Raw genomic sequence first — 56064 nt, 5'->3', positions numbered from 1 at the left:
GGAAGTCTTGAGCGAGCATCTCTGCCAGGGCTGGCTCGAAGGCTATCTGCTCACGGGACGGCATGGCTTGTTCTCCTGCTACGAGGCCTTCATCCACATCGTGGATTCCATGTTCAACCAGCACGCCAAATGGCTCAAGGTCACTCGGCATCTGCCATGGCGGCGTCCGATTGCCTCGCTCAATTATCTCCTGACCTCGCATGTCTGGCGGCAGGACCATAACGGCTTCAGCCATCAGGACCCCGGCTTCGTCGATCTCGTCGCCAACAAGAAGGCTGACATCGTCCGCATCTACTTTCCGCCGGATGCCAACACGCTGTTGTGGATCGCCGATCACTGCCTGCGCACCTATAACCGCATCAACGTCATCGTCGCCGGCAAGCAGCCGGCACCGCAATGGCTGTCGATGCAGGAAGCCGCCAATCATTGCGATGCCGGCATCGGCATCTGGACCTGGGCCGGCAACGAGGACGCAGGACAAGGGCCCGACGTCGTGATGGCCTGCGCCGGCGATGTGCCGACACTGGAGACGCTGGCCGCCGTCGATCTCTTGCGCAAGGCGCTGCCCGATCTGAAGATCCGCGTCGTCAATGTCGTCGACCTGATGACGCTGCAACCGAGCGAGCAGCACCCGCATGGGCTTTCGGATCGCGACTTCGACAGCCTGTTCACATCAGACAAGCCCGTGATCTTCGCCTATCACGGCTATCCCCATTTGATCCACCGTCTCACCTATAACCGCACCAACCATGCCGGCATGCATGTGCGCGGCTTTGCCGAGGAAGGCACCACGACGACGCCGTTCGACATGGTCGTGCTCAACGAGCTCGACCGTTATCACCTCGCGATCGAGGCAATCGAACGCGTGCCGGGTCTTGCGACCAAGGCCGCGCAGGTGAAGCAGCAGTTCCGCGACAGACTGATCGAACATTCGCGCTATATCCGCGAGCACGGCGAGGACATGCCGGAGATCCGTGATTGGGTCTGGCCGGGCAAGACGGGTTGAGTCGATGACGGCGTCGGTCCTCGTCCTCAATTCGGGCTCGTCGAGCATCAAGTTCGGCCTGTTCGACATCTCGGCGGACGAGCCTGTCCTGCTCTGCAAGGGGCTGCTCGACGAGCACGAGGACAAGCCCCGGCTGGTCGTGAAGAGTCCCGCGGGCGAAGACCTGTTCGAGACGCGGAAGGAAGCTGCGGATGCAGACAGCGGTCATCTGTTCGCCGAGGTGCTCGCCTTCATCGAGGACCGTTTTGGCGCAGACGGCCTGCGCGCCGTCGGCCACCGCATCGTTCATGGCGGCCCGGACTATTCGGGACCGGTTACGCTGACGGACGACATCACCGCAAAGCTTGAGGCGCTGACGCCGCTGGCGCCATTGCACCAGCCGCGTTGCCTGGCACCGGTCCGCACGATCACGGCGATAAAGCCCGAATTGACGCAGATCGCCTGTTTCGACACCGCCTTCCATCACAGCATTACGCCGCCGGCGAACCGCTTCGCCATTCCGAGGCGTTATGAAGAGCGCGGCGTCCGGCGCTACGGGTTTCACGGACTGTCGTTCGAATATGTCGCAGGGCGCCTCGCCGGGATCGCGCCGCAGCTCGTCGCAAAACGCACCGTCATCGCGCATCTCGGCAATGGCGCGAGCCTGTGCGCATTACGCGATGGCCGCAGCGTCGACACCACGATGGGATTGACGCCGCTCGACGGCCTCGTGATGGGCACGCGCTGCGGCACGATCGATCCGGGCGTGCTGCTCTATCTGCAACAGCACGAGAACATGTCAGTCGAGGAGGTCCAGCACCTGCTCTATCACAAGTCTGGCCTGCTCGGCGTCTCCGGTATATCCGCCGACATGCGCACGCTGCTTGCGAGTGGCGAGCCCGCGGCACGGGACGCGGTGGACCTGTTTGTCTTTCGCGCGGCGCAGCAGATTGCGATGATGGCGACCTCGCTTGAGGGGCTCGATGGCCTGGTCTTCACCGGCGGCATCGGCGAGCATGCCAAGGAGATCCGCAGCGCGATCGGCGAGAGGCTTGCGTGGCTCGGTGTGCGCATTGATGCGACGGCGAATGACGAGGGGCGCGAGCGCATCAGCGGCGGCGATAGCCCTGTGGACGTGTTCGTCATTCCGACGAATGAAGAACTGACGATCGCGCGGCATTGCAAGGCGGTGCTGAACGCAGAATGAAATACGCCGCGGCGACTCTTCCCTTCTCCCCTTGCGGGAGAAGGTGGCACGAAGCGCCGGATGAGGGGTATCTCTCCGCGCTCACATCGGCACATGAGTACGCGGAGAGATACCCTCACCCTAGCGAGTTTGCGTCTCCCGGCGGTGCTGCCCTTTCCCGCAAGGGGAGAGGGCACTGCAATGCGCAGCTCGCCCCTAATGCGTCCCCGACCATATCTGGACGCATCCGATCACGACCTCGATCACGATCAGCACCACCACCGCAATCTCGAGCCGCAGCGAGCGCTGCGTGTCGATGATGTCGGTCAGCGCATCGGCCGTTTCCGCGACGACCGTAAGCTTGCGTTCGAGTGTGTCGAGACGCTCCTTTAGCTCATACTCGTCTTCGAGACGCGCATAGAGCCGGTCGAGCTGCGGCTTTTCCCAGAGCGCATCGGGCTTTTCGGCAACCGCAACGCGGCCGGCGACGCGCTGCTGGACCAGAAGCGCATTGCCGATGAGCTGCAAGATGCCCTTGCGCCGTCGCGAGGTACGACCCTTCTCGGCGAGCTCCCGCGCAAAGGGCTCGATGACATCGAACACCGCGGCGACGCGTCGCTCGTCGCGCGCCAGCGAAGTGCTCTTGGCGAGAGCGTCCGCAATCAGCAGCAGCCGTTCGTCGGAAAATTTCGAGAGGTTGATCGGACCGCCCGGCTGTATCGCCTCGGCGTTTTCGTCCTTGCAGAGCTGCGCCTGCGCGATCTCCTCCTCGAAGGGGCTGAGCTCGCCGGTCACGCGGGACTTCAGGCTGTCGAGCAGCACCTTCTCCTCCGAGGGAAGCTGGCCGATCAGCACGACGACGCCGTAGCGGAAAATCACGACGAGGCCGGCATGGACGCGGAAGGCGGCCGGCGTCGAGGAGACCGGCGCACCTAGCTCGAGCCCGGACGGATTGATGCGATCGCCCAGCATCACGGCGCGGATTCGCAAGGTCGGCGCGGCGTCCGGCTTCGGCGATGTTGCAGGAACACTAACGGCAAGTTGATCGGCATTCATGTGAAGCTCTCGTCAGCATCGCGGATTGCAGGCTTTTCCCGTTTCCGGGGTCGTTTCGCGCGCCTCCTCCTCTTGCGGGATTGCGATCTGTCTGCGTGGCGCGCAATATCGGAGCCAAACCCCGGATTAATACCGGGACGACGAACCTGCGCCGAAATATTCGGCAACATTGCCACCCCGCAGGGGACATATTTGGATGCGATGGCTCCGGCAGTTTACCATCGAACATGGAAGCCCCGCCGAAAAGTTGCACTCGGCATTGCCGCGTGTTTATGACAACATCATAACGGACTACGCTTCTCCCGAAGTGCGGACATCGAAGCCTCAATCATGCTGAGCGTCATCATACCGACCGAAGGCGTCGAGCAGACGGCGGTCGCAACTCTGGCCGCGCTGGTGCCCGGTGCCGCGGCCGGCATCATCAAGGAAGTGCTCCTTGTCGACGGCACCCGCAACGGCGTCATCGAGCGCGTTGCCGACGTCGCCGGCTGCCGTTTCATCGGTTTCGAGGGGTCCTCACAAGGCGCCGCGCTCGCCGCCGGCGCGCTCCAGGCCCGTTCGTCCTGGCTGATGTTCCTCCCCGCGGGCGCGGTCCTGGAAACCGGCTGGATCGAGGAGACCACCCAGTTCATCCAGAGCGTCGCGTCCAGCGGCCGGGATCGCGCGGCGGTGTTCCGCTATGCGCGCTCGCCTTACGCCGATACCGGATTCCGCGACATGCTCCGCGCCGTGGTGCGCAAGCTGGTCGGCCCGCTCGGCGATCAGGGCCTTTTGATCGCGCGTGATCATTACGACCGGATCGGCGGCTACCCGCCCCAGGCCCGCCGTTCCGAGGCGCGGCTGCTCCGACGGCTCGGCCGCTCGTCCCGGATCATGCTGCGCAGCCGGATCGTCATGGTCGGCTGAGGTCGCCAGATACTCTCCTCCAATACTTGCCAAAGTCAAATAATTGTTTGACAGTGGCAAGTATCGAGGTGAGCCATGCCATCATCAACCCTTTCGCCATCAAGCCCTGCACCATCAAGCCCTGCGTCCGCGGTCGCCGACGACCAGGTGCAGGCGGTTCGCGCCTTCAACCGTTTCTACACCCACAAGCTCGGCGTGCTCGACCAGCAGCTGCTGAAGAGCCCGTTCTCGCTGAGCGAGGCCCGCGTGCTCTACGAGCTCGCCCATGGTGACGAACAATCAGCCAAGGAGATTGGCATCACGCTCGGGCTCGACGCCGGTTATCTCAGCCGCATCGTGCAGAATTTCGACGAGAGCGGCCTGATCGCGCGCAAGCCGCTTCCGAGCGACCGCCGGCAGGTTCAGTTGAGCCTCACCGCAAAGGGCCGCCAGGCCTTTGCCAAGCTCGAACGCGTCACGCAGGACGACGTCGCCGCGATGCTGCGGCCGTTGCGGGACGAGGAGCGCAGCAAGCTGACCGGTGCGATGGAGACGATCGAGCGGCTGCTCGCGATGCCACGGGCGCCTTCGCCGCGCGCGACCTTGCGCGAGCCGCGCCCCGGCGACATGGGCTGGGTGGTGCAAAGCCACGGCGCGCTCTATGCCAGCGAATATGGTTTTGACTCCGGCTTCGAGGCGCTGGTGGCCGAGATCGTCGCCAAATACATGACGACTTACGATGGCTCGCGCGAGCGCTGCTGGATCGCCGACATCGACGGCCGCCCGGTGGGCTCGGTGTTCCTGGTGAAGGGCGGCGACGACCTCGCGAAACTGCGGCTGCTGCTGCTCGATCCCGCCGCGCGCGGACAGGGGCTCGGCCAGCGGCTGGTCGCCGAATGCGTCTCCTTCGCGCGCGCCTGCGGCTATCGGCGAATGACGCTGTGGACACAGAGCAATCTGACGGCGGCGCGAAAAATCTATCAGAGCGCCGGGTTCAAGCTTGTCGCGACCGAGCCGCATCGCAGTTTTGGGCAGAACCTGATCGGCGAGACCTGGGAGCGGGATCTCTGACGATCGAGCACGAGCGAGATGTCCGTTGATGTGCCCTCGCCCCTTGCGGGAGAGGGCATCTCCGCTGGTAGATACGGGCTCGCTTGGGCGAGGGGTATGTCTCCGCAAACATTGGTGTGCGCGGACAGATACCCCTCATCCGGCGCTTCGCGCCACCTTCTCCCGCAAGGGGAGAAGGAAGACAAAGCTACGCCGTCGCGCCTTGCGCCTTCGGCCTGCGCAGGTGCTCGTCAAGCCTTGGCATGATCTCGACGAAATTGCAGGGGCGCGTGCGGTAGTCGAGCTGGGCTGCCAAAATGCCGTCCCAGCCGTCGCGGCAGGCGCCGGGCGAGCCGGGCAGGCAGAAAATGTAGGTCGCGCCGGCAACGCCGGCGGTGGCGCGGCTCTGGATCGTCGACGTCCCGATCTTGGCGTGGCTCAGCATGTGGAAGGCGATGGAGAAGCCGTCCATGCGCTTCTCGAACAGCGGTTCGATCGCCTCCGGCGTGACGTCGCGTCCGGTAAAACCGGTGCCGCCGGTGGTGACGACGACGTCGATGCCGGCGTCAGTAATCCAGCGGCGGATGACGGCGCGGATCGCCTCGACATCATCGGTGACGATCTCGCGCGCGGCGAGATGATGGCCGGCCGCAGTGAGGCGGTCGGCGAGCGTCTGACCGGATTTGTCATCGGCAAGCGCGCGCGTGTCGGAGACGGTGAGCACCGCGATATTGAGCGGGATGAACTGTTTTGCTTCGTCGATGGAGGCCATCGCTCTATCCTCTCGTGTCCCGGACGCGATGCAGCGCGAAGCGGTGCGTCGCAGAGCCGGGACCCATTCGCGTGAGACCGGCGTTGTGGGCCCCGGCTCTGCAGCACACCGCTGAACTGGACGATGCTTCGCATCGCCAGGGAAGCGCTGCGCTGCGTCCGGGGCACGAAGTCGTGACGACTACCCCCCGCCACCAAACGTATTGCAGGCCTGCACCGTACCCTGCTGGTAGCCGGTCATGAACCATTGCTTGCGCTGCGCGGCGGAGCCGTGAGTAAACGAATCCGGCACGACGCGGCCGGTGGCCTGGCGTTGCAGCGTGTCGTCGCCAATCGCGCTCGCCGTGGTCAGCGCGGCGTCGATGTCGCCAGGCTCGAGGAAGTTCGGACGCTTCTTCGCTTCACGGTTGACCCAGACGCCGGACAGGCAGTCGGCCTGCAACTCCACCTTGACCTGGAGCGCGTTGGACTCGGCCTTGCTGCCGGCCTGCTGCTGCAGCCGCGTCACGCGCGGGATGATGCCGAGCAGGTTCTGGATGTGATGGCCGGCCTCGTGCGCGATGATGTAGGCGGTGGTGAAATCACACGCCGACTTGCCGGAGCAGCCGCGGAAGCGCGTCTCGACCTCGCGGAAAAAGCCGGTGTCGAGGAAGATGGTTTTGTCGGGCGGGCAATAGAACGGGCCCATCGCCGACTCTGCCTTGCCGCAGCGGCCGCCGTTGGTGACGTTGCGGAACAGCACGACCTTCGGACCCGTATAGGACTGGCCGCTGGCCTGGAAGATCTCGCTCCAGCGATCGTCGATCTCGCCGAGGATGCCGGAGATCATGCTGCCCATTTGATCGGTCGGCGCGCCGCGCTTGGCGGTCGAGGTCGACTGGCGATCGGTCTGGTAGCTGGGCGCCTGGCCGCCGCCGGTGAGGATCTCGGCGCCGCCGATCAGGATGCGCGGGTCGATGCCGAAGGCGTAGCCGATCAGGCCGAGCACGATCACCGTGCCGATACCGAGCCCGCCGCCCCCCATCGGCAGGCCGAAGCCGCCGCCGCCTCCTCCACCGCCACCACTATCGTCGCGGCGATCCTCGACGTCGTCGCTGCGGCGGAAATCATCGTAGCGCATGGCGGGCTTCCCTTGAGTCCTTGATGGCAATAATCGGGCACGCTAGAGCGCGAAAGCTCAACGCGCCACACACGTAAAATTTCCGTTGCCTTTATCAATATCGCGCTCGGCAAAAATTGCCTAGTGCGACAGCATGCCGATGCCAGCAATTTTTTCCGAGGGGCAGCAATTTTTTCCGAGAGAATTTTGCAGTCTTTTTTGCGCTCCTGCCGCTCCCGCAACGCGAAGAAATACGAAATAGACTGCAAAACGCGGCGATTGCGCACGACCAACCGCGCGCTACTCGCGTTGCGAGGGCTGCTCACGAAAGCGGCGGGTTAAGTCGATTTTTACTTTGCCGCTTCAATGTACTGATCAGTCGGTTGTTTGGTCCCGCGTCGCCGACAGCGTCGCCTGAGTCAGAGTTCTTGAGTCATGGTAGTGTCGCGTCGCGGGGCGTCTGCAAGGGCGCCCCGCACAAATTTTGAATCCGCTTCGCACAGCATCATCCTCGGTGATTGCGTCGCCGAGATGTCGAAGCTTCAGGCTGGTTCGGTCGACCTCGTGTTCGCCGATCCACCCTACAATCTTCAGCTCAAGGGCGATCTCAAGCGCCCTGACGAATCCCATGTCGATGCCGTCAACGACGACTGGGACAAGTTCGAGTCATTCTCCGCCTATGACGATTTCACCCGCGCCTGGCTGCTTGCCGCCCGCCGCGCGATGAAGCCGTCGGCGACGATCTGGGTGATCGGCTCCTATCACAACATCTTCCGCGTCGGCGCGATCATGCAGGACCTCGGCTTCTGGCTCCTGAACGACATCGTCTGGCGCAAGACCAACCCGATGCCGAACTTCCGCGGCCGCCGCTTCACCAACGCGCACGAAACCATGATCTGGGCCGCGCGTGACGAAAAAGCCAAGGGCTACACGTTCAACTACGAGGCGCTGAAGGCGGCGAACGAGGACGTGCAGGCACGATCCGACTGGCTGATCCCGCTCTGCACCGGCGAGGAGCGTCTCAAGGGCGCTGACGGCAAGAAAGTGCATCCGACGCAGAAGCCGGAAGGCCTGCTCGCGCGCGTGCTGCTGTCGTCGTCGAAGCCCGGCGATCTCGTGATCGATCCCTTCAACGGCACCGGCACCACCGGCGCCGTCGCAAAACGCCTCGGCCGCTCCTATATCGGCTTCGAGCGCGACAAGACCTATGCGAAGGCGGCGGAAGCGCGCATCGCCGCGGTCGAGCCGCTGCCGGAAGCAAGCCTCGCCCCGTTCATGACCGCGCGCGAAGCTCCGCGCGTCGCGTTCTCCGAACTGATCGAGCGCGGCATGATCATGCCCGGTGCAAAACTGTTCGACGCCAAGAAGAAGCTCGGCGCACTCGTCCGTGCCGACGGCGCCATCATGTTCGGCGACAAGGTCGGTTCGATCCACCGCATGGGCGCAGTGGCACAGGGCGCGCAGGCCTGCAACGGCTGGACCTTCTGGCACGTCGAGACCAAGAAGGGTCTCAAGCTGATCGACGAGCTCCGCGCAGAGATCCGTGCGGGAATGTCGGCGGGGTGAGCCCCTCGGTCATTCCGGGGCTCGCAAAGCGAGAACCCGGAATCCATCCGACCACGTCCCATGCCGCCCAATGGATTCCGGGCTCGCGCCAAGAGGCGCGCCCCGGAATGACGAGCGTGGTTGAAAGCAGCCGCAACCAGGACTAGTCTCCTTCGATCAGTCCTGACCGGTCTTGCTCCCATGCGACGACAGTCCGAGACATTGCTGCTGGTGCCGCTGCTGCCGATCTTCCTGCTCGGCATGTTTCCGATGTTCCTGATTGCGCTCCTGGGCTTCTTCGGGCTCGCCCTGTTCGGCGTGCTGGTGGTCTGCGTCGGGCTCGCCAGCAGCAACGAGGCGCATGACAATTTCAATCACGACATCATCGTGCACGGCTACGCGCGGGGATCGGAGCGCGCGGCGCGGGCCTCCGACATGCATCTCGCCACGCGGCTGGGGCTACGGCTGGAGGCGGTCGGTGCGGCGATGGTCATTACGGCGGCGATCGGCCTTTGTTACGCCGGCTGATCTGCGTGGCGCGCAGATACCGCCCGGCAAACTCGCCGGTTGCTCTCTCCGACAAGGTTCAGGCATGACAAGGCCGCCTGCGGCAATGCCGCCGCGTTCGCCTTCGGCCAACAAACCCTGGGGAGATGATAGATGCTCAAATTCTATTTCAACGGATCGCCGAACCCGACCAAGGTCGCGCTTTATCTGGAAGAGTCCGGCCTGCCGTTCGAGCCGGTGAAGATCGACACCCGCAAGGGCGACCAATTCGCGCCGGACTATCTGAAGATCAACCCGAATGCGAAGGTGCCGGCGATCGACGATAACGGCACGATCGTGTTCGACAGCAACGCCATCCTGCTCTATCTCGCCGAGACCACCGGAAAATTCCTGCCCGCGGCCGCTCTGCGCGGCGAGACGCTGTCATGGCTGATGTTCATCGCCACCGGCGTCGGGCCGTATTCGGGCCAGGCCGTGCACTTCAAGCATTTTGCGCCGAAGGACCAGAAACACGACTACGCCCATAACCGCTACCAGTACGAGACCGATCGCCACTACAGGATTCTCGACGCTCACCTCAAAGGCCGCAACTACATGGTCGGCGACAGCTATTCGATCGTCGACATGGCGCTGTGGGGCTGGGCGCGGATGGTGCCGTTCAAGCTCGGTGACGACGCCTTTGCGCGCTACCCGAATGTGAAGCGGCTGGTGGACGAGATCTCGGCGCGGCCGGCGGCGGCGCGCGCGATCGCGCTGAAGGACAAGTTCACCTTCAAGGCGGAGATGGACGACGAGGCGCGCAGCAACATGTTCAAGCACATGACGACCAAGGTCGCCTGACCGCGACAAGCTGCCGTTCGAGGCCACGCGCATGCGCGTGGCCTTTTGCTTTTGAGCCTCAGGCGGCGTGGACCGAGTTCAGGAACCGGGCGACCTCTTGCTTCAGGCGGTTGCTGTCTGACGACAGCGAGCGCGCGGCCGAGAGCACCTGCGAGGAGGCCGAACCGGTTTCGGAGGCGCCGCGCTGGACGTCGCCGATATTGGTCGAGACGCGCTGGGTGCCGTGGGCCGCCTGCTGGACGTTGCGGGAGATCTCCTGCGTCGCCGCGCCCTGCTGCTCCACGGCAGCGGCAACCGTCGAGGAGATCTCCGACAGCCGCTCGATGGTGCCGCTGATCTCCCTGATGGCGCCGACCGACTGCTCGGTGGCGGCCTGGATGCTCGAAATCTGCTGGCCGATCTCGCCCGTCGCCTTCGCGGTCTGCTCGGCCAGCGCCTTGACCTCGGAGGCGACCACCGCAAAACCGCGACCGGCATCGCCCGCGCGTGCGGCCTCGATGGTGGCGTTCAGCGCGAGCAGATTGGTCTGGCCGGCGATGGTGCTGATCAGCTCGACCACGTCGCCGATGCGCGCCGCCGCCTTGGAGAGTTCGCCGACCCGATCGTTGGTCCGGCTCGCCTGCCCGACGGCGTCCTTGGCGATGCGGGCGGATTCCTGCACCTGGCGGGCGATCTCACTGACCGAGGAGGACAGCTCCTCGGTCGCGGACGCCACGGCCTGGACGTTGGCGGTCGCTTCCTGCGATGCGGACGCCACTTCGGTGGACAAGTCCTGCGCGCGGGTCGCGGTCGCCGTCAACGTGCCGGCGGACGCCTCGAGCTCGTTCGATGCCGATGACACGGTGTCGACGATCTCGCCGACCGCCTGCTCGAACTGGTCGGCAAGCTTGACCATGTCTTTCTTGCGGTCCTCGACCTGCCGTGCCTCGACCTCCACCTGCTCGTGGCGCAGGCGCTCGGTGTCGATCATGTTGGTCTTGAACACCTCGATCGCCTTGGCCATGTCGCCGATCTCGTCGGCCTTGCCGCGCCCGGGGATCTCGACCGCGAGATCACCGCCGGCAAGCAGCCCCATCGCGCGCGTCATCGAATTGAGCGGACCGACGATGCTGCGGGCGATCAGGAAGGCGACGATCAATCCGAACAGGGTGGCGAGGCCGCCCGCGATCTGCTGCACGGTCGTGGTGCCGTCAATGACGGCTTCGGTCTGGCTGCGCGATTCCTTGTAGTCCTTCTTCAGGGCACCTTCCGCGACCTTGAGCTTGGCGATGCTGTCGACGATGAGCGGCGCGAGGTTCTTGTGGTAGATCTCGTCGGCCTGGAGCATCGCCGCCGACGTCGTCTCGAACGCGGATTTGTAGATTCCGAGCGAGGTCTTCACCGGCGCGAGCGTGGCGCGCAATTCGGTCGCCTGCGGGCTCTTTTCGAGCGCCGCGAGCCGCTGCGACGCCCGGTCCACGTTGGTTCTGAAGTTGGCGGGTCCCTTGACGTCACGCAGGGCCAGGAAACGCCAGTTCGCGATCTGGACGAGAAGGAGCCTGGATTCGAGGTCGGCGACGAGAGAGGCCGTGTCTTCGTCGACAGCGGCGCGCGCCACATCGACCAGCTTGTTCATCTTGACGGTGAGCTCATCGCCGCTCGGCAGCAGCGTTGCCTTGCCGGTTCTCGCCTCGTTGACGGCATCGCCGAGATTGTCGCGCAGGCTTTTCATCTTGGCGATGTCGGCGATCAGATCGTTGTAGAGCTTCCGCCGCTCCTCAGAGGCCGTGCCCTGCGCCCCCACCTTCAACAGCTCGGTCGCCGCGGTCTCGCGCTCTGAGGCTTCCCTCATCGCAGGCTCGCTGGCGTCGTAGATGTAGCGCAGATTGGCGCGCTGGATCGCCTGGAGATGGGTCGAAATCTCCAAAACCCGCGCGGTGCTGTCCGAAAACGCCGAGGCCTTTGCAACCTGTTCCTGGACGGACCGCAAATTCCAGATGGCGACCACCGCCATCACGAGACCAACCGCCACTAAGGCCATGAAGCCTGCGTACAGGCGTCCCCTGATCCGCAAACGAAAACTCGGCATTCCCACTGTCCACCCAGATCCACGCAAATTCGAGCGGCCGAACTCGTCCGGCTATCGTCACGGCCACCCTGGCAGCCGCGAATCGCGTCTCTCGCGATCTACGCTGCACCGCGACACAATGGAGGACACTCGTTAATTGAACCTTCTGATTTTTCGCGCACCTCTCAAGAAGCGCATACAGAATCTGCTGATCTTCTATGCAGTTGCGCAAGGATGCGGCGCGCGGTCGCATGCGGCATCCAGCCGGCTTCAAACGTCGTCACGTTGAACGTTTGTCAGCCGCCCGGCGGCTGCAATTTGCCGAGCGCGTGCTCGACGACTTCCAGCGTGTAGGGCTTCTGGACCACCGGGGCCGCGGACAGGTCTTCCGGGATCGGGGCACGCTCGCCATAACCGGTCGCGAACATGAAGGGCACGCCGATCTCCTTCAGTCTGTACGCCACCTTGATGCTGCTCTCGTTGCCGAGATTGAGATCGAGCAGCGCAAAGCCCGGCCGCGTCCGCTCGATCGCGCGCAACGCCTGGTCGACCGACGCAGCCGTGTCGACGTGGCGCGCGCCGAGATCGAGCAGGATCACCTCCGCCGCCATCGCGATGATCAGATTGTCCTCGACGATCAAGGCCGTCTCGGAAATCCGGGAGCGGGTGGATTGCTGCTCTTCTACGCGCATGGCGGCTCCTGTGATCGACGGCACCAGCTCGACGAAATTGGGCGGAATGACGAACTTGGCCTGGACGCCCAACAGGTCGAAGCGGACCTCGGCTTCGCCCTTGAGATCGAACGGCACCGAGCGCTCGATGATGGTGGTGCCGAAGCCACGGCGGGTCGGCGGCTGCACCGGCGGACCGCCGCTCTCCTTCCACTCGATCTCGAGGCTCGAATTCGGGTCGAGACGCCAGACTACCTCGACCTGGCCGGTGGAATCGGCGAGTGCGCCATATTTGGCGGAATTGGTCATCATCTCGTGCACGACCAGGGCCAGCGTCGCGAACGCTTTGGGATCGAGCGCGACGTCCGGCCCGCCCATCTTCACGCGGCCTGCGCGCGCGCCGAGATAGGCGCCCGCCTCGGATTCGACCAGCGAGCGGAGTGCGACCGGCGCCCAGTTCAGATTGGTGATCTGGTCGTGGGCACGCGCCAGCGCCTGGACGCGGCCGCCGAGCACGCCGGCGAATTCGTCGACGCTGGTGGCCGTGTCTTTGCTCTGGTTCACCAGCGCGCGAACGAGGCTGAGGATGTTGCGGACGCGATGATTGAGCTCGGCAATCATCAACTCCTGCCGCTCCTGTGCACTGCGGCGCTCGCGCGCGGCAAGGTCGGACAGTTGCAGGATCACCTCGAGCAGCGTCACGCGCAGGCTCTCCGCGATGCGGATGTCAGCCGAGGACCATGGCTTCGACTGGCCCGCGACCGTCTCCTGCCAGAGCTCAAAGCTCTTGCGCGGCGTCAGGCGAGGTCCGTTCGGGCCCTCCTCGTAGACCTTCTCGGGCGCACCCGCCCACGTCACGGACCGCAGCACCTCGCGCCGGAAGAAGATCAGGCAGTCGCGTGGCGCCCGCGAGATCGGGATGGCGAGAAATCCCGCCGCGCGGTCGCGAAAGGACTGTCCGGAGGCATAGACCTTGGCAATTTCGGCGCTGGCAAAGATCCGTCCCGGCGAGGTCCGGTTGATGAAGGCCACCAGATCCTTGACCTCGTCCTCGGTCGGTGTCTCGCCGTCGAGCGTGACCTTGTTGTCGGACCAGACCGCAGCACCGTCGCATGCGATCATCTTGCGGAAGTCGCCGACGAAATCGACGATCGCGCGCCGGCTGTGCTCATGCGCGGCCGCGGTCTCGATCAGCCGCTCCGTGACCTGATGGGCCCGCGCCTCATAGGCAACGTCGCCCTCGCGCTCGCGTCCCTCCACGATCCAGGAGAACATCTGCCCGAAAAGCTCGGATGCGGTGCGCTTCTCGAACGAGATATAGCGCGGCGAATAATGATGGCAGGCGAACAGACCCCAAAGCTTGCCGTCGCGCAGGATCGACACCGACATCGAGGCGCCGACACCCATGTTGCGCAGATATTCGATGTGGATCGGCGAGACCGAGCGCAGCACGCTCATGGAGAGATCGAGCAGCCCCGAATTATGCGTGGCGGTCGAGAGCAGCGCGGCCGGCTTCTCGTTGATGTCGGCGATGATGCGCAGCCAGTTGCGTTGGTAGAGGATGCGGGCCTGCTTGGGGATATCAGAGGCCGGATAATGCAGCCCCAGAAATTTTTCGAGCCCGGCTTCGGCGGCTTCCGCAATCACCTCGCCCGATCCGTCCGGGTGAAACTGATAGACCATGACGCGGTCGAAACCGGAGAGAACCTTGAGCTGGCGCGCCGCCTCGCGGGCAAGCTCGGTCATGCCGCGCGTCTTGCGGATGCGTTCCAGCATCAGGCGGACGAGCTCGCCGGAATTGACGCCGGGCTCGTTGACGCTCGGCTCCGCCTCGATGACGAGATAGGCGCCGGAGAAATGGATCGAGAGATCGTAGAGCGGCTTGCCAGCCTGGAGCTCGACGCCGAACATGCGCTCGGTCGCATCGGGCCCGCTCAGATGATCGACGCGGCTGCGAATGGTCGCGACGGCGGCTTCCGAAATGATGCGCGACAGCGGCTGCTGGAGCAGGTCGGCAACGTCAGTCCCGAGGAAGCTGCCGACATTGTCCGAGGCCATGCAGATCGTGAAGTCCGACAACACCGTAAGCAGGAAACCGAACGGCTGGACGCTGCCGGGAATGTGGATCGGCTCGCGATCGCAATTGGTGAGATTGACCGCCTCGTTCATGCGCGGTCCGCCGCTCGCTCGAACGCGGCAAAGGCGGCGCACGCCGCTTCGATCGCCTCATCCCCGTCGCAGGCCTGTTCGCTTGCGAGCTTTGCCAGAAAGCTCTGCCAGAGCCGCTGGCCTGCGCCATGGCTGAGATAAGCGGTGGCCTCGCCGATGCGCGGATCGCCTGCATCCGCGACCATCTTCAGCAAAAACTTTGCGCCGAGCCGGGAGCCCTCCAGAACATACAACGTGCCGAGCATGCCGCTGCGCGTCAGCGGCGGCACGGACACGGTGGATTGCGCAGCGCTGCCAAGCTGTCCGAGATCGGCCGCGATCGCAGCACCGCGCGACCGCTCCAGCCAGTCCGGAAACATCCTGGCGACGCCAGCGTCCACGAGGGCCGCTTCGAGCGGCAACAGGGCACCCGCGCTGGCTTGCAGGAAACGGCGATAGCCGGACAAGACGGTGAGATCGACTGACGAAAGCTGCGCATCGAGTTCCCGGTGGGCGGCCGCCGTCGCATCTCTCAATCGTTCACGCAGTCCAGGAAAGCTGCGGCCCACCTGTATTGATACGTCCGAAGCCCCAGCCAGCATGAAATTCCCAAACGCGCGCAATGCCGGGGGCTCGATTGCCCCGGAAGCGGGCAAACGCCCGGCGGAACCCAAAGGTTCCGCCGGTACACGAAATTGGGAGGCAGGCGGTGCCAGTATCTCCTCCGTTCTCTAGCTCCGCCGAACCGGCTTCCTCAGCTCGTAGGTGATCTCCGACCGCGTCATGCCGCAGTCCTGAAGCTCCCGCTCGCTCATGGCGGCGAGCTGAACCCGGACCTGGGACCGTTCGCGCCTGATATGGACCATCTCAACCAGCCCCCGCCAGACACGACTCAATCCGGTCAGCCCGCAACCTTCGCCGGCGTCTGTGGAAAAAGACCGAGCGCCTTCTCGGTCAGGATCGAGTCGCAATATTCCCTGATCTCCTTGATCTTGCCGTCCTCCAGCCGAAACACCAGGCAATAGTCGTTGTCGTAGCGCACGCCCCCGGGCGTGAAATTGTCGCCCTTGGCTTCCACCACGACGATGTCGCCGTCGGCGATGAAGCGCTCGGCGACGGTGCGCGTCCGGTCGCGCAGGCGGGTTCGCACATAGCCGTGCAGGTCGTTCAGGATCGCCTCCTTGCCGGTGAAGGTGCGCGACCAGGAATACTGGCCGGTGACAACCCATCTGGCGTCGTCGGCAAGGCTTGCAGTGAACAGGGAGCGATCGCGCACGGCCGCATCCGGGCTGGCGGCGGCGGCGAAAATGTCCTGCATCAGTTTCTTGTTGGCGCTCGCACTCATGGCGGCATCTCCTTGTGGTGGCAACACGGAGATCATCGCTCGCCCTACAACATTCTTCAAATCGATAGCGGGTATGATATCTATTCGCTCCATGAATTTGAATTCGCTCGACCTGAATCTACTCACCGCGCTCGATGCATTGCTGCGCGAGGCCAATGTCAGCCGCGCGGCCATGAGGATCGGCCTGTCACAGCCTGCGACGAGCCATGCATTGCAGCGCTTGCGCGACATCTTCGGCGACCCGCTGCTGGTGCGCACCGGCGCGCGGATGGAGTTGACGCCCCGGGCACAGGCCTTGCGCGCACCGCTGGCGCAGGCGCTCGACCAGGTGCGCGGGCTGTTCGTGCCTGAGGACTTCGACGCCGCGCGCAGCGAACGGCCATTCCGCCTGATGATGCCGGATCTCGCCGTCGAGCTGTTGATGCCGCCGCTGATGGAAAAGGTCACACGCCTTGCGCCCAACGTCCGCATCGACGTCGTGCCGTGGCGGGGGCCGGCGATCTTCCACGCCGAGTTCGCCCGCACCATCGATCTCGTGATCTCGATCGGCAACGCCTTCAAGGGCTTTCACCGCCAATTGCTCTACACCGACAGCGACGCGCTGGCGGTGCGGCGCGGCCATCCCATGGGAGCGAAGCTGAAGCGGCGCGAGATGTTTTTGGCCGCACGCCATGTCGGCGTGATCATCCGCGGCAACAGCGAGGATCTGATCGACACCTGGCTGCGCAGCAAGGGCATCGAGCGGCATATTTCACTGGTGGTGTCCGGCTATCTCGAAGCGCTGCACGTCACCGCCCGCACCGACCTCGTCGCCTTCGTGCCGCGCCGGCTGATCGCGGCGCTGTCAAAACAGCTCGGCCTCGTCGCGGTGACGCCGCCGCTCGACCCCGGGATCGACGAGCAGTTCATGTTCCATCCGACGCGGGCGCAGATGGACCCGGGCTCGATCTGGCTGCGGCGGCTGATGCTGGAGACGGGACGGGAGCTGGAGAAGCGGAAGGCTTCGTAAGGTGGGCAAAGCGAAGCGTGCCCACCACTCTTGTCGTGCTCGTGGAAAGATGGTGGGCACGGCGCTTTGCGCCTTTGCCCACCCTACGCTCCCAGGAGCCTCACGCCTTCTGCGCGTCCATCACCTTGCGCACGCCCGGCCGATCCGACATGCGCTTGAAATGGTCGGCGATCTTCGGCGTGGCGTTGATGTCGACGCTGTCGCCCTCGAGCCAGGTCGAGAGCGTGTAGAGATAGGGATCGCAGATCGTGAACTGATCGCCCATCACCCAGGGCCCCTTGTACATCTTCTGCTCGATCAGCTTGAAGCAGGCGCCCATGGTCTTCGGGATCATCGCCTTCATGTCGGCGAAAGAGCTCTCCTCGCTCGCCCAGCGCGCGCCGCGCATCTTGTGGGCATGGTTGATGTGCACGGTCGAGCAGAGATAGGAATTGAACGACTGCACCTGGGCAAAATCAAAGGGATCGTCGAGCGGTGCGAGCTTCGCCCTGGGGAAGGTCTGCGCGAGATAGGCGAGCATCGCCGGGGTCTCGGTCAGGACGCCGCGATCGGTCACCAGCGCGGGCACGCGGCCCTTCGGGTTGATCGCGAGATAGTCCGCGCTGTTCTGCTGGTTGGTCTTGAAGCTCAGCCGCTCGGCCGTGTAGTCGGCGCCGGCCTCTTCCAGGGTGATGTAGGTGGCGAGCGCGCAGGTGCCGGTGGCGTAGTAGAGCTTGAGCATGTCTGACCTCATTGGAAAGCTGGAAATTAACGGCTGTCGGCGGCCAGGTCTATAGCACGCCATTCTCAGTGCCGTTGCTCTTCGCAGTTGCCCACATCCGCCCGCCTGTGCCAAGACGCCCGGAATTGGAGGGGGGATTGTCATGACCGTACTCATCGCCGGCGGCGGCATCGGCGGGCTGACGCTTGCGCTCAGCCTGCACGGAATCGGCGTTCCCGTAAAAGTGTTCGAGAGCGTCACCGAGCTGAAGCCGCTCGGGGTCGGCATCAACGTGCTGCCGCATGCGGTGCGCGAGCTGATCGAGCTCGGCCTGATGGACAAGCTCGATGCCAGCGGCGTGCGCACCCGCGAGCTCGCCTATTTCTCCAAGCACGGCAAGCCGATCTGGAGCGAGCCGCGCGGGCTGGAAGCCGGCTACAAATGGCCGCAATTCTCGATCCATCGCGGCACGCTCCAGCAGCTGCTGCTCGACACCGCCATCGAGCGGCTCGGCCGCGACAATATCCTGACCAGCCATCATCTGACCGGCTGGACCGAGACGGCAAACGGCGTGCGCGCCGATTTCATCGACAAGGCGACCGGCAAGGCTGCGGGCACCTACGACGGCACGATCATGATCGCCGCCGACGGCATTCATTCCGCCGCACGAGAAAAGCTCTACCCCAAAGAAGGTCCGCCGATCTGGAACGGCCGCATCCTCTGGCGCGGGGTGACGCCGTCAAAAGCCTTCCTCACCGGCCGGACCATGATCATGGCCGGCCACGAGATTTTGAAATTCGTCTGCTATCCCATTTCGAAGGCGCCGGACGCGTCCGGCAATCATCTGATCAACTGGGTCGCCGAGCGGCACATGCCGCCGACCTATCAATGGCGGCGCGAGGACTATAACCGCACCGCGCGGCTGGAGGAGTTCTTGCCCTGGTTCGAGAGCTGGCAGTTCGATTGGCTCGACGTGCCCGGCCTGATCAGGAACTGCCCGCATGCCTATGAATATCCACTGGTCGACCGCGACCCGGTGTCGCAATGGACCTTTGGCAAGGTCACGCTGATGGGCGACGCCGCACATCCGATGTATCCGATCGGCTCCAACGGCGCCTCGCAGGCGATCCTCGATGCCCGCACCATCACCCGCGAGATCCTGGCGCATGGCCCGACGCAGGCCGCGCTGCTCGCCTATGAGGCCGAGCGGCGGCCCGCGACCACCGACCTCGTCCTGCTCAACCGCAAGAACGGTCCCGAGCAGGTGATGCAGATGGTCGAGGAACGCGCGCCCGACGGTTTTGAGGTCGTCACGGATGTGCTGTCGCAAAAGGAGCTGGAGGACATCGCCGCGAACTACAAGCGCGTCGCGGGGTTCCAGGTCGAAGCGCTGAATGCGAAGCCGGCGATCGTGAGCAAGGATGCGCGCGCGAGGGTTAGCTAATAAGCGAGCCGCGGGCTCCTCTTCACCTCGCCCCGCTTGCGGGGAGAGGTCGGATTGCATCGAAGATGCAATCCGGGTGAGGGGTACAGGTCTCACCATAATCGTATACGCGGAGAGAGCCCCTCACCCCACCCTCTCCCCGTAAGAACGGGGCGAGGGAGTGAGAAACCGGTGCCCGCCTCACCGAAGCACCACCCTCGCCGCCTCCAGCAACCGTTCACTCGCACTCGCCGTCGCCAGCACCGTGCCGTCCTCCGCCATCAGCTTGGCCTCGACGAACGCAATCGTCTTGCCGAGCTGCGTCACCTTTGCCTCGGCGATGATCGGCCCGGGCTTTGCGGGGCTGAGGAAATTCACGGTCATGCTGATGGTGGTGGTGTAGAGCCGGCCCTCGCTCATCACCAGCACGGCGGGGCCCATCGTGTCGTCGAGCATGGCCGAGAGCATGCCGCCCTGGATGAAGCCGGCCGGGTTGCAGAACTCGGGCTTGCCCTCGAAGCGGAGCTTGATCCAGCCGTCCTCGGGACGGGCGTCGAGCAATTGCCATCCCAACAGCTCGGCGCAGGGCGGCCTCTTGAAATTATCCAGCGCCGTCTTGACCATTGAGAGCCTCCATTTCGACGCTCATAGCGCAGTCCTGCTGCCACCTTGATGTCAGCAGAGTGCGCGTCGCCTAGAGATCCAGCGCGTGCGCGATCACCTTGCGCATCACATTGGGCAGCGCCTCGTCGGCCAGCGTCGCGATCGGCACCCAGCGCATGCCTGCGGGTGCGCGGGTGCGGGCTTCTGCCCTCGCCGTGTAGACCACGAGCTCCAGCGGGAAATGCGTGAAGACGTGGGTGACGACGCCCACCTTGCGCTGCCAGCGCGATAACCCCTTCAAGTCCGGCGACTGCTGCTTTGCCGTCGCGTCGTCGTGGCCGGCGAGCCAGTCCGAGCCCGGCACTTCCGTCATGCCGCCAAGCAAGCCCTTTTCGGGCCTCGAGCGGACAAGCAGCTCGTCGCCACGCGTGACGACAAAGGCAGCACCGCGACGCAACGTTCCGCTCTTCTTCGGCGCCTTGCGCGGAAAGGTGTCCTGCGTGCCCTGAACACGCGCGGTGCAATCCTCAGTGAACGGGCATAGCGCGCAGGCCGGCTTCTTCGGCGTGCAGATAGAAGAGCCCAGATCCATCAGCGCCTGCGCGCTATCGCCGGCGCGGGAGTTCGCGAGCAACGTCGCCGCCAATTGCTGGATCAGAGGTTTTGCCTGCGGCAGTTCCTCTTCAACGGCAAAGAGCCGCGACACCACACGCTCGATATTGCCGTCCACCGGCATCGTGTGGCGATCGAAGGCGATCGCCGCGATCGCCGCCGCCGTGTAAGGCCCGATGCCCGGAAGCGCGCGCAGGCCCTCCTCCGTATCCGGAAAGGTGCCGCCATGGTCGCGCGTCACCGCGACCGCGCAGGCATGGAGATTGCGCGCACGCGAGTAATAGCCGAGCCCAGCCCACATCCGCAGCACGTCGTCCTGCGAGGCCAGACCGAGCCCCGTGACATCCGGCCAGCGCGCGACGAATTTCTCGAAGTAAGGACCGACCGCCTTCACCGTGGTCTGTTGGAGCATGATCTCCGACAGCCAGACGCGGTAGGGGTCCGATGTCTCCCCGGGCATCGCGCGCCAGGGCAGACGGCGGCGATGGCGGTCGTACCAGGCGAGCAGCAATGTGGGACGAGCCGATGGCGTATTCGCCGGCGTGCTCCGTTCCTTCTTTCGCGCGGTCGTGGAGGACATTCGCCTTTACTAAAGGAGGATTTCGACTGTGGCCAGCGCGGCCGAACGGTTGCGGGCTATAACGCCTTGCGTTATACACAAGCATGATCCAGAGCTTCGCCAACTCCGAGACAGAGTTGATCTGGTCTGGGCGACGAAGTCGAAAACTGCCGCCCGACATTCAGAATGTCGCTTTGCGAAAACTGCGCTTGTTGAATCAGGCACGCGTATTGGTCGATCTCAGGGTTCCCCCGGGCAACCGGCTCGAAGCGCTGAAAGCTGACCGCCAAGGTCAGCATTCGATCCGGATCAACGATCAGTGGCGCATCTGCTTTGTGTGGGATGACGGAGGACCGAGAAATGTCGAAATCGTCGACTACCACGGCTAGGAACGGGCTCCTCCGCAATCCCCATCCCGGCGAAATCCTGCTGGAGGAGTTTTTGAAGCCGATGGATCTCAGCCAGAACGCGCTGGCGCGCGCCGTTCGCGTGCCGCCACGGCGGATCAACGAGATTGTCCTTGGCAAACGCGACATCACCGCCGACACCGACTTGCGGCTCGCCCGCTATTTCGGTCTGTCGGAGGGCTTTTTCCTGGGGCTCCAGATGGATTACGATCTGATGCAGCGGCGCCGCGAGATCGATCGCGACCTGAAGGCCATCCGGCCCCGCGCGGCAGCATAGCTATGGCCCGTATCTACAAACCCGGCCCCATCAGCGCCAAGCCGCTCGGGATCCTGCTCAACGACGTCTTTGCCGAGGCCTATGCCAAGCAGGGTTTTGCGGCGCGCGAGCTGGTGACACGGTGGGAGCAGATCGCGGGGCCTGAGATCGCCGCCCATGCCGAGCCGCTGAAGATGCAATGGCCGCGGCCGGTCGAAGGCCAGCCGCAGGAGCCGGCGACCCTGGTGCTGCGGGTCGAGGGCCCGATGGCGCTGGAGATCCAGCACTCCGCCGACGTGATCCTGGAGCGGGTCAACCGCTTCTTCGGCTGGAGCGCGGTCGGCAAGCTCGCCTTCCGCCAAGCCCCCCTGTCACGTCCCCGGCGCCCCGTGAGGCCCGGCCCGCCGGACCCCAAGGTGGTGGCCAAGGTGGCGGAGAGCCTGGGCGACATCGAAGATGAACAATTGAAGACGGCGCTGGCGCGGCTCGGGGCCGCCATCAAGCGAAATTGAGCCGCATTTTGCGGTCAATCTGGACCCGTCCCTGCCGCGCGCCATTGCCTCAATCGACGTTTCAAGCTAGCGACAGGCCGCCCGGGCGGGAACTCGATAAAACCCCTGGGGCGAGACCACGCCAATTCGGGAGCCGACCTTGATCATCACCCGCCGCGCCTTCAATACGATGCTGTCGCTGACCGGGCTTGCCGCGGTCGCCGGTTTCTCGCCGCTCCGGTTCATCTCCGATGCCATGATCCCTGAAGCGATGGCGCAGGCCGCCGGCGATGTCTCCAAGCCCGTGTCGCTGCCCGACATGGTGCTTGGTCCCAAGGACGCCGCCGTCACCATCACCGAATTCGCCTCGATGACCTGTCCGCATTGCGCGGCGTTCAACGAGCAGGTGTTCCCCAAGATCAAGTCGGAATACATCGACACCGGCAAGGTGCGTTACATCTTCCGCGAATTCCCGCTGGACATCAAAGCCGCCGCCGGATCGATGCTGTCGCGCTGCATCGCCAAGGACGACGCAGCGAAATACTTTGCCGTCACCGACATGCTGTTCCGCCAGCAGAACGACTGGGTGATGAAGAACACCACCGAGACCCTGACGCGTATCGGCAAGCAGGCCGGCCTCACCCAGCAGCAGGTCGAAGCCTGCCTGAAGGACCAGGCCCTGCTCGACAAGATCGCCGCAGACCAGAAATACGCCAGCGACATTCTCAAGGTCGATTCCACGCCGACCTTCTTCATCAACGGCGAGAAGATCAAGGGCGAGACCTCGTTCGAGGAATTCGCCAAGAAGATCAATCCGCTGCTGAAGAGCTGATTCGCTCTTTCCAAGCCTGATTCGCACATCTCAAGCCGTATCTTTCCCGGCATAAATCCCTTGGGAAAAGCGGCTTTGGCCGGTTGCCCTCGCGACGCACCGCGGCCATTGTCCGACCGCATGAGGCGCCTCGCGCGACTCGCCCGGATAGCGACATTGCCTTCCATGGTATTGTCCCGGCAGGGGGATTCGCGCCTGCCAACAGAGATGCGTGCTTATGAAAATCACCCGCCTGCGCCTTCACGGCTTCAAGTCCTTCGTTGAGGCCACCGACTTCGTCATCGAGCCCGGCCTGACCGGCGTGGTCGGTCCCAACGGCTGCGGCAAGTCGAATCTTGTCGAAGCGCTGCGCTGGGCGATGGGTGAGACCTCGTACAAATCGCTACGCGCCGCCGACATGGACGCGGTGATCTTCGCAGGCTCCGGCAATCGTCCGGCGCGCAACCACGCCGAAGTGACGATGACGATCGACAATGCCGATCGCACCGCGCCGGCGGCAATGAACGACAGCCAGCTGCTCGAAATCTCCCGCCGCATCGAACGTGAAGCCGGCTCGGTCTATCGCATCAACGGCCGCGACGTGCGCGCCCGCGACGTGCAGATCCTGTTCGCCGACGCCGCCACCGGCGCGCGTTCGCCGGCCCTCGTCCACCAGGGCAAGATCGGCGAGATCATCCAGGCCAAGCCCGAGCAGCGCCGCCGCGTGCTGGAAGACGCCGCCGGCGTCGCCGGTCTGCATGCCCGCCGTCATGAGGCCGAGCTGCGGCTGAAGGCGGCAGAGACCAACCTCACCCGCGTCGAGGACGTGATCGGCCAGCTCGCCGGCCAGGTGGAAGGCCTGAAGAAGCAGGCCCGCCAGGCCGTGCGCTATCGCGAGGTCGCGGCCAAGGTCCGCAAGGCCGAAGCAACCCTGTTCCATCTGCGCTGGATCGGCGCCCATGCCGACGTCAGCGAATCCGGCCAGACCCATGATCTCGCCGTCCGCGAGATGGCCGAGCGAACCCTGCACCAGGCCGAAGCCGCCCGTATCCAGGCGATCCGAGCCACCGAAATGCCGGCGCTGCGCGATGCGGAAGCGCGCGCCGCGGCAGGCCTCCAGCGCCTGACCAATGCCCGCGAGCTGCTCGACCGCGAGGAAGAGCGCGCCAAGGAGCGCGTCGCCGAGCTTGAGCGCCGCCTCGCCCAGTTCGAAGGCGACATCTCCCGCGCCCAGCAGCAGACCATGGACGCGGACATCGCGCTCCAACGGCTCGACACCGAAGATTCCGAGCTGAAGGAAGAGATCAAGTCGCGCGTCGAGAAGCGCTCCGGCGTTGACGAGCGCGTCGGCGAAGCCGAGGCGGTGCTGACCGAAACCGAGCAGCAGTTCTCCGAGCTCACCACCGCGCTCGCCGACCTCACCGCCAAGCGCAACCAACTCGAAGCCAACGTCCGCACCCACCGCGACAAGCTCGCCCGGCTCGACCAGGAGATTTCGAACGTCGTCTCGGAGGAGCAGAAGCTCGCCGCGGAGACCGGCGGCTTCGGCGATCTCGACGAGCTGACCGCGACGGTCGAGACTGCGGAGCAGACGCTGGCAGCGTCGGAAGCCGCCGCACAGGCGAGCGAAGCCGCGCACGTCGCCGCCCGCCAAACGCTTGAATCCTCGCGTTCGCCGCTGGTCGAAGCCGACAAGCGCGTGCAGCGGCTCGACACCGAGGCGCGCACGATCTCCAAGATCCTCAACGGCGAGACCAAGAATCTGTGGCCGCCGATCATCGACGGCATCACCGTCGACAAGGGTTTTGAAAAGGCGATCGGCGCAGCCCTCGGCGACGACCTCGACGCGCCCGTCGATCCGTCGGCGCCGATGCGCTGGACCAATGCCGGCGTCACCGACGGCGATCCGGAGCTGCCCGAGGGCGCGGTGCCGCTCGCCAATCATGTTCAGGCTCCAGCCGAGCTGGCGCGCCGCCTGGCCCAGATCGGCGTGGTGCCGCGCGAGCGCGGGGCCGAGCTGGTCTCGCAGCTCAAGACCGGCCAGCGGCTGGTCTCTCCCGAAGGCGACGTCTGGCGCTGGGACGGCTTTGTCGCTGCGGCCCACGCCCCGACTGGCGCCGCACGGCGTCTCGCCGAGCGCGCTCGTCTCGTCGACATCGAGAACGAGCTGGAGCAGGCCCGCATCGACGCGCAGATCAAGCGTGCGGCGCTGGAGAATGCCGAGGCCGAGCTTCAGATGGCGGCCAGCACCGAAGGCGCCAGCCGCGAAGCCTGGCGCGCCGCGCAGCGCGAGCTGAATACAACGCGTGAGCGCCATGCCACGGCCGAGCGCGAGATCAGCCGTCATGCCGCGCGCAAGGCAACGCTGTCGGAAGCGCATAGCCGTCTCGCCGCCGACCGCGCCGAGGCCGAGGCCGCCTACGAATATGCCGAGGCCGGAATCAGCGAGCTGCCGTCGAGCGAGGACACCGAGACCCGTCTCGCCGCCGTCCGCAGCGACATCGAAGGCCATCGCCGCATGGCCGCCCAGGTCCGCGCCGAGGCGCAGGCGCTGGCGCGCGAGGCCGAGCTTGCCGACCGCCGCGTCCAGGCGATCCTCGCCGAGCGCACCGAGTGGCAGAACCGCAAGGAGAGCGCGGCCTCCCATATCGACACTATCCAGACCCGCATCACCGAGGTCGCGATCGAACGCAGCGATCTCGAAAACGCGCCCACCGTGTTTGCCGAGAAGCGCAGCGCGCTGATCACCGAGATCGAGTACGCCGAAAACGACCGCCGCATGGCCGCCGACGCGCTCGCCTCGGCGGAGACCGCGATGGCCGAGACCGATCGCGTCGCGAAGCTGACGTTAGAGGCGCTCTCCAGCTCCCGCGAAGCCACGGCCCGCGCCGAGGAGCGCATGGAAGGTTCGCGGCGCCGGCTCGACGACATCGAGCGCGAGATCCGCGACATGCTCGAAGTCGAGCCGCAGGCCGTCGCTGGTCTGGCCGAGATCGAGCCCGGCGCGGAGCTGCCGCCGCTGCATGACATCGAGGAAGACCTCGAAAAGATGCGCCGCGACCGTGAGCGGCTGGGCGCGGTCAACCTGCGCGCCGAGGAAGAGCTGCGCGAGGTCGAGACCCAGCACACCAGTCTGGTCACCGAGCGCGACGACCTGGTCGAGGCCATCAAGCGGCTGCGCCAGGGCATCCAGAGCCTCAACAAGGAAGCCCGCGAGCGGCTGCTGACCTCGTTCGAGGTCGTCAACAGCCACTTCAAGCGCCTGTTCGTCGAGCTGTTCGGCGGCGGTGAAGCCGCGCTGCATCTGATCGAGAGCGACGACCCGCTGGAAGCCGGCCTCGAGATCATCGCAAAACCCCCGGGCAAGAAGCCGCAGACGCTGTCGCTGCTGTCGGGCGGTGAGCAGGCGCTGACCGCGATGGCGCTGATCTTCGCGGTGTTCTTGACCAACCCCTCGCCGATCTGCGTGCTGGACGAAGTCGACGCGCCGCTCGACGACCACAACGTCGAACGGTACTGCAACCTGCTGCACGAGATGACCAGCTCGACCGACACGCGCTTCATCATCATCACGCACAACCCGATCACGATGGCGCGGATGAACCGCCTCTACGGCGTCACCATGGCCGAGCGCGGCGTCTCGCAACTGGTGTCGGTGAGCCTGTCAGAGGCGGTGGACATTCTCGACCAGAACGTGGCGTGATACAGCTGGCGCAGGAATGACGGTGGGCGGATATGATCTCGCCCACCCTCCCCGCTGAACTCAAGGCCGCCCTCGACGGCAAGCTGCAGGGCTTCTCCCGCACCGACGCCGCGCAGCGATCGCAAAAGATCTCGACCAATTATCGCTCCGGCGGCGGCTCCGGCACCATCAAGTCGGACGCCGATGCGCTCGCCTACGCGCTGGCGCGCATGCCGGCAACCTACGCCGCGGTCGCCGCGAGCCTGAATGCGCTGACCGAGATCGCGCCGGACTTCGCCCCAGAGACACTGCTCGACGTCGGCGCAGGTCCGGGCACCGCGAGCTGGGCCGCCGCAGAGGCGTTTTCATCGCTCCAGGATTTCACACTGCTCGACGTCAACGCCACCCTGAGCCGGTTGGCGCTCGAACTCGCACGCGACAGCACGCGATTGGCAGAATGCCGCTATCTGCCGGGCGATGCCGGCGGTAACCTCGCTGAAGCTTCGCAAGCCGATCTCGTCGTTGCGAGCTACGTCATCGGCGAGCTCAGCGAAACCGATCAGCGCAAGCTCGCAGAGGCGATGTGGGCGAAAGCGCGCCACGCGCTGATCGTGATCGAGCCCGGCACGCCCGCCGGCTATGCCCGCATCCTCGCGCTGCGCCAGCAACTGGTCGCAGCGGGTGCCTTCGTCGCCGCACCCTGCCCGCACGAAAAGCCCTGCCCGCTCATCGCGCCCGACTGGTGCCATTTCTCCCAGCGCCTGCCGCGCTCGCAAGCGCATCGGCAGATCAAGGGCGCCGACGTGCCGTTCGAGGATGAGCGCTTCATCTACGTCGCCCTGACTCGCGCAGCGCCCGCGAGCCGTGCCGCGCGCGTGCTGGCGCCGCCGGATGTCGGCAAGGCCGAGATCGCGGCGAAGCTCTGCACCGAACAAGGCGTCGAACTCGCGAAGGTCGCGCGGCGCGACAAGGCCGCCTATGCAGGCGCCCGTCGCTGGCGTTGGGGCGCTGCCGTCCTGTCCGAAAGTTAACCTCGTTCCCCGCTTTTGCCTTGAACTCGGATCCCCCCAGATCCGACCAAGTCTTACCTCTTCTCTGCGCCGGGGCTCTCGCTCCGCGCCAATTTGGTCTAGGCTGCGCCCGCCTTCTTCCCCCTTCAGGAGTTCTCCATGTCGACCGGCTGGATCGTTCTCGGCGTTATCGTCGTCCTCGTGTTCCTGGCGTTCAGCGCCTACAACCGCCTGGTGGCGCTGGGCCAGCGCGTCGGCCAGGCCTTTGCCGATATCGACGTGCAGCTCAAGCAACGCCACGACCTGGTCCCGAACCTGGTCGAGACGGTGAAGGGCTATGCCTCGCATGAGCGCGGCACGCTCGACGAGGTCGTCAAGGCGCGCAACTCAGCGATATCGGCGCAGGGACCGGCGCAGGTGTCCGCCGCCGAGAACCAGCTCTCCGGCGCACTCGGCCGGCTGATCGCATTGTCGGAGGCCTATCCGGACCTCAAGGCCAACACCAATTTCCAGCAGTTGGCGAGCGAACTCTCCGACCTCGAGAACAAGATCGCGGCGAGCCGCCGCTTCTTCAACAGCGCGGTCCAGGAATACAACACCGGTATCCAACAGATGCCCGCCGCTCTGTTCGCCGGCATGTTCGGCTTCACCAAGAAGGACTTCTTCGATCTCGGCGCCAGCCGCACCGAGGTCGAGGCCGCGCCTCAGGTGAAGTTCTGAGTTGAGCCGATAGGCCGGCAGGGCAGCGCGTCATGGCCGCGTATGGTCTCTACACGCACATCGCCTCGAACAAATTTCGTTCGATGCTGCTGCTCGCCGGCCTGTTCGCGCTCATCTATGTGCTGGTCTATGCCGGCGCGCTGGTCGCCGAAGTCGTCATCAACGGCAATGAAACCGTCGTCTACTATCTGAACCGAGCTTTCTACGACCTGCTCAAGGCCGCGCCGTTCGCGACGATCGCAGCGGCCGCGTGGATCGTGATCGCCTACTTCTTCCACCAGTCGATGATCGACGCGGTGACCGGCGGACACGACGTCACCCGGCAGGAGGAGCCGCGGCTCTACAATCTGCTCGAAAATCTCTGCATCTCGCGCGGCATCACCATGCCGAAGCTGAAGATCATGGAGAGCCCGGCGCTGAACGCATTCGCGACCGGCCTCAATCCCAGGCAATATTCGGTCACCGTCACCACCGGTCTCCTTGGCGCGCTGAACGACAAGGAGATCGAGGCGGTGCTGGGCCACGAGCTGACCCACATCAAGAACGGCGACGTCCAGCTCATGGTGGTCGCCGTCATCATCGCCGGCGTGGTCGGCTTCTTCGGTGAATTGTTCTTCCGCCTGTTCACGAATTTCAGCTGGAGTTCGGGCGGCGGCTCGTGGTCGTCGGGCTCCTCCTCGTCCTCGCGATCATCCTCGTCATCAAGCGACAGCAAGAGCTCCGGCGGCGGCGCGGTGATCGTGATCATCATCGCGGTCGTGCTGATCGTGGTGGCGTGGCTGATGTCGCAGGTGGTGAAGCTGGCGCTGTCGCGGTCGCGCGAATATCTCGCCGACGCCGGCTCGGTCGAGTTGACCAAAGACCCCGACGCCATGATCTCGGCGCTGCGCAAGATCGAGAACCGCGGCGAGCTGCCCGGGGCGACCTCGGCCGTGATGGAGCTGTGCGTGGACAATCCGCGCGAGGGCTTTGCCGATCTGTTTGCCACCCACCCGTCGGTGCAGTCGAGAGTCGATGCGCTGGTCAAGTTCGCCGGCGGTCACGATCCCGGCCCGCTGCCGCCGCCCACTGAGGAGACGGACGAGCCCGAGGCGCAGGCCGACCAGCAGGACGCCCCACCGCCGGTGCCACAGGGGCCCTGGAACGACGCAGGCGGCTCGGCGAGTCCGCCGCCTGTGCCTGCGCCCAGCCCCGCCGGAACCTCAGCGGGCAGCCCAATCAATCCCATGGGTCCCTGGGGCCGCCATTGACGGCGTAATTTGCTGCCACGTGCGGCAGGTTTCGGGACGCTTGGGAAAAACTCCGGGAATTGCCGCACCCGAGTGCCAGAGATTTGAATTCTCCCTTGTTTCTGCCATGTTCGCGCCCAACAGCAGACTCGGGACATCGATTTGGGCCCCGGCCGGTTGCGACCAGCAATCGGAGGGCGCGTTAGGGGACAGCAATGGCAAAGCCGGCAGTGGTTGTGGTGGGCGCGGACAAGGGCGGGGTCGGCAAGACCACGGTCTCGCGCACCCTGCTCGATTATTTCTCCGCCAACAACGTGCCGACCCGCGCCTTCGACACGGAGTCGCCGCGTGGAACGCTGAAGCGCTTCCACCCTGACATCACCGAGATCGTCGACATGACGACGACGGCCGATCAGATGAAGATCTTCGACACGCTCAACGCCTCGAGCCCGTCGGTGACCGTGATCGACGTTCGCGCCGGCCTGCTCTCACCGGCTCTGGCCTCTCTGCGCGACATCGGCTTCCTGGACGCCGCCAAGGCCGGCCAGATCACCTTCGCGGTGTTCCACATCCTCGGACCCTCGATCGCCTCGCTGGACGAAATCGCCGAGACCGCAGGCTTCATGGGCGGCGCAAAATATTTCCTGGTGAAGAACTTCATCAACGACACCCAGTTCTTCCAATGGGACCAGGCGACTTACCAATCGTATTTCAACCGCATCAAGGACGCGACCGAGCTGACGATCCCCAAGCTCAACGAAATGGCCTATGAGCAGGTCGAGGTGTCCTCCGTCCCGTTCCTGAAATTCGTCGCCAACAAGGGTATCCACGACGAAGCCGCGAACTATTCGTTCGTGCTGCGCGGTTATGTCCGGCACTGGCTGGCGAATGTCTGGAGCGAGTTTGACCGCATCCGCCTGACCGACATCGTCGGCTCCAAGCCCACCACCCGCAGCGAAAAATAGTTGCGCAGTCCGGGCGGATACGGCTGGATTGGGCGGTAAGTTCGCTCAGATAATAGTTCGTGATGCCCGCGACACCCCTCTACATCATCTGCTCGCCCCGCCCGCAGGTCGGCAAGACCCTGCTGGCGCGGCTATTGAGCGAATTTTTGCTGCTGAAGAACGGCAACGTCACGGCCTTCGACGTCAATCTGAAGGAGCCATCGCTGCTCGACTATTTGCCGAAGATCACGGAAACCGCCGACGTGATCGACACCTACGGCAAGATGCAGCTGATGGACCGCGTCATCGTCGATGACGGCCTTGCCAAGGTGATCGACCTCGGCTTCCACGCCTTCGACGAGTTCTTCAAGATGACCGACGAGATCGGCCTGCTGAAGGAAGCGGCACGCCGACACGTCGCGCCGATGATCATGTTCGTCGCCGACACCGACCGCGTCTCGGCCCGCGCCCATGAGATGCTGCGGGACCAGATCCCGCGGATGAACCTGATCACGGTGGACAACGAGCACATCGTCCGCGGCGAGCTTCCGGCCGCGATGGCGGCTGGGCGGGTGTTCCGCCTGCCGGCGCTGCCCGGCTTCCTGAAGACCTATGTCGATCGGCAGAACTTCTCCTTCACCGGCTACCTCCGTCAGGAGAAAGACTCGTCCACCGAGCTGCATCAGTGGATCCGGCGAAATTATCTCGCCTTCCGCGAGCTCGAGCTCAGCCTGATTTTGCAGCGGTCGTAAAATATTTTACCCGGATAATATTGACCTGAGGCCCCCACTGCCGTTACTGAGTTTTCGCAACAGCGTCCCTCAGCAAGGCCCCTCCTCGTGACCATCGACCGGAAAGCAGCGACCGCCGCCTACAAGGAGCGGAAAACCATCGCAGGCATCTACGTCGTCCGCTGCACGGCCTCGGGCGAGGCCTGGGTCGGTCAGGCGCCTAACCTCGAGACGATCCAGAACCGCATCTGGTTCTCGCTGCGCCAGGGCAGCCACACCTGCCGCAGCCTTCAGGCCGCCTGGAACGCGCATGGCGAGGCAGGCCTGACGTTTGGCGAATGCGAACGTCTGGAGGATGAGGAGACCGCCTATGTCAGGAACGCGCTCCTGAAGGAGCGCGTCCTGCATTGGCGGGCTGAACTGAAGGCCGAGGCGATCTGACGCGCTCAATGCCCGTCGAAGGTCATCAGCGTGCGCACCGGCACGTCCATGGCGCGCAGCTTGGCGGCGCCGCCGAGCTCGGGCAGGTCGATGATGAAGCAGGCCGCCACGACATTGGCGCCGATCTGCCGCAGCAGTTTGACTGCGCCCTCCGCGGTGCCGCCGGTGGCGATGAGATCGTCGACCAGGATGACGCGCTCGCCGGGCGAGATGGCGTCGACATGCATCTCCATCTCGTCGATGCCGTATTCGAGCGAGTACGCGATCCGCACGGTGGTGTGCGGCAGCTTGCCTTTCTTGCGGATCGGCACGAAGCCCGCCGAGAGCTGATGCGCCACCGCGCCGCCGATAATGAAGCCGCGCGCCTCCATGCCGGCGACCTTGTCGATCTTGTTGCCGGCCCAGGGATTGACGAGCTCATCCACCGCGCGGCGGAATGCGCGCGCGTCCGCGAGCAAGGTCGTGATGTCGCGGAACATGATCCCCGGCTTGGGATAGTCGGGAATAGCGCGGACGCTCGCCTTCAGATCGTGGTCCAAGGTCATCGGTGCCTCTCAATCAACGCGCGCATCCAGCCGGAAGGCGTTTTCTACAATACGCAGACCCACCTCGTTGCCCAGCGACATCAGCGATTCCGGATGGAATTGCACGCCGGCGACGGGCAGGGTCTTGTGCTCGAGCGCCATGGCGACGCCGTCCTCGGTGCTGGCCGTAACAGACAGAACCTCCGGCATGCTGTCGCGCTCGACGAAGAGCGAGTGATAGCGGCCGATGACGATCTCGTTCGGCAGATTGCGCATCAGCCGTCCGCCGCGGACCTGCACCCGCGAAGGCCGACCATGGGCGGGATGGGTGAGCTGGCCGAGCTCGCCGCCAAAATATTCGCCGATCGCCTGCACACCGAGGCAGACGCCGAACACGGGCAGCTTCTTCTCCAGCGCCGCGTCGATCGTCTTCTTGATCCCGAAATCCTCCGGGCGCCCCGGGCCGGGCGACAGCACCAGCAAGTCCCATTTTTTTCGCTTGAGCATGTCGAGCGCATGCACGTGGCGGACCACGGTGACGTCGGCGCCGACCTGGCGGAAATAATCGGCGAGCATGTGCACAAAGCTGTCGTCGTGATCGATCAGCAGCACCTGCTTGCCCGAGCCGGTCGCATCGGGTGCGAAGGTCGACAGCGGCTTTGGCGGATCGCCGCGCAACGCCTGGAACAGCGCGGCAGCCTTGACCTGACACTCGCGGTCTTCGGCGGCGGGATCTGAATCGAACAGGCAGGTGGCGCCGACGCGCACTTCGGCGAGGCCATCCTTCATGCGGATGGTACGGATGGTGAGGCCGGTGTTGATGCTGCCGTCAAAGTTCACCGCGCCGATCGCACCCGCATACCAACGGCGCGGCGAGCGTTCGTGATCCTCGACGAACTGCATCGCCCAGAGCTTTGGTGCGCCTGTCACGGTGACGGCCCAAGCGTGAGTGAGAAACGCATCGAGCGCGTCGAAGCCCGGGCGCAGCATGCCCTCGACATGGTCGACGGTGTGGAACAGCTTTGAGTAGGTCTCGATCTGCCGGCGCGCCAAGACCTTGATCGTGCCGGGAACGCAGACGCGCGCCTTGTCGTTGCGGTCGACGTCGGTGCACATGTTGAGCTCGAACTCGTCCTTCTCCGAGTTCAGGAGCTGGCGGATCTGCTCGGCGTCGCCGATCGCATCGGTGCCGCGCGCGATCGTGCCCGAGATCGGACAGGTCTCGACGCGGCGCCCGTCGGAGCGCACGAACATCTCCGGCGAGGCCGAGACGAGAAACTCGCCGTCGCCGAGATTCATCAGCGCGCCGTAGGGCGACGGGTTGATGACGCAGAGGCGCTGGAACACTTCGGCCGGCGAGCGCTCGCAGGGCTCGGCGAACAGTTGCCCCGGCACGGCCTCAAAGAGATCACCACGCGCGAAGGCCGCGCGCGCGGTCTCGACCGTCGCCTGATATTCACCGGGCGCGTGATCGGCAAAGCCCTGGCGCGGCGTCTTCTGGTACGGGCTCTCGGCGTTCTCGTGCGGCAGGCCTGCGGTGGATCGGCCCTTCCAGGCGAAATCGTAGGTGAGCACCACGCCGCGGCCGGTGGCGCGGTCATAGGCGAGCAGACGATCGGGCACATAGAGCACGATGTCGCGTTGATCGCTCTCTCGCGCGCGCTTCTGCACGATGTCCTCGATCTGGAACACGAGGTCATAGGCGAAGGCGCCGAACAGGCCGAGCAGCCCATCGTCATTGGCGGAGAAAGCGGCGACGAGATCGCGCACCAGCGACATCACGCTGGCACGGCGCGTCCGCTGGTCTTCCTCGATCGGCGCATCGCCGCGGATGATGTGGCCGGCAAGGCGCGTGTCGGTCTTCTCGGAGATCACGACGCAGGGCTCGCGCAGCACGTCGGCGAGGAAGGCGATCAGCACCTCGCCGCGCGCATTCAGCGCTTCCAGCTTGAAATTGACGCCAGTGGTTTCGAGCTTGAGCGGCGGATCGGAGAAGCCGATGTCGAAGCTCTCGTAGCGGCCGGGCACGGTCGTGCCCGAGGACAGCACCACGCCGCGGCGGCGGTCGAGCAGGTTGATGAGATCATCGAGCCGGTTGGCGCCGCCGGTAAACTGCTCCGCCACGCGCGTGATCGCGAGACCGCCGCGGGTCAAATAATCGCTTCGGGCCGGGAGGGCAAAGACTGTCCTGTTCATGTCGTCCTCTTACGAAACTTGCCGAGGGAACGCCACACAGGACAAACGATAAGGCCGCCGCACTGTGCAGGCGACCTCAGACGATTTTGGGAGAATAAATCGCACCGGCCACCTCTTAGGAGGTGCGCCACCAAAGACGGGATGGGCAGGCTGCGGTGCTCATGGGCGGATACTCACCATGGCCGGGAGGCGGCGTCAAGGGTGGCCCGGCTCCATCCTGGCTACGGGTCAAAGGCCACAGCGCTTCCAAAGGGCTGCCATCTCAGCATCACTAGCGAACTCGCCGCGCTCTGCTTGGGCGAGGCCTTCGAGAATGGCTGCCCGGTGCTCATCCGGGACCGTGAAGACCTCGCGTTTCTGACGCTTTTCATCTTCGGATAGGTCTGCCACGGCCCTACCCCAAATGCTTCCGGAAAAACTCCGTCGCCCTGCCCCAGGCGAGCTCCGCGGCTTCGCGGTCGTGCACGGCCTGGCGCTGCTCGTTGACGAAGGCGTGCTCGGCGTCATAGCGGAACAGCTCCAGCGACTTGCCGGCGGCCTTCATGGCCTTTTCGAAGCCGTTGACCAGCTCCGGCGTGCACCAATCGTCCTTGTTGGCGAAATGGGCCTGGAGCGGGATCTTGACGTCGGCGGGCTTGGCGGCCTGCTCCGGCGGAATGCCGTAGAACACGACGCCGGCCGCGAGCTCCGGCACATGCACCGAGCCGATGATGGTGACGGCGCCGCCGAGGCAGAAGCCTGTCAGCCCGACCTTGGCGCCGTTGCGCGACAGATATTGCGTGGCGCCGCGCACCGTCTGCGTGGTGGCATCCATGAAGTCGAGCGAGTTCATCTCTTTGCCGGCCGCGTCCGTGTCGTGATACGGTACCACCTTGCCCTTGTAGAGATCGGGCGCGAGCGCATCGAAACCGGCCAGCGCAAAGCGGTCGCACATCCCCTTGATCTGGTCCGACAGCCCCCACCATTCCTGGATCACGACCACGCAAGGCGCATTGCCGCGCGCGGCGTTGGCGAGATAGCCCGAGGCGTCCTTGCCGTCCGGGCGCTTGAAGGTGATGACGGTTCCCATGGTGTCCTCCGACGAGTTTCTGGGGAGTGGTTGACGCTATTTTGGCGGGTGAGCGCGCAATAGGCAATCGCACCAAACAACACACGCGCGTGTGCAACAAAAAAGCCCCCTTGCGGGGGCTTTTTCATGTCTCGGCTTGCACCGCTCAGTGCGAGCTGGCCCAGACCTTCTTCTTCGTGAAGTACATCAGGCCCGCGAAGATGATCAGGAAGATGAACACCTGGAAGCCCATGCGCTTGCGCGCTTCCATGTGCGGCTCGGCGGTCCACATCAGGAACGTGGTGACGTCCTTGGCGTACTGCGCGACCGTCGCCGGCGAGCCGTCGTCATAGGTCACCTGGCCGTCGCTGAGCGGCTTCGGCATCTTGATGGCGTGGCCCGGGAAGTACTTGTTGTAGTAGGAGCCCTCGGGGATGGTCACGCCTTCCGGCACCTTCTCCTCAAAACCCTGGAGCACCGCCGCGACGTAGTCCGGGCCCTGCTCCTGGTACTGGCTGAAGAAGTCGACCAGGAACATCGGGAAACCGCGACCATAGGAACGCGCCTTGGTGATCAGCGACAGATCGGGCGGTGCCGCCCCGCCGTTCGCCGCACGCGCTGCCTGCTCGTTCGGAAATGGCGAGGGGAAGTAGTCGGCCACCCGGCCCGGGCGCTCGAACATGTCGCCGGCGTCGTTCGGACCGTCCTTGATCTTGTAGTCGGAGGCGAACGCTGCGGCCTGTGCCACCGAATAGCTGGGTCCGCCGGCGTCCGCGAGGTTGCGGAAGGCGATGTAGGACAGGCCGTGGCAGCTGGAGCAGACTTCCTTGTAGACCTTGAGGCCGCGCTGGAGCGCGCCGCGATCATAATGGCCGAAAGGGCCGGCGAACGACCATTTGTTGCCCGGCGGCTTGGTGCCGCCTTCCTCGGCGCGTGCATCCTGCAACGTACCGAGGAACAGCGCGCCGGCTGCGACGAGCACGACCGCGATGGAGGCCGCAGCCTTGCCGCCCTTGGCAAGGATCGCCTCCGAGATCGAGTTCGGCACCGGCCGCGGCGTCTCGATGCGCGAGAGCAGCGGCAGCACGATCAGGAAGTAGGCGAAGTAGCAGAACGTCAGGACCCGGCCGGCGATCACGTAGATGCCCTCCGGCGGCTGCGCGCCGAGATAGCCGAGCAGGATGCAGACCGCGACGAAGATCCAGAAGAACTGTTTTGCCAGCGGCCGGTACTTCGACGACTTCGTCTTCGCTGCGTCCAGCCAGGGCAGGAAGCACAGGATGATGATCGCCGAGAACATCCCGATGACGCCCGCGAGCTTGTTCGGGATCGAGCGCAGGATCGCGTAGAACGGCAGGTAATACCATTCCGGCACGATGTGCGGCGGCGTCACGCCCGGATTCGCCGGAATGTAGTTGTCGGCGTCGCCGAGATAGTTTGGCATGTAGAAGATGAACCAGGCGTAGAGCAGCATGAAGCAGGCGACGCCGAAACCATCCTTGATGGTCGCGTGCGGCGTGAACGGCACCGTGTCCTTTTCCGTCTTCGGCTCGACGCCGTCAGGATTGTTCTGGCCGGCAACATGCAGCGCCCAGACGTGCAGCACGACGACGCCCGCGATCAGGAACGGCAGCAGATAGTGCAGCGAGAAGAAGCGGTTCAGCGTCGGATTGCCGACGGAGAAGCCACCCCACAGCAGCGTCACGATGCTTTCGCCGACATAGGGAATGGCGGAGAACAGATTGGTGATGACGGTGGCGCCCCAGAAGCTCATCTGGCCCCACGGCAGCACGTAGCCCATGAAGCCCGTCGCCATCATCAGCAGGTAGATGATGACGCCGAGGATCCAGAGCACCTCGCGCGGCTCCTTGTAGGAGCCGTAATAGAGGCCGCGCAGCATGTGGACGTAGACCGCGAAGAAGAACATCGACGCGCCGCAGGCGTGCATGTTGCGCAGCAGCCAGCCGTAATTGACGTCACGGACCAGCAGCTCGACCGATTTGAAGGCGAGATCGGCATGCGGCGTGTAGTGCATCGCCAGGATCACGCCGGTCAGGATCTGCATCCCCAGCATGAAGGAGAGGATGGCGCCGAAGGTCCACCAATAGTTCAGATTGCGCGGAGTGGGATAGACGACGAAGGAGGAATGGACGAGACCCATGATCGGCAGACGTCGCTCGATCCATTGCAGGGCCGGATTGCTCGGCTTGAATTCAGATGGTCCGCTCATGATGCGATCCTGAGGAAATAAAACGACGAGACGGCGCGAAGCTTCGGACGCGGGTCCGAAGCTCAGCCGATCTGGATTTTGGTGTCGGAAACGAACTGGTACGGCGGCACCGGCAGGTTTGCGGGCGCGGGCCCCTGGCGGATGCGGCCGGACGAATCGTACTGCGAACCATGGCAGGGGCAGAAGAACCCGTCGTAATTGCCTTCATGGGCGATCGGGATGCAGCCGAGATGGGTGCAGATGCCGATCACGACCAGCCACTGGTCATGGCCGGCCTTGACCCGGGCCTCGTCGGTCTGCGGATCGGGCAGGCTCGCCACCGGAACGGCGCGCGCCTCGTCGATCTGCTTCTTGGTGCGATGGCTGATGTAGATCGGCTTGCCGCGCCAGAACACCTTGATGTCCTGCCCCTCGGCGACCGGGCTGAGATCGACCTCGATCGGCGCACCGGCCGCGATGGTCGACGCATCAGGATTCATTTGAGAGATGAAGGGCCAGAGCGCGGCTGCGCCCCCTACTGCAGCAGCTGCCCCCGTTGCAACGAATAAGAAATCACGGCGTGTCGGATGGTCCGCCGAAGACGCTGTCGTCACGATTCCAACCCTTTCTTCTTATGCTGCCGGTGGAACCCCTCCAGGAGCCCCCAAGGTCCCCAGAACGATCAGCCGGCGCCCGCGGCCCCCCGCGGCGGCAGAACTTGGCTCGTCCCCGCCAAAACAAGGCGAAAACAGCAGTCCAGAATCATTCTATTGGCACCCTTGCCGGGCGAGCGCAAGCTCGCTAACGGCGTGGGGGCGTGCAATGCACGAATTCCGCGGCCAGCGATGTTTTATTGAGACATTTCCGGCCAGCACCGCCCCCGATACAGCCCATGCAGATCGCACTTTTCCAACCCGACATCGCCCAGAACACCGGCACGATTCTCAGGCTCTGCGCCTGTCTGGGCATGGCTGCCCATATCATCGAACCGGCGGGCTTCCCCGTCTCCGACCGCCTGTTCCGCCGGGCGGGAATGGATTACCTCGACCATGTCAGCCTCATCAGGCACGACTCCTGGTCGAAATTCGAGGAGTGGCGCGCGGCACAGGGAACTCGCCTGCTGCTGTTCACCACCAAGGCCGCCACCGACTACCGCGATTTTCATTACCAGACGTCGGACATCCTGCTATTCGGGCGCGAGAGCGCCGGGGTCACCGACGCGGTGGTCGAGGCCGCGGATGCGCGGCTGGTGATCCCGATCAATCCGGGGCTGCGGTCGCTCAATGTCGCCATGACCGCGGCGATGGCCGCAGGCGAGGCGCTGCGGCAGACCCGGACCCCGCAAGTCTGAGATGTTGAGGAGAGACGATTGAGTTACGCGGTCAAGGAAATCTTCCTGACCCTGCAAGGCGAAGGCGCCCATGCCGGACGCGCGTCCGTGTTTTGCCGTTTTGCCGGCTGCAACCTCTGGAGCGGCCGGGAGGCCGACCGCGCTGAGGCGACGTGTCAGTTCTGCGACACGGATTTCGTCGGCACCGACGGCACGCTCGGCAGACGCTATGCAACGGCTGCGGAGCTCGCCGACACCATCGCCGCGCAATGGACAGCCTCCTCCGACAATCGCTACGCGGTGCTCACCGGCGGCGAGCCGCTGCTCCAGCTCGACGACGCACTGATCAACGCGCTCCATGCGCGCGGCTTCGAGATCGGCGTCGAGACCAACGGGACGATTGAAGCGCCCGCAGGACTCGACTGGATCTGCGTCAGCCCCAAGGGCGGCAGCGAACTCGTCCAGCGCCGCGGCCACGAGCTGAAGCTGGTCTATCCGCAGGCGCTCGCCGTGCCAGAGACGTTCGAGGATCTCCCCTTCGAGCGCTTCTCGCTCCAGCCGATGGACGGACCCGAGGTCATCCAGAATACCGCACGTGCGATCGACTATTGCCTGCGCCATCCGCAATGGCGGCTCAGCGTGCAGACACATAAGTCGCTCGGCATCAGATAGGATTGGTTTTCGAACAGATGTGGGAATTGACGAAATCGTTCCGCTTCGAGGCGGCGCATTCGCTGACGGGAACGACCTTTGGCGCGGCGAGCGAAGAAATCCACGGCCACTCCTTCCGCGCCGAAGTGACCGTGCGCGGCACGCCGGACCCCAAGACCGGCATGGTGATTGATCTCGGCCTGCTCCAGCGCGCGATCGAGGAGGTTCGGCTCACGCTGGACCACAAGTTCCTCAACAAGATCGAGGCGCTGGGCACACCGACGCTGGAAAACCTGTCGCGCTTCGTCTGGGAGCGGCTACAGCATATCGGCAAGCTCACCCGCGTCAGCATCCACCGCGATAGTTGCTACGAGAGCTGCACCTATTACGGTCCGCAAGAGCTAACAGAATGACATCCACATTGGACGCCTCAACGATCGAAGACCGCAAGGCCCGCGCCCGCGCCTGGTTCGAGCGCTTGCGCGACGACATCTGCGAAAGCTTCGAGCGGCTCGAGGACGACGCGCCGCAAAGCCTCTATCCGGGCGAGGCCGGTCGCTTCAAACGCACGCCGTGGCAGCGCACCGATCACACGGGCGCGGCCGGCGGCGGCGGCGTGATGTCGATGATGTCTGGTCGCCTGTTCGAGAAGGTCGGCGTGCACTGCTCGACCGTGCACGGCGAATTCGCGCCCGAGTTTCGTGCGCAGATCCCGGGCGCCGCGGACGATCCGAAATTCTGGGCCTCCGGCATCTCGCTGATCGCGCATCACCGCAATCCGCACGTGCCGGCCGTGCACATGAACACGCGCTTCGTCGTCACCACAAAAGCCTGGTTCGGCGGCGGTGCCGATCTCACGCCGGTACTCGACCGCCGGCGCACGCAGAACGATCCCGACACGCTCGCCTTTCACGGCGCGATGAAAGAGGCATGCACACAGCCCAACGGCGTCGCCGACTACGACAAATACAAGAAGTGGTGCGACGAATACTTCTATCTGCCGCACCGGAAAGAGGCGCGCGGCATCGGCGGCATCTTCTACGACTGGCATGACGGCGGCGACTGGGATGCCGACCTCGCCTTCACCCAGGATGTCGGCCGCGCCTTCCTTAAGATTTACCCTGACATCGTCAGGCGCAATTTCGCGAGCGCCTGGACGGATGAGGACCGCGAGGAGCAATTGATCCGCCGCGGCCGCTATGTCGAATTCAACCTGCTCTACGACCGCGGCACCATCTTCGGGCTCAAGACCGGCGGCAATGTGGACTCCATCCTGTCGTCGCTGCCGCCCGAGGTGAAATGGCCATGACCACTGCAATGAAGCCCGCATCGAAGCCGCTGCCGCGCGCGATGCTGATCGACATGGACGACACCATCCTGTCGGCCTATGGCCGCCCCGAGATTGCCTGGAACACGATCACGAACGAATTTGCCGAGGAGCTTGCACCGCTGCCGCCGCAGCAGGTTGCAACGACGGTGCTGGCCTTCGCGAAAAACTTCTGGGCCAATGCGGACGCCTCGTGGCGGATGAAACTCGCCGAAGCGCGACACCTGACGGTCAAGGGCGGCTTTGCCGCGCTTGCAGCCGCCGGTCACCGCGCACTATCAGACGATCTCGCCATTCGCCTCGCCGACCGCTTCACCACCTATCGCGAGGAAGCGATCTTCGTTTTCCCCGGCGCGCATGATGCGATCGACGCGTTCAGGGCCCGCGGCATCAAGCTCGCGCTGGTCACCAACGGCGCCGCCGACATGCAACGTGCCAAGGTCGAGCGCTTCGAGTTGACCCATCGCTTCGACCACATCCAGATCGAGGGCGAGCACGGTTTCGGCAAGCCCGAGGAGCGCGCCTATCTGCACGCGATGGAGGCGCTCGGCGTCACCGCGGAAGATACCTGGATGATCGGCGACAATCTGGAATGGGAAGTCGTGACGCCGCAGCGCCTCGGCATCTATGCGATCTGGATCGACGTGCATGGCGACGGCCTGCCCGAGGGATCGACCGTCAAGCCCGACCGCATCATCCGCTCGCTGACCGAGCTGGTGCCGGATCGGGCCTAACCAGGGCGCGAAAACAAAATATCGAAAAACAACCCCATGCACAGTAGCCGGCCGCTATAATTTCAACGGCTTGCCGCAAGCGCAAGGTTTTTGCGGATTTTACGAAACCCTTTGACACGTCGGGCAAAACAGGGGCATGATGGCATCGTTGCGACGCGTGCCCCGGCAGCTTCCTTGCGGCCATCCTTCGAGACGCCCGCTTGGGCGGGCTCCTCAGGATGAGGGCTTGTTTCGCAACGAAATCATCGACCCTCATGGTGAGGAGCCCGCCAAAGCGGGCGTCTCGAACCATGCAGGCCGAGTTCATCCTGCAGTCTTCAGCCGCCCTGTGATGCCCGACCCGCAGCGCGTGGTCGGCGTGTCATGCCGCACTGCTAACTTCTCTCGTCTATTAACTCGAAAGGACCATCCATGGAATTAAAAGCCGGCGATATCGTCATGTTGAAATCCGGCGGGCAGCCGCTGACCGTCGCCGAAGTCAAGGGCGACGACGTGGTCTGTCTCTGGATGGGCGTCGAAGGCGACCTGTTCCGCGAGACACTGCCGCTCGCCGTGCTCGAACAGCTGGAAGAGCTCGACGAGGATGACGAGGACGAAGATGATGAGGACGAAGACGAGGAATAGGCACGCCTGAGACCGCGTCCTCGTTAGATCGGAGCGCCCAGCTCCGCCGCGCCTGATGTCCGCTTCTCCGCCAATAACGGCGCATGAGCGGACATCGCCGAGCGCCTTGAACGTCAATCCAACGGAACGTTCAGACTGGTCCCTTTGGTGATAATGCCGCCGCGGTTACCAACCTCGATCGACCCGTAGCGCTGCTTGAAGCAATCGGGTAGCGGCCGGTCACCTTCCATGCTGAGCCAAAGGCGCAACAGATGACGCTTTTGGTTTGCATTGGGCCAATCGCGGAATCCAGTTCGGTCATGCAGCAAAGCATGATTGTAGACGAACTGCATGTCACCCGGCTGAAGCCGCATGCCAAAATGCAGAGTGGAGTCATTTGCGAGTGCGTCAAAGAGATCGAGCGCCTCGACGTGAGCCGGCGTCAGTCTTGGCGCATCGGGAAAGCGCTGCGCGCTATCGATATACTGGCGCTGGTAGAACCCGGTCAGGAATCCCGCATGCCAGTTCAGCACCGGGATTTCAAGATACGGCTTTTCGTTCTCCGGTACCTCACCTCGCCGGTCTGTCGCGATCGGATCAAACAAGAGGCCAGCAAGGTCGGGACGTCGGTTAAACATCTCGTTGTAGATCGACGCCGTGCTGACAAGGAGAGAGTCGCCTCCCTCCATAGCCTCGCGAATGCATAGCAGTCCAACCACGTCGGACGAATCCGTGTGGAAGGTCTGCCGTTCCGAGGTTTGATAAATCCGGGTGTTCGGATCCCCTGCGTCGGCGCCTGTGTCACGGACGTGACCGAGAATGTGACCCGCTGCATTCTGGGACCGCGCCGATCCGAGATGCGCGCCCACCCCGCAAAATATCGTGGCGGCAAACTCCTGGCTGTAATTTGCCACCGGGAGGCCACGGATGACTTCGAAGCCAAAGCCTACCAGAAGCTTTTTCTTGAGCTCTTCCAGATGCGCGCCGAAGCGAGGCAGCGGAAAGCTTTCCTTGGTGATGTCGGCGATCTTCTTGCTCCTGCCAAGATACGATTCAGCGGCAGCCTCAAGCTCGGTGATCTCGCTGGCAGCAAGCGATACCAACCATCGATCAGGGTTGACCTTCATCTCAGCGCCTTGCCAGGCAGATGGGATGGCGACCTTCCCTGGAGGGCGATTGATCCCGCTGGGCACTGAGACCACATTCATATTGTTGGCTCCCGAGAAGATGAGTCGTCAAAAAGAGCGTCGGACCATCAACGATATTGCGCCGACCGCTTGTTTGCAACTTGGCCAGGCCAAATGCACGGACAATCCGTCAGCGCCGCTCCGTCATCTTGCGTTCAATTCTTGCTTGACGCGTGATTACGGTAACAGTGCATTTCACTAGACGCGGGTTGAGCCTGGACGCGGGCTGAGCCGAGTTGAGTGCACTGTCACCGAATTACGCATCCGCTCGCTCGGCCGCCACAGCCGTGATTTCCGACAACGTCCCTGCCCCACTTGAAGTGAACTGCCTCACAAGCCGCAATCCGGGATTGCGGTACCCTCGGCCCCATGGGGCGTGGAGTGAGAGTTGGAGGCAGCAATGGAGCAGGACCTTCCAAAGGATGCGGCACGCGCGCAATCTCCGGGCGAGGCACCGGGCGCGTGGCAGAGAATCCAATCCTGGGATAGCCGACTGTCGGTCACCAAGGGATTGACGGCCGTCACCCTGCTGACCGGCTTCCTCGGCGGATATTTCCAATATCTGAATTCCTACGAGCAGAAGGTCGGCGAGCAGGCCAAGGCCGACATGCAGAAGGCCACGGAGACCTTCATCGAGATCTCGGATGCGTTCGCCGAAGTGCAGATGCTGCAGGAGAGCATTCTGCCGGAGCGCTTCGGCTCGCTGAAGGCGCAGGCAAGTCCCGCCTTCATACCCGTGGACACCAAGACGCTCGAGCCGCTCGCAGACTATTGGAAGGCACGATCGGCCTTGCGGCGGAACGGCGCCATCTTTGCGCGCAAGGCAGAGATCTACATCGATTGGCCCAGCGACATGGAACGCGATGCCGCAGCCGAGCACACGCTCGACCAGGACCCCCTGACGGCAACATTACTCACGAAGTATAATTTCGACTGCGAGTCCGAAGCCAATCTCCCGCTGTTCAAGGGCGCAGCCTACAACGGGAGTGACCCGGGGCGTCCCAGCGAAGAGCTCTGCAACGACCCAGCCGCGGACGGTCCGAAGGCCTATGTCCCGCTCTGCGCCAGGCTGCCGGGCGGCGCGGTCGATCCTCTGCAGAAGGTCGTCGCCCTCAACTGGTGGAGCGCCAAGCACCACGTTCTGGTGATGAACCATTGCTTCGAGGCGCTGCGCGGCCAACCATCTGCGCTGGCATCCAGCAGCGATGTTCCGAATGACCGCAAGCCGGACACCGTGAAGCCACCGGTCAGCAACGAGCAAAGGCTGCAGTTTCAGGCCCGCCGGCTCGATGCGTTCATGACGCTGACCATGGCGCAGCTGGACCGTATCAGGGTGCGCTACCGGCCCACCGGCTTCGTCTGTCACGTTCCGCTGGTGCGCGACGCGGTCAATCGGTTCAGCAGCCAGTGCCTGCCAATTCAGCCGGCCAGGAACGAACGCAGCTGACACCGATGCGCAGGGCTAAAGCGCGATGAGATTGGGATGAATCGTCATCGCGCTTTAGGTTGTTGTTTGCGCATGATCTTTTCGGAAAACCGCTTCGCACTTTTCCGGATCATGCTTTAGCGGATTTTGCCCGCGCGCCAGTCCCGCGCGATAGGCGTGTCATGACCGCTTGCTGGCGTGTTGTGCGCGTCGATCAACTCGAAAGCACAAATCCATGGAATTGAAAGCCGGCGATATCGTGATGCTGAAATCCGGCGGCCAACCACTGACGGTTGCCTAGGTCAAGGGCGACGACGTGCTCTGCCTCTGGATGGGCATGGAAGGTGATCTGTTCCGCGAGACGCTGCCGCTGATCACGCTCGTCCAGATGGAAGAAGACCACGATGAGGATGAGGACGACGAGGAAGACGAGGAAGACGAGGACGAGGAGTGAGCGGATCCAGGACGAACGGTCACCGTCGTCCACAGCTCCTAATGCCCGGCCTTGGGCCCCAGGTATTTCTCGTAGATGGCCTCAAAGCTGTGGTCGTCCTTCATGCTCGTCAGCGCTCGATCGAAATTGGCAATCACTTTTGAATAGTCATGTTGCTTGTTGAATGCCAGATAACTTGGAATCTCGTCGATGCCTGGAGACAGTTCTCTTATCTTGTCCAGATACCCCTTGTTGCGCGCGGCATCGAGGACGACATGCCGGTAGCCGATCGCCAGATCGATCCTCTTCAGGGACAGCATGCCAACGAGGTTATCGACATTGTTGGTTTCGACAACCGTCGACCATACCCCTGTCTTGAGTGCGCTATCGACCTTGAGGCCGTAACTTGTGCCCCTGATGGTCCCGATTCCAAGCCCTCCCAACTTGCCGATGTCGCCGTCAAACTTCACATCGGAATCGGCAGGGACAAAAAACGCCAGCACCTGGGTGATGACCGGGACGTTGGTGTAGGTGAGGAACTCATTTCGCTCAGGCAGCTTGAAAACGGAGAATATTCCGTCGACACGACCGCTGCGAACTTCCGCCAGGCAACGTGCCCAGGGCATCACCTGAACTTCAAACCGCTCGCCTGTCCTTCGAAAGGCTTCGGTCACGACATCGACAAGTATTCCGGACGGCGTGCCATCCTTGACATAGGCTGTGGGCGAACTGTCGGCGGCTACGAGGACAAGGCCGGCGGGATACGCATTGCCGCAGCCGGTCAACGCGATCGCAAGGGCGAACAGCAAGGATCTCAGGGAACCTGCACCTTTGGCTGAATTCCGGATGCGCTGATTTCGCATCATGCTGAACTTTCGCGGCGCAGGCTCACGCGCAAATCGAAGTCACACGCGAATCTCGCACTTCCGCGCGGAGTTGACAAGCGCAAAGGGATTTGGAGCTGGTATTACAGTGACAGTGCATTCAATCGCCTGCTCATCACCAGCGAAGCGGATTCGCGACAGTAGTTTAATGCACCATCACCGTAATCCTTCGCCCCTTGAGTTCAAAACCGCGTTCGCGCAAAACAAGCCACGGTAACGATCGTGGCAACCCCACTGTCACTGCAATAGCGTGTCTCACTTAAGGGGGGCAGTCCAGCACTGTCACCGTGATTCCAGGCGCGGTCTCATCCACTGGTGCTGCTATCCGGCAGAGAGCGGAGCGCCGGAGTTGCGCTCGCCGGTCGATTTCTCAAAACGCCGTAAAGCTGCGCCAAAATGAGGAAGAACAGCGTATGCGCGGCCGCGTACCAGAGAATGCCGGCGACAGTCAAATGCGCGACGCCGGCGATGCCCTCGCTTGTTAGCGGAAGAACGACAAACGCGTTCAATATCCACACAATAACAGCGTAAGTGGCACCCTTGAGGATGTCGTTCAGGCCAGGCAGCAATGGCTCGACGACATACCCATAAAAAAGGGCCATCAACATGCCCACGAAGAGATGGAAGCCGGTTTGAAGAAAAGGGGATGCGACCGTCGGCAATTCCAGTGAGGTCCAAGTATACGTCATGCCGAGCTGCCCGAGTATGGGCATAGACCAGGAAGAAACCAGCCGAAGGAGGCCGCCCTTAGCCGTCGGTAGAGAGATGAGATCTGCGGCTCTGAGGGCCAGTGTATTAACGATGATGGCTATGGAACCGGCTGCAAGCGCCGAGGGCAATTTGGGTTTCACATGCTCTCTCCATTGCTATCTGGATCCGTACTGCGGAGCCATGCAGAAGAGACATCCTGCGCATGTTCTTATTTCACTCTATACGGAATCGTTACCAGAGCGGCCCGCTCGAACTGCACCGCGCGTGGTGGAAGAATTACGGTGAGAGTGAATTGGAATTACGGTGACAGTGCTGGACTCTCACCGCATTCCGGGCAGTGGCGAAGACATGTGTCTCGCGCCGCTGCATCAACCGTCAGGCAGATCTACGAACCGGCAGTTTCTTCGATTGCCGTCTCGCCGCGCGGCCGGTGGCGGCGATCGCTTCCATCTCGTCGACGAGGCTGGACCGATCGATATCGGCCTTGACGGCCTCGCCGAGGAGACAGGCCGTCATCTTGAATTGCGGCTCTCCGATCAACCGGTTCACCGCCGCGGCAATGTCCGCTTCGGAGGCGGCTGCAGGCAACTGAAGCCCTGCCCCCTTCGCCTCGATGCGCGCGGCGTTGGCGGCCTGGTCCCGTCCCATTGGCAGAATGAGCTGCGGCAGTCCGTTGATGACCGAACGAATGGTCGTTCCGTGACCGCCCTGCGATAGCACCACGGAAACATCCTTCATGACCAGGTCATGGGGAGCGCCCCGGATCAAATGCACATTCTCCGGAGCCCTGAGATCGGCGACGTCCAGATTGGGACCGGCTGTTGCAATGGCATCGATCTCGACCGCTTCCATCGCGTCGATCATGCGCTGAAACGTCTCGTGCTGGCCTTGCGCGCCTGTGCTGCATGCGATCAGCGCGCGAGGACGACCCGATCGAGCCGACCATGGTGCGCGCCATGCCTCCGTCTGCAGAGATCTAGACCAGTTCGGGACATCGAGCAGCGGTCCGACGTAGCGGAAATTGTCGGGCAGCGCGTCAGCTTGAAAGTCGAACGCTTGACTGGTCGCAAGAAAAAGCCGGTCGGCGCGATCGAACAGATCGAAGACATCTGCCAGCAGAGGAAGACCCAGATCGGCACGAGCGCGGTTGAAAATTGGCAGGAACGAATTCAGTGTTTCGGCCTGCCTGGCATTGGCGGCGTCGACTTCGGCGCGCTGTTCCGGCGTTCTCGGTTGGCTCAATCCGCTGGTAACAGGCGGCATTCCCGGCAGCGGCCGAAGGCTGACATGAGGGGACAGGAGAGCGAAAGGCACATCGGATGCCTCCGCCCCGAGCGCGGCACCAAAGAGCGCGTCAAGCACGAGAACAGCATCCGTCGGCATACGGTCGATCTCAGCCCTCATATCGGCCGCATAGAGCGCGGCAGGATCAAATATGGCCCGGCGTAGAAAGTCTTGCATGTCCGAGACATCGACCGGATCCGCGGCCGCTCCGGTCGGGGCGCGGCGCCAAGGGACAAAGGCAAAGCCGGAGGCCTCGATCTCAGAGCGCATCGCTGGATCTGCCATCACCCGGATGCAGTGACCGTTTCGATGCAACCTCCGCGCCGCAGTGAGCATCGGGCTTAAATTTCCGAGGGTTCCCCACGACGCCAGCAGGAAATGATACGGCATGATGGAGCCTTTCGGTCACGCAGGTGAATTGGCTTGCCATCCATCCCGGGCAACTCAGTGCAGGCTTCCGGACGGATGCTTGGCCGCGCATGCGTCCGCGCGGACCGCTCCAAGAATGAAGCGGCGCGCGCTACTGAACGATGTCTCGTCCGAGTGAGATGGTTACATCTGTAAGGATGAAGCCGCCGCTTGTGGGCGGTGAAAGTGCGAGAAAACTAACTAAAAAATGGCAGTCCGGCCGCAAGACGGGTTCTCATTTCGAGCCAAACGGGGCATAATGGGACATGGCTAAAATAAAAGTGACCTTCAGAACTGTACGTGTCGCCGAGGGCGACTGGAAAATCCTCGCCGACTATCCGGACAGCGAGCAGCGCGAAATTACCGGATTTGCCAGCAAGGCGGATGCCGACGGCTGGATCAACGGTGACCGCAAGATCGCGTGGTTGCGCTCCCAGGGCTACGCCAAGTGACCTGATAAGTGACCTGATTAGCCGAATCACGGTGACAATCAGCGGAGTTACCCGCGTCCGCGATTAAGGTGACAGTGCACTTAACTTTCCTCGCGATCCCCGCGCGGCTTCGGCCCGCGCTTGGCCGGCTTGAGAACGCGCTTTGTCTTCCGCTCGACCATATCCAGGAATTTTGGATTGCCGAGGGGGCGGCCGATGGTTTCGGCGCCGCGTAGCTGCTCGATCATGCCGGGCTCGCTCTCCTCGGACAGAAAACGCGAGAAGTCCGGATAGCGTTCGCGGATCGGCGCGGTCGCGGTGATACCGTCGCTGCGGCTGCCGGCATGGGCGCGGACGCTGGACCAGCGCCAGTCGCGCGCCCGTTCGACGAGCCGCGCCCGCACCGGATTGAGGGAGACGTAGCGGAGCGCAGCAGCGAGGTACGCCTCGTCCATCGCCACGCAACCGAAACGACCCCGCCAGAAATGGCCGGTGCGCTTGCGGCGCGCGTGGATGATGCCGGCGTAGCGGCGGTGTACGGGAGCCAGTGCGCGGCGCAACCCATCGGCGTCGGACGGCACCAGGATCAGATGCACATGGCTGGGCATCAGGCACCAGGCCCACACCTCGACCCCGGCCGCATCGCAGCTCGCCGCGAGCAGGTCGCGATAGAGCGCATAATCGCCATCGTCAAAGAATGTGCGCGACCGGCCATTGCCGCGCTGGGTGACATAGTGGGGATAGCCGGGGACGACGACACGGGCAAGACGGGCCATGCCGCAGCATGCCTGCAAACCCGGGCGGAGTCAATTAAGTGCACTGTCACCGTAATTGCGCAATTGCGTTATCTCTTCCGAAAAACCATGAACTCGCCTTCGATCGGATGTCGCATCTCAAGCCGGAGCGTCGCCGTCATCGATTCCAGTTTTACGAAATGGTCGGATGCCAGTTTCTCGACATAAGTGACGGAATGCGCGAAACGTCCGGAAGGCCGCAGCTCAAAATCCGCAACATTTGTCGTCTCGATACTGAGCGCGATGATGCCATCCTTGACAAGGACGTCGACAAGCGCGCCGAAGAATGCCCTGAGGTCGCCAATGTAGACCAGGACATCGGCCGCGAAGATGAGATCAAAGCTCGCCGGCCTCGCCGCCAGGAACTCGATTGCCTCGGCTTTTCTCAACTCGCTGTAGTAGCGGCGTTCTTCCGCCTGTAGCAGCATCGCCGCCGAGAGATCGACGCCAATGGCCGCGCCGCCGAACTGAGAGAGGGGCTTTGCAGCCAAGCCGGTACCGCAGCCGAGATCGAGAATATGATCGAAACGACGACGGTGCACGGCGATCATCTGCGCCATGATCTCGGGCCCGCGATATTGCAGCGAGTCGACAAGTTTCCTGTCGAAACCGGGCGCCAGGCGATCGAAATGTCTTTCGACATAGTCCACTGGGGCCCTGGGAAGCTGTTCACCGGCCACCGCGCTGTTCATGTAGCGCTGAACCGCGTCATCGGGGTCGCGGCGAAGCCGAAATTGGCCAACAAGGCGAGCGGCATCCCGGTATCCGTGCGCGTTGAGCAGCGCAAATGCTTCCTGCGAAATGTCGTCGGATCCGTCACCCGCGTCGGCGAGCCGGCTGTAATTTGCCAGAGCCTCGTCGACCTTGCCCTCGATGATGGCCTGGAAGGTTATCGCCTTGATGCGGACCAATGCACTGGCCGGATCCAGCGGGCCGAACTTGCCGGCGGCATCGAGCGACTTCGCCGTACCGACAAAATCGCCGGTCGCATAACAGGCATGACCAAGGCAAAGATGCGCGTTGGCGTTCTGCGGGTCGTGCGTGACGGCCTGCTGCAGGCATTGCAGGGCCTGCGCCGGTTTTCCGCGCCTGAGCTGGATGATGCCGAGACCGAAATGGGCGCTCGCAATCGTCTCGTCGAGCATGATTGTCTGGCTGTAGGCCGACGCGGCCAAATCCTGATCCTGCATTCGGTCGAGGACCGTTGCCAGCATCAGCCAGGATTGAGCGCGCTGGTCATCGATCCCGATCGATCTTCTGATCGAGCCAAGCGCCATTTCGCTGTTGCCGGAGGCCAGTTGCACCCCGCATAGGTCCTCCCAGATCATGGCGTTGTCCGGCTCCAGGACCAGTGCGGCCTCAAACGACTGGACCGCCAAGTCCAGCTCTCCCGATTTCCATCGCATGAGACCGAATTTCCGCAGCTCGCCGGCTCCCAGGCCCTGTTTGCTCATGAGGTCGCGGAGGTCCTGCGCTCAGCGGGGTGGTGGTCCCCTGCGAAGCCAGCCGGCAGCACGATAAGGGTGGACCTGTCATGGCCCAGAAGAAGATTCACAACCGACCCCGCCTCGACAGGCATCGGCCGTGGCAAAACATGAAGCACCTGGAGCCAGCCGCCGTCATGATAGCCGTCCGGATGGTTGATGAAGACGATATCGTCGATAAGGTCCACGTGCATCCATTGAACGACGCCCACGGCGATTCCGGAAGCGATCACGGGGATCGAGACGGCCCGCAGTTCCGGTTCATGTGCGGCAGATGTCAAATCCAGTGATGCGATTTCGAAATCGTTCGAAAGCCTTGACCATTCAGTCATCGTTCCGTGGATGGGCAAACGCAGCGGCGCGAGGCTGTTGAACCGCGAAACGTCGAAGCCGGACGCCATTTTGACATTGCTGTAGGCGGCGAGCGTTTCGCTTGCCACAAGGCAGCCCATGGCCGTTGCCGCCCTTGGAATGACGATCGCATCGTCGGCAATCAGCCGGCGCCGTGCGTCTTCAAACGTGCTCAGCACGTCCTCGGCCAGGAGATCGCTGGACAGGATCTCGGAGATCAGGATGTCGGCTTTCGCCGGGATATCCTCGCCGACGGAAAGGCCCGTCGAGGATCTTCCGATAACCGTGATCTGTTCGGCATATCCGTTTTCGGCGACGATCTCCTGCGCAACGCGCGCGATGGTCGGAACCGTTTCGCAGGTGACGATGTTGGTGGCGCCTTCACGCGCCGCCATCATCGACAGCAAACCGCTGCCCGTGCCGATGTCGAGGATTTGCGCGCTCAAGCCGCGGATTGCCAGCGCCCGACGGATCGCCAGTTCGAAACAGTCGTTGCGCCGTGTGTCGTTCATCATGGGGATGTGCCAGAAGGGAACGATAGCGGACGACAACCGGCGCAACTGGTGGTAGGCGTTGACGTTGTCAGGCTGAAGGCGAAGAACATGGCCGAACTCGATGATCGCTTCATCCTTTCGCCCGCTATCGGCCAGTGCAACGGCGAGATTGTTGCGGATGAGCGCATCGTCGGGAGCGAGGCCGGTCGCGATTTCAAAACAGCTCAGCGCGTCGGTCAAACGCCCGGTCCTGTAGAGTAGCCCACCCTTCGCGGCCAGGGCATTGAGGTGATGCGGCTCGATCGAAAGCAGCGTGTCCCAGTAATAGATGGCGCGGTCGATATGTCCGCGATTCGCAACGACACTTGCGAGGAGCGGAAGAACATCCGTGCTGCGATAATCGTCTAACAACACCTCCAGATAGTGCTGCTCGGCGCGTTCCCAATTGCCGGCGCCATGGAATCGCATTGCCCTTTCCAGGTTGAGCCGTGCCGAATTCACGTGCTTTCCAACGGTCTCGTCGTTCATCCGAACTCCCCATTCAGTCTTAAAGAACCAGGACGCGGACTGAACCCGACCGATCCCGCTGCGAGCGCGAGCATTGTTCAGGTGCATTCCAGATACGCGAGACGGGCATTCCCCAAGGTCTCTACGGCGGCCATGCAGGGGATGTTACGGTCGCTGGAATTTTTTTTCGGCGAGCTTCGGTCAACTGCTCAAACCGCAGGCGGAAACGACTGTGTTCTGTTTACCTTAGGCGATTCGCGCCGTATCGATGGGATCGTGGCAAGCACCGGGCCGCGATCGTCGCTCAGACGAGCTGCCTCGCCGCAGCCGAGATCATCACCAGCCCGCCGACGATCACCGCCGCATCGAGGATCGCCGTGTGAATATGCACCGGCATCCGCTCGACGAAGGCCTTTGCGAGGAACGCGCCGGGGATGGCTATCCCTCCGATCAACAGCGCGAAGGCGAGCACCTGCGCTGTCACCGCGCCGGCAAGGCCGAACACCGAGATCTTGATCAGACCGGTGCCGAGCGAGATCATCGCGTCGGTTGCGATCACCGCGGCACCTTCGAGCCCCGCGGCCATCAAGAGCGAGAGCAGGATCACGCCGGAGCCGGAGGTGCCGCCGACCAGCACGCCGTAGCCGACGGAGCCTGCGGCAAGACCGGTGTCGCCGATCCTGACCTTGCGGCGGCGGAGCACGCGGCGCAGCGGCACGCTCAGCATCAGCATGGAGCCGATCACGAGCGCCGCGCCCGCATTGGTGAGGCGCGTGTAGCCGTAGGCGCCAAGCGCGGTCGTCAGTGCCGCGCAGGCGAGCACGATGAGGGCGCGGCGGCGGTCGGCGTAACGGAGATAGGCGATTGCGCGGCTGGAATTGGTGAAGAGTGCGGAGATCGCGATGATCGGCACTACGGGCTCGGCGCCGACCAGCGGCACGAGGACCAGCGGCATCAGCGCGCCGGTGCCGTAGCCGGCGAGACCACCGATGATCGAAGCAAACAACGCCATCAACGCGACCAGCAGAAGCTGAAAGATCGAGATGTCGGCGAAGGCTGAGACGATGGTCAATTTTTCCCGTCGCGGCTGAGACGTGCCGCAGCTTGATCGGCGATGGCAGCGAGTGCGGCCTCCTCTAGTGGAAAATCGGCCGCAAGCCAAGCGTCCTCGGCGAGTTTCAACACATGTCCGAGCGCAGGCCCTTCCGCCATCCCGCGCGCGATGAAGCCGGTGGCGCGAAGCGGAAATTTCGGCGCAATCCAGCACTACGGCAGCTCGGCAAGCGCGCGCCGGCGTGACGAACGCACTTCGCTCTCCGTCCGCTCAACACGTGATCGTGATAGCGCTCCGCGCCGGGCCGATAGAGTAACCGCCGCGCATTGGCTTCGACGGTTGCGACGAGGGCCCAGAAGCGACGGTTTCTATCATGGCGGAAGCGACGCCACGTAGGCGGCCAAAGCAATCATGTCGCTCGAGGACAACTTTTCCACGGTCGGTTTCATCAGAGCGCTCGCGCTTGCCACGCGGCCTCCATTCTGAAACTCATACAGCTGTCGCACGATGTAGGTCGGCGAGCGACCTGCAATCGACGGAATCTCGCCAGTGCCTCTGAGGTCCGGACCGTGGCAGCCAGCGCAAACAACGGTGGTGCCCGATCCGCCGGTCGTGGCGAGTGCTTCTCCCTTCACCAAGCTTCCAACCGGCACATAGGCCGTGAAAGTCGCTCGTGAGTCACGGAGTTCGAACTGCTCTCCATCGTCTGGCATCTCGACAATCCGCAGGCCGAGCGCTTCGGAGCCGCCCTCCGGACTTCTGACGTAAAACATGCGAGACGGCCCTGTTTTGGGAATGCTGTCGCTTTCGACGACCTTGATCAACCGCCTGGGCTTCAGCCCGGCAAAATACTCTGCCGCGGCGTGCATCTCGGCGTCAGTCATGGCCTTGGCCGAGGCCACCATGGTTTTTGGGGGTCTCTCCGGCCCAGACATCTTTCGGGCGCCACTTTTGAAGTCGGCGAGTTGCTGGACCAAATAGTTCACCGGCAAACCTGCGAGACTCGCACCTTCAGGACCACCGGTGCCCTCGGCGCGATGGCATGATCCGCACGCGCGGACCTCCGGCTTGCGCCCGATGGCAACGATCTCCGGCATGGCCGGATGGTCATCCGGATGCCAATCCAGCGCAAAGAAAAGATCTCTCGCCTGTTTCCAACTGAAGGCGGCGTTGCTGCCGGCGAGTTGGTTGGGGTTGTCGTCCGGCGGGGGCACCTTGACGGACGGGTCCCACAAGAACGCCCAAGCCGGAAATCCCTCAGACGGAGGGGCAGCGCTGGGTTGCTGCGCAAAGGCAGCAGGTCCGCTGAAAACAACTGATATCAATAGCATCAGCGCGCGCAGGTTCATGGCAATGACCCTCTGGAAATGAATTGAGCAGGTCTGAAAATGTATCGAACAGATTTGGCGATAAACAACGTCGGTTAACCCAACTTGTCAGCAAGCTAAGTGCAATCGCGGCTTGGCGCGCGGAAAACATTGCGTGGATTGCGGAGAGCAATAGGCCCTCCCTGGGCTTAAGCTGAGGGGGCCGTGGAGCGCGAAGAACTCGAGCGCCATATATGCGCAAGGTTTTCCAAGCGCCGGCCCCGATCTGGAGGCTATTCTGGCTTTGCCGACGAACAACCCGCTTTCCAGTCGATCTGATTTTCAATGAGATTTCCATGACCGAAACCAGAACCAATGCGCCTAGTCTCCGCCACGTCCCGCTCCCTGCACTGGGGTCTGGGCTACTCATTGCCGGCCTGTTCGCCTATGGGCTGCACGCGTTTTTCATTTCCGGCCCAGCCATGCGTGACGCCGCACGCGCATATCTCGAGCGGACGATAGCGGATGAGGATCGCGACGTCTGTGGGACGTTCGGTATCCGCTCCACCGACACTGCATTCACAGCGTGCCGCAGAGAATTGGCGATCGTTCGTCAAAAGCAAGTCTATCGGGATAACGCGGCTGCCCAGGGCGTTCTCTAGCAACTCTCCAAAATCAAGCTGCTGGAGAAACCCAACAGGATGGTCACGTTCTCTCGTCGCGGCTGATGCGGGCCGCAGCTTGATCGGCGATGGCAGCGAGTGCGGCTTCCTCGAGTGGAAAATCCGCAGCAAGCCAGGCGTCCTCGGCGAGTGTCAACACATGTCCGAGCGCAGGCCCTTCCGCCATCCCGCGCGCGATGAAGTCGGCGGCGCGAAGCGGAAATTTCGGCGCCGTCCAGCACTGCGGCAGCTCTGCGAGTGC

The 56064-nt window shown here is 63.6% G+C and carries 55 protein-coding genes and 2 pseudogenes (2 of these 57 only partly in view); 30 read left to right on the top strand and 27 right to left on the bottom strand.

The features are described 5' to 3' along the window. Both BMW89_RS21945 and BMW89_RS21940 read left to right on the top strand, forming a co-directional pair. On the top strand, nt 1-1006 hold the 3' end of the coding sequence (locus tag BMW89_RS21945) for a phosphoketolase family protein (RefSeq protein WP_177196235.1). It extends 1382 nt beyond the left edge of the window; the window shows 1006 of its 2388 coding nt (coding positions 1383-2388); its start codon lies off the left edge, out of view; its stop codon occupies nt 1004-1006. A gap of 4 nt (nt 1007-1010) precedes the next feature. Next, on the top strand, nt 1011-2192 hold the full coding sequence (locus tag BMW89_RS21940) for an acetate/propionate family kinase (RefSeq protein ID WP_092029091.1): 1182 nt from the start codon (nt 1011-1013) through the stop codon (nt 2190-2192). A gap of 195 nt (nt 2193-2387) precedes the next feature. Here BMW89_RS21940 and BMW89_RS21935 read toward each other — a convergent pair whose 3' ends face one another. After that, on the bottom strand, nt 2388-3227 hold the full coding sequence (locus tag BMW89_RS21935) for an RMD1 family protein (RefSeq protein WP_092029090.1): 840 nt from the start codon (nt 3225-3227) through the stop codon (nt 2388-2390). Between the two features lie 330 nt (nt 3228-3557). On the opposite strand from BMW89_RS21935, the gene BMW89_RS21930 reads away from it, so the two are divergent. Both BMW89_RS21930 and BMW89_RS21925 read left to right on the top strand, forming a co-directional pair. Next, entirely contained in the window at nt 3558-4133 is a 576-nt protein-coding gene (locus tag BMW89_RS21930; RefSeq protein ID WP_092029089.1) for a glycosyltransferase family protein, read from the top strand. Nucleotides 4134-4208: 75 nt separating this feature from the next. Further along, nucleotides 4209-5183: a bifunctional helix-turn-helix transcriptional regulator/GNAT family N-acetyltransferase gene (locus BMW89_RS21925; RefSeq protein WP_092029088.1), complete on the top strand. Its 975-nt coding sequence runs from the start codon at nt 4209-4211 to the stop codon at nt 5181-5183. Between the two features lie 187 nt (nt 5184-5370). Here BMW89_RS21925 and moaB read toward each other — a convergent pair whose 3' ends face one another. Both moaB and ypfJ read right to left on the bottom strand, forming a co-directional pair. Further along, nucleotides 5371-5934, bottom strand: a complete 564-nt coding sequence (gene moaB / locus BMW89_RS21920) for a molybdenum cofactor biosynthesis protein B (RefSeq protein WP_092029087.1) — start codon at nt 5932-5934, stop codon at nt 5371-5373. Nucleotides 5935-6114: 180 nt separating this feature from the next. After that, nucleotides 6115-7053 carry a KPN_02809 family neutral zinc metallopeptidase gene (ypfJ, locus tag BMW89_RS21915; RefSeq protein WP_092029086.1) on the bottom strand — a complete coding sequence of 313 codons (939 nt, stop codon included), beginning with the start codon at nt 7051-7053 and terminating at the stop codon, nt 6115-6117. Between the two features lie 414 nt (nt 7054-7467). Here ypfJ and BMW89_RS21910 point away from each other — a divergent pair, with 414 nt between their 5' ends. The 3 genes from BMW89_RS21910 (at nt 7468) to BMW89_RS21900 (ending at nt 9924) form a co-directional block, all read left to right on the top strand. Next, complete coding sequence (locus BMW89_RS21910) at nt 7468-8598, top strand: site-specific DNA-methyltransferase (RefSeq protein WP_092029085.1); 1131 nt, start codon at nt 7468-7470, stop codon at nt 8596-8598. Between the two features lie 180 nt (nt 8599-8778). Further along, nucleotides 8779-9105: a hypothetical protein gene (locus BMW89_RS21905; protein WP_092029084.1), complete on the top strand. Its 327-nt coding sequence runs from the start codon at nt 8779-8781 to the stop codon at nt 9103-9105. 132 nt (nt 9106-9237) lie between these two features. Further along, nucleotides 9238-9924, top strand: coding sequence for a glutathione S-transferase family protein (locus tag BMW89_RS21900; protein ID WP_092029083.1), 687 nt, complete (start codon nt 9238-9240; stop codon nt 9922-9924). Nucleotides 9925-9982: 58 nt separating this feature from the next. Here BMW89_RS21900 and BMW89_RS21895 read toward each other — a convergent pair whose 3' ends face one another. From BMW89_RS21895 to BMW89_RS21875, 5 genes are all read right to left on the bottom strand, one after another. Further along, nucleotides 9983-11992 carry a methyl-accepting chemotaxis protein gene (locus tag BMW89_RS21895; protein ID WP_177196233.1) on the bottom strand — a complete coding sequence of 670 codons (2010 nt, stop codon included), beginning with the start codon at nt 11990-11992 and terminating at the stop codon, nt 9983-9985. 275 nt (nt 11993-12267) lie between these two features. Beyond that, nucleotides 12268-14811, bottom strand: a complete 2544-nt coding sequence (locus BMW89_RS21890) for an HWE histidine kinase domain-containing protein (RefSeq protein WP_092029081.1) — start codon at nt 14809-14811, stop codon at nt 12268-12270. Further along, on the bottom strand, nt 14808-15392 hold the full coding sequence (locus BMW89_RS21885; protein WP_092029324.1) for a biliverdin-producing heme oxygenase: 585 nt from the start codon (nt 15390-15392) through the stop codon (nt 14808-14810). The genes BMW89_RS21890 and BMW89_RS21885 overlap by 4 nt, the downstream gene beginning before the upstream one ends. 129 nt (nt 15393-15521) lie before the next feature. Further along, a complete protein-coding gene (locus tag BMW89_RS38575; RefSeq protein ID WP_092029080.1) occupies nt 15522-15656 on the bottom strand; it encodes a YjiS-like domain-containing protein in 135 nt (44 codons plus the stop codon). A gap of 35 nt (nt 15657-15691) precedes the next feature. Continuing rightward, a complete protein-coding gene (locus BMW89_RS21875) occupies nt 15692-16135 on the bottom strand; it encodes a nuclear transport factor 2 family protein (protein WP_177196232.1) in 444 nt (147 codons plus the stop codon). A gap of 91 nt (nt 16136-16226) precedes the next feature. Between BMW89_RS21875 and BMW89_RS21870 the strand changes: the two genes are divergently transcribed. Next, nucleotides 16227-17144: a LysR family transcriptional regulator gene (locus tag BMW89_RS21870; RefSeq protein ID WP_092029078.1), complete on the top strand. Its 918-nt coding sequence runs from the start codon at nt 16227-16229 to the stop codon at nt 17142-17144. A gap of 100 nt (nt 17145-17244) precedes the next feature. On the opposite strand, the gene BMW89_RS21865 is transcribed toward BMW89_RS21870, so the two are convergent. Beyond that, a complete protein-coding gene (locus BMW89_RS21865; RefSeq protein WP_092029077.1) occupies nt 17245-17865 on the bottom strand; it encodes a glutathione S-transferase family protein in 621 nt (206 codons plus the stop codon). Between the two features lie 142 nt (nt 17866-18007). Between BMW89_RS21865 and BMW89_RS21860 the strand changes: the two genes are divergently transcribed. Continuing rightward, the gene (locus BMW89_RS21860; RefSeq protein WP_092029076.1) at nt 18008-19288 is read left to right on the top strand and encodes a flavin-dependent oxidoreductase; all 1281 of its coding nucleotides are present in this window, start codon (nt 18008-18010) and stop codon (nt 19286-19288) included. 180 nt (nt 19289-19468) lie between these two features. On the opposite strand, the gene BMW89_RS21855 is transcribed toward BMW89_RS21860, so the two are convergent. Next, nucleotides 19469-19891 carry a PaaI family thioesterase gene (locus BMW89_RS21855; RefSeq protein ID WP_092029075.1) on the bottom strand — a complete coding sequence of 141 codons (423 nt, stop codon included), beginning with the start codon at nt 19889-19891 and terminating at the stop codon, nt 19469-19471. A gap of 70 nt (nt 19892-19961) precedes the next feature. Continuing rightward, nucleotides 19962-21062: an A/G-specific adenine glycosylase gene (gene mutY, locus BMW89_RS21850; protein ID WP_092029074.1), complete on the bottom strand. Its 1101-nt coding sequence runs from the start codon at nt 21060-21062 to the stop codon at nt 19962-19964. 83 nt (nt 21063-21145) lie between these two features. On the opposite strand from mutY, the gene BMW89_RS21845 reads away from it, so the two are divergent. From BMW89_RS21845 to BMW89_RS21795, 11 genes are all read left to right on the top strand, one after another. Continuing rightward, nucleotides 21146-21430, top strand: a complete 285-nt coding sequence (locus tag BMW89_RS21845; RefSeq protein WP_092029073.1) for a type II toxin-antitoxin system RelE/ParE family toxin — start codon at nt 21146-21148, stop codon at nt 21428-21430. Next, complete coding sequence (locus BMW89_RS21840; RefSeq protein WP_092029072.1) at nt 21402-21725, top strand: HigA family addiction module antitoxin; 324 nt, start codon at nt 21402-21404, stop codon at nt 21723-21725. Before BMW89_RS21845 ends, BMW89_RS21840 begins: the two co-directional genes overlap by 29 nt. Nucleotides 21726-21727: 2 nt before the next feature. After that, nucleotides 21728-22216, top strand: a complete 489-nt coding sequence (locus tag BMW89_RS21835) for a DUF721 domain-containing protein (RefSeq protein WP_092029071.1) — start codon at nt 21728-21730, stop codon at nt 22214-22216. Nucleotides 22217-22355: 139 nt separating this feature from the next. Next, the gene (locus tag BMW89_RS21830) at nt 22356-23027 is read left to right on the top strand and encodes a DsbA family protein (RefSeq protein ID WP_092029070.1); all 672 of its coding nucleotides are present in this window, start codon (nt 22356-22358) and stop codon (nt 23025-23027) included. A gap of 217 nt (nt 23028-23244) precedes the next feature. Then, complete coding sequence (gene smc, locus BMW89_RS21825; protein ID WP_092029069.1) at nt 23245-26709, top strand: chromosome segregation protein SMC; 3465 nt, start codon at nt 23245-23247, stop codon at nt 26707-26709. Nucleotides 26710-26741: 32 nt separating this feature from the next. Further along, a complete protein-coding gene (locus BMW89_RS21820; RefSeq protein WP_092029068.1) occupies nt 26742-27719 on the top strand; it encodes a small ribosomal subunit Rsm22 family protein in 978 nt (325 codons plus the stop codon). A 138-nt stretch (nt 27720-27857) separates the two neighbouring features. Next, nucleotides 27858-28418, top strand: coding sequence for a LemA family protein (locus tag BMW89_RS21815; protein ID WP_092029067.1), 561 nt, complete (start codon nt 27858-27860; stop codon nt 28416-28418). A 32-nt stretch (nt 28419-28450) separates the two neighbouring features. Beyond that, nucleotides 28451-29668, top strand: coding sequence for a M48 family metallopeptidase (locus tag BMW89_RS21810; RefSeq protein ID WP_092029066.1), 1218 nt, complete (start codon nt 28451-28453; stop codon nt 29666-29668). A gap of 194 nt (nt 29669-29862) precedes the next feature. Then, a complete protein-coding gene (locus BMW89_RS21805) occupies nt 29863-30612 on the top strand; it encodes a P-loop NTPase family protein (protein ID WP_092029065.1) in 750 nt (249 codons plus the stop codon). Nucleotides 30613-30674: 62 nt separating this feature from the next. Continuing rightward, a complete protein-coding gene (locus tag BMW89_RS21800; RefSeq protein WP_177196231.1) occupies nt 30675-31343 on the top strand; it encodes a hypothetical protein in 669 nt (222 codons plus the stop codon). Nucleotides 31344-31430: 87 nt separating this feature from the next. Continuing rightward, nucleotides 31431-31763 carry a GIY-YIG nuclease family protein gene (locus BMW89_RS21795; protein ID WP_092029063.1) on the top strand — a complete coding sequence of 111 codons (333 nt, stop codon included), beginning with the start codon at nt 31431-31433 and terminating at the stop codon, nt 31761-31763. Nucleotides 31764-31768: 5 nt separating this feature from the next. Here the strand turns inward: BMW89_RS21795 and BMW89_RS21790 are convergent, their stop codons facing one another. The 5 genes from BMW89_RS21790 to petA all read right to left on the bottom strand — a co-directional run bounded on the left by BMW89_RS21790 (nt 31769) and on the right by petA (nt 38354). Next, a complete protein-coding gene (locus BMW89_RS21790; protein WP_092029062.1) occupies nt 31769-32308 on the bottom strand; it encodes an adenine phosphoribosyltransferase in 540 nt (179 codons plus the stop codon). Nucleotides 32309-32317: 9 nt separating this feature from the next. Continuing rightward, a complete protein-coding gene (locus BMW89_RS21785; RefSeq protein WP_092029061.1) occupies nt 32318-34483 on the bottom strand; it encodes an anthranilate synthase component I in 2166 nt (721 codons plus the stop codon). 394 nt (nt 34484-34877) lie between these two features. Next, nucleotides 34878-35552 (bottom strand): dienelactone hydrolase family protein, encoded by a 675-nt coding sequence (locus tag BMW89_RS21780; protein ID WP_092029060.1) that lies wholly within the window; start codon nt 35550-35552, stop codon nt 34878-34880. A 145-nt stretch (nt 35553-35697) separates the two neighbouring features. Continuing rightward, complete coding sequence (gene fbcH / locus BMW89_RS21775) at nt 35698-37761, bottom strand: cytochrome b/c1 (RefSeq protein ID WP_092029059.1); 2064 nt, start codon at nt 37759-37761, stop codon at nt 35698-35700. Between the two features lie 62 nt (nt 37762-37823). Further along, on the bottom strand, nt 37824-38354 hold the full coding sequence (petA, locus tag BMW89_RS21770) for a ubiquinol-cytochrome c reductase iron-sulfur subunit (RefSeq protein WP_092029058.1): 531 nt from the start codon (nt 38352-38354) through the stop codon (nt 37824-37826). Between the two features lie 278 nt (nt 38355-38632). On the opposite strand from petA, the gene BMW89_RS21765 reads away from it, so the two are divergent. From BMW89_RS21765 to BMW89_RS21740, 6 genes are all read left to right on the top strand, one after another. Continuing rightward, nucleotides 38633-39091 (top strand): tRNA (cytidine(34)-2'-O)-methyltransferase, encoded by a 459-nt coding sequence (locus BMW89_RS21765; protein WP_092029057.1) that lies wholly within the window; start codon nt 38633-38635, stop codon nt 39089-39091. A gap of 18 nt (nt 39092-39109) precedes the next feature. Further along, the gene (gene queE / locus BMW89_RS21760) at nt 39110-39742 is read left to right on the top strand and encodes a 7-carboxy-7-deazaguanine synthase (protein ID WP_092029056.1); all 633 of its coding nucleotides are present in this window, start codon (nt 39110-39112) and stop codon (nt 39740-39742) included. Between the two features lie 17 nt (nt 39743-39759). Further along, on the top strand, nt 39760-40134 hold the full coding sequence (locus tag BMW89_RS21755; protein ID WP_092029323.1) for a 6-pyruvoyl trahydropterin synthase family protein: 375 nt from the start codon (nt 39760-39762) through the stop codon (nt 40132-40134). Beyond that, nucleotides 40131-41030, top strand: a complete 900-nt coding sequence (hemF, locus tag BMW89_RS21750) for an oxygen-dependent coproporphyrinogen oxidase (protein WP_092029055.1) — start codon at nt 40131-40133, stop codon at nt 41028-41030. The genes BMW89_RS21755 and hemF overlap by 4 nt, the downstream gene beginning before the upstream one ends. Continuing rightward, a complete protein-coding gene (locus BMW89_RS21745; RefSeq protein ID WP_177196230.1) occupies nt 41021-41782 on the top strand; it encodes an HAD family hydrolase in 762 nt (253 codons plus the stop codon). Before hemF ends, BMW89_RS21745 begins: the two co-directional genes overlap by 10 nt. Nucleotides 41783-42193: 411 nt before the next feature. Beyond that, entirely contained in the window at nt 42194-42406 is a 213-nt protein-coding gene (locus BMW89_RS21740; RefSeq protein ID WP_092029054.1) for a DUF2158 domain-containing protein, read from the top strand. A 113-nt stretch (nt 42407-42519) separates the two neighbouring features. Here the strand turns inward: BMW89_RS21740 and BMW89_RS21735 are convergent, their stop codons facing one another. Further along, complete coding sequence (locus BMW89_RS21735; protein ID WP_092029053.1) at nt 42520-43593, bottom strand: TauD/TfdA family dioxygenase; 1074 nt, start codon at nt 43591-43593, stop codon at nt 42520-42522. A gap of 379 nt (nt 43594-43972) precedes the next feature. Between BMW89_RS21735 and BMW89_RS21730 the strand changes: the two genes are divergently transcribed. Together BMW89_RS21730 and BMW89_RS21725 are read left to right on the top strand one after the other, a co-directional pair. Beyond that, entirely contained in the window at nt 43973-45019 is a 1047-nt protein-coding gene (locus BMW89_RS21730; protein WP_092029052.1) for a hypothetical protein, read from the top strand. Nucleotides 45020-45233: 214 nt separating this feature from the next. After that, nucleotides 45234-45452 (top strand): annotated as a pseudogene (locus BMW89_RS21725) (YodC family protein). A gap of 38 nt (nt 45453-45490) precedes the next feature. On the opposite strand, the gene BMW89_RS21720 reads toward BMW89_RS21725, so the two are convergent. The 3 genes from BMW89_RS21720 to BMW89_RS21710 form a co-directional block, all read right to left on the bottom strand. Continuing rightward, nucleotides 45491-46297, bottom strand: a complete 807-nt coding sequence (locus BMW89_RS21720) for a substrate-binding periplasmic protein (protein WP_092029051.1) — start codon at nt 46295-46297, stop codon at nt 45491-45493. 323 nt (nt 46298-46620) lie between these two features. Further along, nucleotides 46621-47166: a hypothetical protein gene (locus tag BMW89_RS21715; protein WP_143062802.1), complete on the bottom strand. Its 546-nt coding sequence runs from the start codon at nt 47164-47166 to the stop codon at nt 46621-46623. A 235-nt stretch (nt 47167-47401) separates the two neighbouring features. After that, the gene (locus BMW89_RS21710; protein ID WP_092029049.1) at nt 47402-48700 is read right to left on the bottom strand and encodes a glycosyltransferase; all 1299 of its coding nucleotides are present in this window, start codon (nt 48698-48700) and stop codon (nt 47402-47404) included. A 284-nt stretch (nt 48701-48984) separates the two neighbouring features. Here BMW89_RS21710 and BMW89_RS21705 point away from each other — a divergent pair, with 284 nt between their 5' ends. Further along, on the top strand, nt 48985-49170 hold the full coding sequence (locus tag BMW89_RS21705) for a hypothetical protein (RefSeq protein WP_092029048.1): 186 nt from the start codon (nt 48985-48987) through the stop codon (nt 49168-49170). An 80-nt stretch (nt 49171-49250) separates the two neighbouring features. Here the strand turns inward: BMW89_RS21705 and BMW89_RS21700 are convergent, their stop codons facing one another. The 6 genes and pseudogenes from BMW89_RS21700 to BMW89_RS21675 form a co-directional block, all read right to left on the bottom strand. Further along, the gene (locus tag BMW89_RS21700) at nt 49251-49925 is read right to left on the bottom strand and encodes a transposase (RefSeq protein ID WP_092029047.1); all 675 of its coding nucleotides are present in this window, start codon (nt 49923-49925) and stop codon (nt 49251-49253) included. 68 nt (nt 49926-49993) lie between these two features. Further along, the gene (locus BMW89_RS21695; RefSeq protein WP_092029046.1) at nt 49994-51397 is read right to left on the bottom strand and encodes a tetratricopeptide repeat protein; all 1404 of its coding nucleotides are present in this window, start codon (nt 51395-51397) and stop codon (nt 49994-49996) included. Next, the gene (locus BMW89_RS21690; protein ID WP_092029045.1) at nt 51394-52800 is read right to left on the bottom strand and encodes a tetratricopeptide repeat protein; all 1407 of its coding nucleotides are present in this window, start codon (nt 52798-52800) and stop codon (nt 51394-51396) included. The genes BMW89_RS21695 and BMW89_RS21690 overlap by 4 nt, the downstream gene beginning before the upstream one ends. A 283-nt stretch (nt 52801-53083) precedes the next feature. Next, nucleotides 53084-53851, bottom strand: a complete 768-nt coding sequence (locus tag BMW89_RS21685; protein ID WP_092029044.1) for a sulfite exporter TauE/SafE family protein — start codon at nt 53849-53851, stop codon at nt 53084-53086. Next, nucleotides 53848-54194, bottom strand: a pseudogene (locus BMW89_RS38435) (CCA tRNA nucleotidyltransferase); the annotation flags it as partial. The gene BMW89_RS21685 and the pseudogene BMW89_RS38435, both read right to left, overlap by 4 nt. A gap of 10 nt (nt 54195-54204) precedes the next feature. Then, a complete protein-coding gene (locus BMW89_RS21675) occupies nt 54205-55182 on the bottom strand; it encodes a c-type cytochrome (protein ID WP_092029043.1) in 978 nt (325 codons plus the stop codon). 314 nt (nt 55183-55496) lie between these two features. Here BMW89_RS21675 and BMW89_RS21670 point away from each other — a divergent pair, with 314 nt between their 5' ends. Continuing rightward, nucleotides 55497-55802, top strand: coding sequence for a hypothetical protein (locus BMW89_RS21670; RefSeq protein WP_092029042.1), 306 nt, complete (start codon nt 55497-55499; stop codon nt 55800-55802). A gap of 43 nt (nt 55803-55845) precedes the next feature. Here BMW89_RS21670 and BMW89_RS21665 read toward each other — a convergent pair whose 3' ends face one another. Then, a protein-coding gene (locus BMW89_RS21665; RefSeq protein WP_092029321.1) for a CCA tRNA nucleotidyltransferase crosses the window boundary here: on the bottom strand, nt 55846-56064 show its 3' end. It continues 1050 nt past the right edge of the window; the window shows 219 of its 1269 coding nt (coding positions 1051-1269); its start codon lies off the right edge, out of view; it ends in the stop codon at nt 55846-55848.

The organism is Bradyrhizobium sp. OK095 (assembly GCF_900109945.1).
Taxonomy (GTDB): domain Bacteria; phylum Pseudomonadota; class Alphaproteobacteria; order Rhizobiales; family Xanthobacteraceae; genus Bradyrhizobium.
This window is presented reverse-complemented; position numbering and strand designations above follow the sequence as displayed.

Bases quoted from the DNA above. Each gene is read 5' to 3' on its own strand.
- BMW89_RS21940 (WP_092029091.1), top strand. From the start codon at position 1,011: ATGACGGCGTCGGTCCTCGTCCTCAATTCGGGCTCGTCGAGCATCAAG.
- BMW89_RS21935 (WP_092029090.1), bottom strand. From the start codon at position 3,227: ATGAATGCCGATCAACTTGCCGTTAGTGTTCCTGCAACATCGCCGAAG.
- BMW89_RS21930 (WP_092029089.1), top strand. From the start codon at position 3,558: ATGCTGAGCGTCATCATACCGACCGAAGGCGTCGAGCAGACGGCGGTC.
- BMW89_RS21925 (WP_092029088.1), top strand. From the start codon at position 4,209: ATGCCATCATCAACCCTTTCGCCATCAAGCCCTGCACCATCAAGCCCT.
- moaB (WP_092029087.1), bottom strand. From the start codon at position 5,934: ATGGCCTCCATCGACGAAGCAAAACAGTTCATCCCGCTCAATATCGCG.
- ypfJ (WP_092029086.1), bottom strand. From the start codon at position 7,053: ATGCGCTACGATGATTTCCGCCGCAGCGACGACGTCGAGGATCGCCGC.
- BMW89_RS21910 (WP_092029085.1), top strand. From the start codon at position 7,468: ATGGTAGTGTCGCGTCGCGGGGCGTCTGCAAGGGCGCCCCGCACAAAT.
- BMW89_RS21905 (WP_092029084.1), top strand. From the start codon at position 8,779: ATGCGACGACAGTCCGAGACATTGCTGCTGGTGCCGCTGCTGCCGATC.
- BMW89_RS21900 (WP_092029083.1), top strand. From the start codon at position 9,238: ATGCTCAAATTCTATTTCAACGGATCGCCGAACCCGACCAAGGTCGCG.
- BMW89_RS21895 (WP_177196233.1), bottom strand. From the start codon at position 11,992: ATGCCGAGTTTTCGTTTGCGGATCAGGGGACGCCTGTACGCAGGCTTC.
- BMW89_RS21890 (WP_092029081.1), bottom strand. From the start codon at position 14,811: ATGAACGAGGCGGTCAATCTCACCAATTGCGATCGCGAGCCGATCCAC.
- BMW89_RS21885 (WP_092029324.1), bottom strand. From the start codon at position 15,392: ATGCTGGCTGGGGCTTCGGACGTATCAATACAGGTGGGCCGCAGCTTT.
- BMW89_RS38575 (WP_092029080.1), bottom strand. From the start codon at position 15,656: ATGGTCCATATCAGGCGCGAACGGTCCCAGGTCCGGGTTCAGCTCGCC.
- BMW89_RS21875 (WP_177196232.1), bottom strand. From the start codon at position 16,135: ATGAGTGCGAGCGCCAACAAGAAACTGATGCAGGACATTTTCGCCGCC.
- BMW89_RS21870 (WP_092029078.1), top strand. From the start codon at position 16,227: ATGAATTTGAATTCGCTCGACCTGAATCTACTCACCGCGCTCGATGCA.
- BMW89_RS21865 (WP_092029077.1), bottom strand. From the start codon at position 17,865: ATGCTCAAGCTCTACTACGCCACCGGCACCTGCGCGCTCGCCACCTAC.
- BMW89_RS21860 (WP_092029076.1), top strand. From the start codon at position 18,008: ATGACCGTACTCATCGCCGGCGGCGGCATCGGCGGGCTGACGCTTGCG.
- BMW89_RS21855 (WP_092029075.1), bottom strand. From the start codon at position 19,891: ATGGTCAAGACGGCGCTGGATAATTTCAAGAGGCCGCCCTGCGCCGAG.
- mutY (WP_092029074.1), bottom strand. From the start codon at position 21,062: ATGTCCTCCACGACCGCGCGAAAGAAGGAACGGAGCACGCCGGCGAAT.
- BMW89_RS21845 (WP_092029073.1), top strand. From the start codon at position 21,146: ATGATCCAGAGCTTCGCCAACTCCGAGACAGAGTTGATCTGGTCTGGG.
- BMW89_RS21840 (WP_092029072.1), top strand. From the start codon at position 21,402: ATGTCGAAATCGTCGACTACCACGGCTAGGAACGGGCTCCTCCGCAAT.
- BMW89_RS21835 (WP_092029071.1), top strand. From the start codon at position 21,728: ATGGCCCGTATCTACAAACCCGGCCCCATCAGCGCCAAGCCGCTCGGG.
- smc (WP_092029069.1), top strand. From the start codon at position 23,245: ATGAAAATCACCCGCCTGCGCCTTCACGGCTTCAAGTCCTTCGTTGAG.
- BMW89_RS21820 (WP_092029068.1), top strand. From the start codon at position 26,742: ATGATCTCGCCCACCCTCCCCGCTGAACTCAAGGCCGCCCTCGACGGC.
- BMW89_RS21815 (WP_092029067.1), top strand. From the start codon at position 27,858: ATGTCGACCGGCTGGATCGTTCTCGGCGTTATCGTCGTCCTCGTGTTC.
- BMW89_RS21810 (WP_092029066.1), top strand. From the start codon at position 28,451: ATGGCCGCGTATGGTCTCTACACGCACATCGCCTCGAACAAATTTCGT.
- BMW89_RS21805 (WP_092029065.1), top strand. From the start codon at position 29,863: ATGGCAAAGCCGGCAGTGGTTGTGGTGGGCGCGGACAAGGGCGGGGTC.
- BMW89_RS21800 (WP_177196231.1), top strand. From the start codon at position 30,675: ATGCCCGCGACACCCCTCTACATCATCTGCTCGCCCCGCCCGCAGGTC.
- BMW89_RS21790 (WP_092029062.1), bottom strand. From the start codon at position 32,308: ATGACCTTGGACCACGATCTGAAGGCGAGCGTCCGCGCTATTCCCGAC.
- BMW89_RS21785 (WP_092029061.1), bottom strand. From the start codon at position 34,483: ATGAACAGGACAGTCTTTGCCCTCCCGGCCCGAAGCGATTATTTGACC.
- BMW89_RS21780 (WP_092029060.1), bottom strand. From the start codon at position 35,552: ATGGGAACCGTCATCACCTTCAAGCGCCCGGACGGCAAGGACGCCTCG.
- fbcH (WP_092029059.1), bottom strand. From the start codon at position 37,761: ATGAGCGGACCATCTGAATTCAAGCCGAGCAATCCGGCCCTGCAATGG.
- BMW89_RS21765 (WP_092029057.1), top strand. From the start codon at position 38,633: ATGCAGATCGCACTTTTCCAACCCGACATCGCCCAGAACACCGGCACG.
- BMW89_RS21755 (WP_092029323.1), top strand. From the start codon at position 39,760: ATGTGGGAATTGACGAAATCGTTCCGCTTCGAGGCGGCGCATTCGCTG.
- hemF (WP_092029055.1), top strand. From the start codon at position 40,131: ATGACATCCACATTGGACGCCTCAACGATCGAAGACCGCAAGGCCCGC.
- BMW89_RS21745 (WP_177196230.1), top strand. From the start codon at position 41,021: ATGGCCATGACCACTGCAATGAAGCCCGCATCGAAGCCGCTGCCGCGC.
- BMW89_RS21740 (WP_092029054.1), top strand. From the start codon at position 42,194: ATGGAATTAAAAGCCGGCGATATCGTCATGTTGAAATCCGGCGGGCAG.
- BMW89_RS21735 (WP_092029053.1), bottom strand. From the start codon at position 43,593: ATGAATGTGGTCTCAGTGCCCAGCGGGATCAATCGCCCTCCAGGGAAG.
- BMW89_RS21730 (WP_092029052.1), top strand. From the start codon at position 43,973: ATGGAGCAGGACCTTCCAAAGGATGCGGCACGCGCGCAATCTCCGGGC.
- BMW89_RS21720 (WP_092029051.1), bottom strand. From the start codon at position 46,297: ATGATGCGAAATCAGCGCATCCGGAATTCAGCCAAAGGTGCAGGTTCC.
- BMW89_RS21710 (WP_092029049.1), bottom strand. From the start codon at position 48,700: ATGCCGTATCATTTCCTGCTGGCGTCGTGGGGAACCCTCGGAAATTTA.
- BMW89_RS21705 (WP_092029048.1), top strand. From the start codon at position 48,985: ATGGCTAAAATAAAAGTGACCTTCAGAACTGTACGTGTCGCCGAGGGC.
- BMW89_RS21700 (WP_092029047.1), bottom strand. From the start codon at position 49,925: ATGGCCCGTCTTGCCCGTGTCGTCGTCCCCGGCTATCCCCACTATGTC.
- BMW89_RS21695 (WP_092029046.1), bottom strand. From the start codon at position 51,397: ATGAGCAAACAGGGCCTGGGAGCCGGCGAGCTGCGGAAATTCGGTCTC.
- BMW89_RS21690 (WP_092029045.1), bottom strand. From the start codon at position 52,800: ATGAACGACGAGACCGTTGGAAAGCACGTGAATTCGGCACGGCTCAAC.
- BMW89_RS21675 (WP_092029043.1), bottom strand. From the start codon at position 55,182: ATGAACCTGCGCGCGCTGATGCTATTGATATCAGTTGTTTTCAGCGGA.
- BMW89_RS21670 (WP_092029042.1), top strand. From the start codon at position 55,497: ATGACCGAAACCAGAACCAATGCGCCTAGTCTCCGCCACGTCCCGCTC.